Origin of the sequence: Methylobacterium sp. 174MFSha1.1 (genome assembly GCF_900116815.1) — a bacterium.
Lineage (GTDB): Bacteria > Pseudomonadota > Alphaproteobacteria > Rhizobiales > Beijerinckiaceae > Methylobacterium.
In genome coordinates this window covers 110564-165794 of record NZ_FPCB01000017.1, presented here as the reverse complement: position 1 = coordinate 165794, position 55231 = coordinate 110564, and the positions used below count along the sequence as shown (strand labels likewise).

Here is a 55231-nt window from a genome sequence, read left to right as displayed (position 1 = left end):
GCGATCAAGGGGGTGGATGCCGCCCGCATGGCGCGGCTGCTCGAGGATTCGCTCTCGTCCTACGAGCACCTGAAGACGCTGATCCGCGAGGAAGCCCTCGACGCCGATCTCGGCGTGGTCGGCCGCTACTTCGCCGCCTACGTGCCGCGCCACTACGACCGCCTGCGCCGCAACGGCGAACTCCTGGCGCGCCATACCGGCGTCACCGTCCACGAGATCCCCAAGAGCCGCCAGCACGAGGTGACCCGCACCGACTTCTACCACGGCGGCATCGTCATCGACGATTACGGCGGCTTGCATCCCGGCAAGTACCACCGGGCGCTCCGCGCCCTCGCCCGGCGCCACGGCGCGACCCTGCGCTCGCACGCCCCCGTGCTCTCAGTCGAGCCGTCGGGCGACGGGTTCTCCACCGTCGAGACCGGGCGCGGCCGCATCCGGGCCCGGCATGTCCTCTACGGCACCAACGGCTACAGCGACCGGGCGAGCCCCTACCTGCGTCAGCGGGTCGTGCCGGTGCGGAGCTACCAGATCGCCACCGCGCCGCTGCCGCGGGCCCTGATGGACGAGATCAATCCGGGCCGGCGGATGATCACCGATTCGCGTCGCGAGCTGATCTACGCCCGGCCCTCGCCGGACGGCACCCGGCTCCTGTTCGGCAGCCGGCCGGGGATGTTCACGGTCCCGGAGCGCGATGCCGCGCCCAAGTTGCACGCCCTGATGCGGGCGGTCTGGCCGCAGCTCTCGGAGGTCCAGGTGACGCATTGCTGGAGCGGCAAGGTCGGCATGACAGCCGACAAGCTCGCCCATCTCGGCCGGCAGGACGGCGTCGATTTCGCGGTCGGCTGCAACGGCAACGGCGTGGCGCTGATGACCTATCTCGGCCACCAGGCGGCGCTGAAGCTTCTGGGCCGCCAGAACCGCCCGAGCGCCTTCGACGCGCCGTCCTTCCCGCGGGTCCCGGTGCCGTTCTACGACGGCAAACCGTGGTTCCTGCCGGTGGTGAGCGGATGGTACCACCTGCGGGATGCCGTGGAGCATCGGTTCGCGGGGCGGTGATGGCAAGTCGAAGACTGCTGAATTGATCCGTTCGATCAATCGCGCGCACAGACTTCCATCTCTCCACGTCATCCCGGGGCTCGACGAAGTCGAGAGCCCGGGATCCATAACCGCGGAGGAGCACGGAAAAGGCAAAGAGTGTTCCGTGTCATCCTGAACCGTCAGCGTTTATGGATCCCGGGTTCCGCTGCGCGGCCCCGGGATGACGCGGAGGGTATCAGTACTGTCGAGCAAGCCGGACAGACGAGAGAGGAACTGGGCGAACACCCGGTAAGCGTGGTGTCGTCCCCTCGAATCATCGCGGCAGGCGAGCCGCGAGGCCCGCCTGCCGTGCGGTCTTTAGATCAGGCTATCCCGATCCAACCCGGGCGCACGCCGCCCGGGCCGGTCACGCCTCAGCTGCACCCGGTCGTCGAACCGCACGTGTCGCACTTCAGGCAGGTCCCGTTCCGCACCAGGGTGAAGTTGGCGCATTCCGGGCAGGCCTCGCCGACATAACCCTTCATCTTCGCCTCGGCCCGGCGGTCCGAGACGGAGCGGCCGGCGGCGGCCGGATCCGGCTTGGCGAAGGGGAGGGATTCCACTAGCGCCTCGACCCGGCCGGCGAGCGTCGGCTCGGTCTTGAGGGCCACGGAACCCCGCACCGCGTGGACGCTGCCGCCGGCCGGAGCCGTCTGGCCCGTGCTCGGCGCCGCGACGCCGGGGGTGGTGCCGCCCGGACCGCCATGGATCAGCGTCAGCCGGTCGCCCGAGCCGCGCAGCAGGCCGCGCGACACGACGTTGTTCGCTGGGACCGCGTCCGCGCCGGTCGCGGGCTTCGTCGGGGCGACGCCGCCCGTCACCGTGGTGCCCATCTCCGAGAGGTCGACATGGGCGAGGTCGGCGCGGCCGAGATACGAGATCGCCAGCTCGCGGAAGACGTAGTCGAGCACCGAGGTGGCGTTCTTGATCGCGTCGTTGCCCTGGACGAAGCCGGCCGGCTCGAACCGGGTGAAGGTGAAGGCGTCGACGTACTCCTCCAGCGGCACGCCGTATTGCAGGCCGAGCGAGACCGAGATCGCGAAGTTGTTGATGAAGGCACGGAGCGCCGAGCCCTCCTTGTTCATGTCGAGGAAGATCTCGCCGAGCCGGCCGTCGTCGTACTCGCCGGTGCGCAGGAAGATGGTGTGGCCGCCGATCTTGGCCTTCTGGGTGTAGCCCTTGCGGCGGCTCGGCAGCTTCTCCTGCGAGCGCAGGCGCTCGACGCGCTCGACGATCCGCTCGACGATCTTCTCCGTCACCGCGACGGTCTTGGCGGCCGCCGGCAGCGCCAGCAGGGCCTCGACCGCATCCTCCTCCTCGTCGGCCTCGTCGCTGATGAGGGCCGAGTTGAGGGGCTGCGACAGCTTCGAGCCGTCGCGGTAGAGGGCGTTGGCCTTGAGCGCCAGCGTCCAGGACAGCCGGTAGGCGTTCTTGCAATCCTCGACCGTGGCGTCGTTCGGCATGTTGATGGTCTTGGAGATCGCCCCCGAGATGAAGGGCTGCGCCGCCGCCATCATGCGGATGTGGCTCTCGACCGAGAGGTAGCGCTTGCCGATCCGGCCGCACGGATTGGCACAGTCGAAGACCGGGTAATGCTCCACCTTGAGGTGCGGCGCACCCTCGAGCGTCATCGCCCCGCAGATATGGACGTTGGCGGCGTCGATGTCCTTGCGGCTGAAGCCGAGGAAGGTCAGCAGGTCGAAGGACGGGTCGGCGAGCTTCTCGGCAGGGACCTTCAGGGTCTGGGTGAGGAAGTCCTCGCCGAGCGTCCAGCGGTTGAACACGAACTTGATGTCGAAGGCCGACTTGAGGCCTGCCTCGACCGCCGCGATCTTGTCGTCGGTGAAGCCCTTGGCCCGCAAGCTCCCCGGATTGATCGCCGGGGCCTGGCCGAGCGAGCCGTGGCCGACGGCGTAGGCCTCGATCTCGGCGATCTCGGCCTCGCGGTAGCCGAGGCTGCGCAGGGCATCCGGCACCGCCCGGTTGATGATCTTGAAGTAGCCGCCGCCGGCGAGCTTCTTGAACTTCACCAGCGCGAAGTCGGGCTCGATGCCGGTGGTGTCGCAATCCATAACGAGGCCGATCGTGCCGGTCGGCGCTATGACGGTGGCCTGGGCATTGCGAAAACCGTGCTCCTCGCCGAGCTGCAGGGCCCGGTCCCAGGCGGTCTTGGCGTGCTCCACCAGCTCGCCCTGCGGGCAGCCGGCATGGTCGAGCGGGACGGGATTGGTGTTGAGGAACTCGTAGCCCTCGGCCTCGCCGTGGGCGGCCCGGCGATGGTTGCGGATCACCCGCAGCATCGCGTCGGCATTCTCCTCGTAGGCGGGGAAGGGCCCGAGCTCCTTCGCCATCTCGGCCGAGGTGGCGTAGGACACGCCCGTCATGATCGCGGTGAGCGCACCGGCGAGAGCCCGGCCCTCACGGGAATCGTAGGACAGGCCCATGGTCATCAGCAGGCCGCCGATATTGGCGTAGCCGAGGCCGAGCGTGCGGTACTTGTAGGAGAGGTCGGCGATCTCGCGGCTCGGGAACTGCGCCATCAGCACCGAGATCTCGAGGACCACAGTCCACAGCCGGCACAGGTGCTCGTAGCCCTCGACGTCGAAGCGCTTGGCCCCGCGGTCGTAGAGCGCCAGCAGGTTGGCCGAGGCGAGGTTGCAGGCGGTGTCGTCGAGGAACATGTACTCGGAGCACGGGTTCGAGGCCCGGATCCGCCCGCCCGCCGGGCAGGTGTGCCAATCGTTCATCGTGGTGTTGAAGTGCAGGCCCGGATCGGCCGAGGCCCAGGCCGCCTCCGCGATCTTGTCCCACAGCTCCGTCGCCTTGACGGTCTTCGCCACCTTGTCGGTCGTGCGCTGGGTCAGCGTCCAGTCCGCATCCGCATCGACCGCGCGCAGGAAGTCGTCGGTCAGCGAGACCGAGTTGTTCGAGTTCTGGCCGGCGACGGTGAGGTAGGCCTCGGAATCCCAGTCGGTGTCGTAGATCGGGAACGAGATGTCGGTGTAGCCCTGGCGGGCGTACTGGATCACCCGCTTGATCGCGGCGTCCGGCACCATCGACTTGCGGGCGGCCTTGACCTCGCGCTTCAGCGCCGGGTTGCGCTCGGGATCGAAGCAGGCATCGCCCGCGGCCTCGCAGTTGACGCAGGCCTTCATCACCGCCTTGAGGTGCTTCGACACCACCTTGGAGCCGGTGACGAGGGCGGCGACCTTCTGCTCCTCCTTGACCTTCCAGTCGATGAAGGCCTCGACGTCCGGATGGTCGATGTCGACGATCACCATCTTGGCGGCGCGGCGCGTCGTGCCGCCGGACTTGATCGCGCCGGCGGCCCGGTCGCCGATCTTGAGGAAGCTCATCAGGCCCGAGGACTTGCCGCCACCGGCGAGCTTCTCGTTCTCGCCGCGCAGGCGGGAGAAGTTCGAGCCGGTGCCCGAGCCGTACTTGAACAGGCGGGCTTCCCGCACCCACAGGTCCATGATGCCGCCCTCGTTGACGAGGTCGTCGGCGACGGACTGGATGAAGCAGGCGTGGGGCTGCGGGTGCTCGTAGGCCGTGGCCGACTGGGTCAGCTCGCCGGTCTTGTAGTCGACGTAGAAGTGGCCTTGCGCCGGGCCGTCGATGCCGTAGGCCCAGTGCAGGCCGGTGTTGAACCATTGCGGCGAGTTCGGCGCCACCATCTGGCGGGCGAGCATGGCCCGCAGCTCGTCGTGGAACGCGGCCGCGTCCTCCTCGCTCGAGAAGTAGCCGCCCTTCCAGCCCCAGTAGGTCCAGCAGCCGGCGAGCCGGTCGAAGACCTGCGTCGCCGAGGTCTCGGAGCCGGTCCGCTCGCCCTCGGGGAGGCCGGCCAAAGCCGCCTCGTCCGGCACCGAGCGCCAGAGGAACGACGGGACGCCGTTCTCCTCGACCTTCTTCAGCGCCTTCGGGACGCCGGCCTTGCGGAAGTATTTCTGGGCCAGCACGTCGCAGGCGACCTGGCTCCAAGCCTCCGGCACGTCGATGCCGTCGAGGCGGAACACCACCGAGCCGTCCGGATTGCGGATCTCGCTCACGGCCTTGCGGAACGGGATGCTGGCATAGGGCGACTGCCCCGCGGTGGTGATGCGACGCTCGAACCGCATGGGATACTCTCCGGTCACGAACAGCCGGGGACCGCCCGCGTGGCAGGGGTCCGCCGGTTACAAGGAAGGGCGGGGACGCTCGGATAGAGGTGGACGAGCCTTCAGCCCCTCGGGGCCGCCCGTCCTGTCAGCCTGGAAACTACCGACCCTGGCAGCCCCACGTCAATAACTAGTGTCGACGGACTCCGTTCCTCGCTAGATGTTGTGGTGGAGGGCGGAATCCTGTGGATGGCGGCGAACCTCCGCTTAAGCTCGCGTCCGGCTTGGCGGAATCGGCCCGAGACCGGTGCCGGTTCACAGCCGGCGCAGCATCCGACCACCGATTTGTTCACAGGTCGTTGCGAATCGGGGGGGCCGTGCCGGTGGCGGGAGCGCCCCGCGCACAGGAATCGTGCTGCGGCGCGGGACGCGCTGGACATCCGGGGACCATCTCACCATAGTCCCGCGCGAGTTGAGGGGGGCTTCCCCCCGTTCCCGAGGACCTCAGGTCCCAGAGACGGTCGCGATGGCGCTGAAAGACACCCTGCTTCGGATCTTCACCTGGTGGAGCGGCTCGACCGTCAGCCTGGAATTCTACACCAAGCGCCGCGGCAGCTTCGTGGGCGAGGACGAGCTCGGCAACCGCTACTACCGGGCGCAGGGCCCGCTGATCGACGCCTCGGTCGGCTCGGAGCGGCGCTGGGTGATCTATAACGGCTACGCCGACGCCTCGAAGGTGCCGCCGGGCTGGCGCGGCTGGCTCTGCCACGCCACCGACGTCCCGCCCTCGGAGGAATCTTACGTCCCGCGCGAGTGGCAGAAGCCGCACGAGGAGAACCTCACCGGCACGGTGGCGGCCTACCGGCCGCGGGGCTCGCAGCTCTCCTACGGCCAGCGGCCGGCGGCGACCGGCGACTACGTGCCGTGGGTGCCGGGCGAGTAAGAGGTCCCCGGCGAGGAAGCCGACCCGCCCTTTTTCCACCATCCTCCTTGTGTCTATCGCGGGCGGGCCGACGGGGCCCGCGCGCCCGCTTCCGTCGGGCGCGAGAGGCCGGGTAGGGCCTGCCGAACTTACGAAGCCGGGAGCGACTGGGTTTTGAGCCGCATGACCGCACGCCGCGCCGCGGGCGCCTTCCTGCTCCTCGGCGGTGCCCTCCTGGGCGCGAGCGCGCCGGCTTGGGCCGACAAGATCCGCAACCCGACCGCGGTGTTCTCCGGCCTCGACAAGATCACCGGCCGCATCGTCTCCTTCGAGGTGGCGGTGGACGAGACGGTGCAGTTCGGCGCGCTCCAGCTCACCCCGCGGGTCTGCTACACGCGGCCGCCGACCGAGAGCGCCAAGACCACGGCCTTCCTGGAGGTCGACGAGGTCACCCTCGAGAACAAGTACCGGCGGATCTTCACCGGCTGGATGTTCGCCTCGAGCCCGGGCCTGCACGCGATCGAGCACCCGATCTACGACGTCTGGCTGGTCGACTGCAAAGGCGGCACCGACATCGTGGCCGAGCCGAAGGAGCAGGAGGACGCGCCGGTCGCCGCCGCGAAGCCCGAGGGCCGCAAGCGCCGCGAACAGGCGCGCGGCGAGGACGCACCGCGCTCGCGCCAGGTGAACCGCCAGGGCCAGGTCGACGTCGAGCCGTTGCGCGGCACGCCGGTGCAGCCGCGCCAGTCGCCGTCCAGAAAGTTCTTCCCGACCAATGACGGCCCGATGCCGGCCGGCGCCGATCCGATGAACCCGAACCCGCGCTGAGGCGCGGGTCATCCGGGGGATGGCTCGGCTCTCCATCCTGCACGCTCCGTGTCGCAAAGGCCCGCTCGCTCATGACGGCGGGGACCTTCCGCGATGACCAACCACGTGACGACGCGCTGCCTGGTCCGCGGGTCCTCGGCCGAGGTGGCGGCCTTCCGGGCCCTCATGGTCGAGGATCCGCCGCTCCGTGAGCCCCCCATCGCGGGTCTCCTGGCTCGGCTGTGCGCCCTGGTGGGACGGGCCGCGCCCGAGCCGCGCCCCCCGCCGCCCTCGACATTCGACTTCAACCGCATCCTGCCGATGCCGGGCACGCTGGCGGACGGCCCCGAGCGGGCTGCGTGGGCGCTGGACCATTGGGGCACGCAGCGCAACGCGGACGCCTACGACGAGCTGGGGCGGTCCGACGACGGGGCGGGCGGCGCGATGCTGGAGTTTGTCCTGGCGACGGCGTGGAGCTTTCCGGCTCCGGTGTTCGAGGCTTTGCACCGGCGCTTCCCGGCCTTGCGGTTCGACGTGGTCGGCTTCGAGGAGGCCTGGCATTTCGCGGTCGAAGGGGTTTACGGCCCCGGCGAGACCGGGGCGGTCGAGATCGACCCGACGGCCGACCTCTACATCCGCGTGTACGGGGTTCCGCCCGAGCCCGACGAGGAAGCGTGACGGCCGGTCCGGCACCTGCCCCGTAACGCCGGACGGAATCCGACACCCGCGCACCTGTCGGGACTTTCGTGCTCGCATCCGGGGTGACCGCCTCCCTCATGAGCACCCTTTGCCGGCGGCGCATCTTTGAGCGCCAGCCCGTGACCGATTTCACGTCTTTCTGCTGCGGCTCTCGGCGTCCTGCTGTACGCTGAGGCAGGGATGCCCGCGCGAGACGGGCGCCCGGAGGATGCGGGCCCAAGGGAGACGACCATGCGCGACATCGCACGGGCGCAGGACGCGCCGCTGCCCGACGCGGAGACCACCGCCTGGTGGGCGGCGATGCCCCTCGACCTCTGGGGCGTGGTGCTGGCGGTGATCGCCGCGGGCGGGCTGAAGCTCGCAGGAATCCTGCCTTAAGCGATCCTGCCTCAAGCCCTCCACGCCGCCGTCGCACTCTCGCCCCAGCCTCGGACCAGATTTCCCTGCAAGAGTTTCGCAAGGAACAGCCGGCACGATCCGTGCGTGGCTCGACCGCGGCTCAAGGTTCGCGCGCAGGAGGACGGTTCCATGCTGATGGCTTTCGTCGGACGCCTCACCCAGCGTTGGCGGGATCTCATCGCCGCGGTCATGGATCCCTACCGTCCCGAACTGCACTACATGCGCGGCCCCGGCCCGCGCTGGCGCGAGCGGCATCCGGAGGGCTGAGGCGACCGGCTTCGGCTTGCGCGCCGGCGCCGACCGGGTCCAACTCGCGGACCCGTTCCCCGACCGGAGTCCGCCCCGTGAGCGCCGCGCAACAAGACCCCGCCCAGAAATTCGATCGTTCCCGCGCCGCGGAATACGAGCAGCAGAGCCGCATCGCGCTCGCCGGCTACGAGGCCTGCCACGAACTCGCCGCCTGCATGCTGGCCGCCGCCCTCGGCTCGGGCCGCGACGCACGGGTGCTGGTCGCCGGAGCGGGTGGGGGGGCCAAAGAGATCGTCACCGCGGCGGCGCTCGAGCCGCGCTGGCGCTTCACCGCGGTCGATCCCTCCGAGCCGATGCTGGCGCTGGCGGTCGCCCGGCTGGAGGAGAGGGGGCTGACCGAGCGCACAGAGGTGGTGCGCGGGACCGTCGCCAACTTGCCGGAGGGCGAGGCGTTCGACGCCGCGACCCTGATCGGCGTCCTCCACCACCTGCCCGGCGATGAAGCCAAGCGGGCGATCCTGCGGGACATCGCCCGGCGCCTGGCGCCGGACGCGCCGCTGATCCTCGCCGGCAACCATCAGGCTTACGCGAGCCAGCCGCTGCTGCTCGCCGCCTGGGGCGAGCGCTGGCGCCAGCAGGGTGCCGGGCCCGACGAGGTCGCGGCGAAGCGGGCGAAGATCCTGCAGGGGGCGGACCCGCCGCATTCGGAGCAGGCGGTGGCCGAGCTGCTGCGCGAGAGCGGCTTCGGCCCGCCGTTGCGGTTCTTCTCCAGCCTGTTCTGGGGCGCCTGGATCGCCCGGCGGGCTCCGGACGCTCGATGAGCGCCGGACCGCCCGGCGGGCGGTCCGGTCCGGGTCAGGCGGCCGGCACCGGCTCGGTGAGCGTCGCCGGCCGGTCGGAGAGCCGACTCGCGACCACGAGTCCGATCAGCGCCGAGGCCGCGATGATGAGGCCCGGCGCCGCCGCCCAGCCGGTGGCGCCGATGAGCGCGTTGGCGACGAGCGGCCCGAGACCGCTGAGCAGGGTGAAGCCGATATTGAGCGCGAGCGCGACGCCGCTGAACCGCACCCGGGTCGGGAACAGCCCGGCGAGCAGGAAGGCGAAGCTGCCGTTGGCCCCGGCCACCGCCATGGTGAGGAGCGGCAGCACCACGAACAGGTTCGCCCCGCCCCGCGCCAGCACCTGGTAGGCCGGGATCACCCCGATCAGGACGATCAGCGCGGAGGCCTGCATCAGGCGGCGCGGCGGCACCCGGTCGGCGAAGAACGAGGCGAAGAGCAGCGAGGCCGACATGGCGAAGAGCGCGACGTTCATCGCCAGCGCCACCTCGCGCGGCGGATATTTCAGCACCTGGATCAGGTAGGCCGGCATGTGGGCGAACAGGATGCCGTTGAAGCCGGCCGTCAGCGCCACGACGCCGATGCCGAGGAGCACCGCGCCGCGATGATCGCGAAAGACCTCGCCGATCGGCCGGCGGGCGGCGCGGTGCTGGAGGCGCAGGAACTCGGGCGTCTCTTCCAAGCTGCGCCGCAGCACGAAGCTGACGAGCCCGACGACGCCGCCGAACAGGAAGGCGATGCGCCAGCCGTACTCCGCCATGGCGGCCGGCGGCAGCCAGGATTGCAGCGCGAGGTTGACGAGGGCCGCGAGCAGCACGCCGCCGTTGACGAGGCAGAAGACGATGCCGCAGGCGAGGCCGGGCCGGCGCGAGGCGGTCTCGACCACGAAGGTGATGGCGCCGGGCAGTTCGCCGCCGATGCAAAGCCCCTGCACGAAGCGCAAGCTCACGAGGAGCAAGGTCGCCCACACGCCCCAGGAGGCGTAGGCCGGAACGAGGCCCATGCCGAGCGTGCAGGCCGACATGGTGAAGACGGTGACCACGAACACGGTCTTGCGGCCGTAGCGGTCGCCGAAATGGCTCAGCACCAGGCCGCCGAGGGGGCGGGCGAGGTAGCCGACCGCGAACACCGCCAGCGACAGGGTCAGGGCCGCGACCGGATCGCTCGCCGGAAAGAACGCGGCGGCGATATCCTTCGCAAAGATCCCGTAGACGATGAAATCGTAGTATTCGAGACCGCCGCCGAGGCTCGCGAGCAGCGTCATCTTCCATTGGCGGCGGGTGAGATCGCTCCCGCTGCTCACGTCAGGTGTCATCGTGGTGTCCTCCGGAGCGTTCTTGTCCTTGTGCCCCGGAGGCCCCTTACTGCGGTTCCGTCCGCCCCGCCATATCGCGCCGGCTACATCACCGCGCCGATCTGCCAGGGCACGAACTCGGCATCGCCGTAGCCGAACCCTTCCGACTTGGTGCGCTCGCCCGAGGCGACGCGCAGGATCGTCTCGAAGATCTGGCGGCCCTTCTCCTCGATCGAGGTGCCGTCGAGCACGTCGCCGCAGTCGATGTCCATGTCGTCCTGCATCCGCCGGTACATCTCGCTGTTGGTGGCGAGCTTGATCGACGGGGTCGGCTTGCAGCCATAGGCCGAGCCACGGCCGGTGGTGAAGCAGAGCACGTTGGCCCCGCCCGCGACCTGGCCGGTCGCCGCCACCGGATCGAAGCCGGGGGTGTCCATGTAGACGAAGCCCTTGGCGGTCACCGGCTCGGCGTAGCGGTAGACGCCGGTGAGCGTCGTCGAGCCGCCCTTGGCGGTGGCGCCGAGGGACTTCTCCAGGATGGTGGTCAGACCGCCGGCCTTGTTGCCGGGGGAGGGGTTGTTGTTCATCTCGCCGCCGTTGCGGGCGGTGTAGGCCTCCCACCAGTGGATCATCTCGACGAGCTTGTGGCCGATCTCCGGCGTCGCGGCGCGCGCCGTCAGCAGGTGCTCGGCGCCGTAGATCTCCGGCGTCTCGGAGAGGATCGCGGTGCCGCCCTCAGAGACCAGCCGGTCGACCGCGGCGCCGAGCGCCGGGTTGGCGGTGATGCCCGAATAGCCGTCCGAGCCGCCGCATTGCAGCGCCAGCATCAGCTCGGAGGCCGGTACGGTCTCGCGCTTGGCTTTCGCGACGGCCGGCAGCATCTCGCGGAGCGCCGCGACGCCGGCCTCGATGGTGCGGCGCGTGCCGCCGGTATCCTGGATGGTGAAGCTGCGGAAGGTCTCGCTCTCCTCGATGCCGTAGGCGCGCTTCCAGCGGTCGATCTGCAGTCCCTCGCAGCCGAGGCCGACCATGATCACGCCGCCCATGTTCGGGTTGGCGGCGTAGCCCCACAGCGTGCGCTTGAGGATGTCGGCGCCCTCGCCCTGGATGTCGTAACCGCAGCCGGTGCCGTGGGTCAGCGGAATGATGCCGTCGATGCCCGGAAACTCGTCGAGGAGGCCGGAGCGCCGGGCTTCCTCGGCGATGAAGCGCGCGACCGTGGCCGAGCAGTTCACCGAGGTCAGCACGCCGACATAGTTGCGGGTGCCGACCCGGCCGTCGGCCCGGCGATAGCCCTCGAAGGTGGCGCGCTGGGCGTCGGGCACCATCGCGACGGGCCTCGCCTCCTCGCAGAAGCGGTAGTCGCGGGCAAAGTCGCCCTTGTCCTCTCCTAAGCCCACATTATGCTCGTGCACCCACTCGCCCGGCGCGATGGCGCGGCTGGCGAAGCCGATGATCTGGCCGAACTTCCGGATCGGCCCGCCCTCGGAGATCGTCACCACCGCGAATTTGTGGCCGCGCGGCACGCGCGCCGAGGCGGTCACGCCCTCGACGGTGGCGCCGGGCACGATCGGGTCCACCGCCACCACGACGTTGTCCTCGTGGCTGAGGCGCACGATGCGGGGGTTGGTGGGGTGGAGGGGCGTGGGGGAGGACATGGATGGGACCTTGTTGCTTGGGGCCCATCATACGGCGGTGCGATCCGTCGGGCCATCATGTGTTTCGCAGGTCACGCCGCCGCGCTGAGCAAATCTCGGAGTTGCGGTCGAGCGCTGTTAGTCGGCTCTGACGCTCCTCCCACCCTCCTGGTCATTCCGGGGCCGCGCACCGGAGCCCGGAATCCAGACACTCAGGAGATTCTGAACAGAGCGGTGTGTGTTCCGCCTCATTCTCTACCCTCTGCGGTTCTGGATTCCGGGCTCCGCTGTGCAGCCCCGGAATGACGCGGAGGGTGCAAGTCCCGTAGATGCGAGCGAACCTGATCAATGCGCCAGCGCTTCCGCCTTGGCCCGCCCGCCCAGATACGCCGCCCGGATGTCGTCGTTGGCCCAGAGCGCCTGCGGCTCGCCGCTGAGCACCAGCTGACCGGTCTCCAGCACGTAGCCGCGATCGGCGACCGAGAGGCCCATGCGGGCGTTCTGCTCGACGAGCAGCACGGTGGTGCCGCGACGGCGCACCTCGGCGATGATCGCGAACACCGCCTGCACGATCACCGGGGCGAGGCCCAGCGACGGCTCGTCGAGGAGCAGGATGCGGGGCTTCGCCATCAGCCCTCGGGCGAGGGCGACCATCTGGAGCTGGCCGCCCGAGAGCGTCCAGCCGAGGGCGTCGCCGAAGCGGCGGATGTCGGGGAAGAGCTCGAACATGCCCTCCGCCTCGTCGCGGATCTGGCGGCTCGTGAGCCCCTTCCGGTTCGAGGCGCCGAGCATGATGTTCTCGCGCACCGTGAGGCCCGGGAAGACCCGGCGCCCCTCCGGCACGTGCGCCACGCCCCGGCGCACGATCTCCTCGGGCTTGAGGCCCAGCAGCGACTGGCCCTCGAACAAAACCTCGCCGCCGGCCGGCTTCACCAGCCCCGAGATGGTCTTGAGCGTGGTCGACTTGCCGGCGCCGTTGGAGCCGAGCAGGGTCACGACCTCGCCGGCCTCGACCGAGAACGAGATGCCGCGCACGGCCTCGATCTCGCCGTAGCGCACGGTCAGGTCGCGGATTTCCAGGAGTGCCATGAATGTCTCCTGCTCACGCCGTGGCGAGGTCGGTCTTGAGGCCGACATTCGGCCCCTCGGTCGCTTCCTGGCCGAGATAGGCCTCGATCACGGCGGGCTCGCGCAGCACCGTGGCGGTGACCCCGTCGGCGATGCGCCGGCCGAAATTCAGCACCGTGATGTGGCTCGCCACGTCGCTCACCAGCGTCATGTCGTGGTCGATGATCAGGATGGTCAGGCCCTTGGCGGCCATCCGGCGCAGGAGCACGGTCAGCGCGTTCTTCTCGGACGAGTTGAGGCCCGCCGCCGGCTCGTCGAGGAGGAGGAGCACCGGGTTGCCGGCCAGCGCCCGGGCGATCTCGACCAGGCGCTGGTGGCCGTAGGAGAAGGACGAGATCGGCTCGTCGGCCCGGGATTCCAGCCCGACGAAGGCGAGAGCGGCCCGCGCCCGGGCTTCCAGCGAGGCACGGTCATGGGCGACGATGCCGTTGCCCGGCCGCTCGGCGCCGATCACCACGTTTTCCAATGCGCTCATCGAGCGGAACAGGCGGATGTTCTGGAACGTCCGCCCGAGGCCTGCCGCCGCGCGCTGGTGCGGCGCGAAGCGGGTGATGTCCTGGCCGTTGAGACGCACCTTTCCGCCGGTCGGGGTGTAGAGGCCCGACAGCACGTTGAGCGTCGTGGTCTTGCCCGATCCGTTCGGGCCGATCAGCGCGTGGATGCCGCCGCGGGCGACCGTGAAGCTGACCTCGTCCACGGCCTTCAGGCCGCCGAAATGCTTCGACAGGCCCTCGACCTCGAGCACCGGCGCGGTGGAGGCGGCCTCTTGCGTCAGCGTCAGCTCCTGAGCCCGGGCCGGGGCGGGTTTCTTCGGCCGCAGGCGCTTCACCTGGTCGCCGAGGAAGCCCCAGATGCCCTCTGGCATGAACACCACGATCAGGATGACGGCGAGGCCATAGATCGCGAGGTAGAGGCCCGGAATCTCCTTCAGGAAGCGCAGCCATTCGGGGATCAGGATCAGCAGCCCGGTGCCGATCACCGCGCCGACCGGCGAGCCGACGCCGCCGAGGAGCGCCATGGTGAGGAACACCACGGATTCGGCGAAGGAGAATTGGTCCGGGCTGATATAGGTGAAGCTGCCGGCAAACAGCCCGCCGCCGAGGCCCGCCAGAAGGGCGCCGATGGCAAAGGCCGCCACCTTGGTGCGGTAGATGTCGATGCCGGTGACGCCCGCGGCGAGCTCGTTGTCGCGCACCGCCCGCATGGCGCGGCCGAGCCGGGTCTTCGGCATCCGCCACACCGCGTAGGCCACCGCCGCCAGCACGAAGACGCAGAGCGCGAGGTAGCTCTGGCCGTCGGTGAAGAGCCCGGGGCGCTTGATGTTCGGCACGCCGTCCGGTCCGTGGGTGACCGGGATCCAGTTGATCATGATCAGCGTCAGGATCTGCTGGAACGAGATCGTCACCATCGCGAGATAGTGGCCGCCTAAGCGGAGCGTCGAGGCGCCGAGGACCGCGCCGAGGATCAGCGCGAGCCCGAGGCCGATCGGCAGGCAGAGCCAGAAGCTGATGCCGAGATCGACGGTACCGAGGCCGACCGCGTAGGCGCCGATGCCGAAGAACGCGGCCTGGGCAAGGTTGATCTGCCCGCACAGGCCCAGCACGACGGTGAGGCCGATGACCGCGATGGCGTAGGTCGCGGCCTGCATCAGGATGTTGAGCACGTAGCCGCTGAACGGCGTCGTGGCGGCGAGGAACACCGCGACCGCCACGAGGGCGACGTAGGCGAGGGTGCCGAGAGGGAAACGGCGGGCGGGGGCGTCGGACACCGGGTCCGCCGCGACGGGGCGAGGGGAGCCGGTCATGCTTTCTCCGCGATGCGTTCGCCGAAGATGCCCTGCGGGCGGAAGGCCAGGAAGGCGACGAGGACGATGAAGGCGAAGGCGTCCTTGTACGGCACCGAGACGTAGGCCGCCCCGAAGGTCTCGATGATGCCGAGCGCCAGCCCGCCGATGATCGCGCCCGTCACGTCGCCGAAGCCGCCGATGATGGTGGCGGCGAAGGCCTTGAGCGCGATGGTCGCGCCCATCTGGATCGACACGAACAGCACCGGCGCCACCAGGATGCCGGCGATGCCCCCTAACACCGCGCTGTAGACGAAGGTCAGCATGATCATCCCGGCGACCGGGATGCCGAGCAGGGCCGCCATCTCCTTGTCCTGCGAGGTCGCCTGCAGCTTCTTGCCGATCAGCGTGTGCTCGAAGAACCAGTACTGGAACGCCACCAGCACCGCGGTCACGGCGATGATCAGCAGGTACTGGGTGTCAAGGAAGACCGGTCCGATCAGGAACCCTTGCGTCTCGAAGACCGGCGGCAGCACCTGCGGCTGCGGCCCGTAGAGGGCGAGCGTGGTGTTGGCGAGGAAGATCGAGGCGCCGATGGTCGAAATGATCACCGGCAGGTAGGTGCGGTGACGCAACGGGTAGTAGACGCCGAGGTTGAACAGGGCCCCGAGCAGCGCCATCCCGCCGATGGCGAGCAGGAACGACAGCCAGTACGGCCATTCGAGGTCGACGGCGAAGACCACCATCAGGAAGGCCGCCACCATCGAGAACTCGCCCTGCGCGAAGTTGACGACGTTGGTGGCGCGGAAGATCAGCACGAAGCCGAGCGCGACGAGCGCGTAGACGGCGCCGATGCCGATCCCCGTGAAGAGGAGCTGGAGGATGAGGTCCATGAGGGCCTGTCCCGGATCGGATGAGGGGGCGTACCGCTGTTGAGACGGCCGAAACGGCATCGGGACGGCACAGGGCCGTCCCGCGTAAGGTGTCCGAAGATCAGGCCTTGTAGAAGTCGATGCGCTTGTCGAAGACGATGTTGCCCTTGTCGTTGCGCACCACGTTGTAGCCGTGCAGGCCGTCGCCGTTCTGGTCGAAGTTGTAGGTGCCTTCCGCCCCCTCGTGGCCGCGCACGGCGAGCAGCGCCTCGCGGATCGCCTTCGGGTCGGTCTTGCCGGCGGCGTTGATGGCCTTCGCCAGCACCGTCACGGCGTCGAAGGTCCAAGAGGATTGGTTGTCGGGGGCGAGCTTCATCACCGCCCGGTAGGCCTTGCCGAAGTTGCGCGCCGCGTCGCTCGATTCCTCGGCGTAATCCGCCACCCCGTAGGTGTTGTAGAGCGACGGCCCGGCGAGCTTGAGCGCCGTGACGTTGACGATCGAGGCCGAGCCGACCCACGGCGCCTGCACGCCGAGCTGGCGCAGCTGCCGGGCGAAGATGCCGAGGTCGTTCTCGAAGGTGAAGTAGGAGCCGATCACGTCGGCGCCCGACTGGCGGATCGCCAGCACCACCGGCGTGAAGTCCTGGCTCTGGTTGGTGTAGCCCTGGTCGAGCGCCACCGTGGCGCCGGCCTTGCCCAGGGCCTCGGTCAGCGCCTTGGCGCCGCTGGTGCCGAAGGCGTCGGTCGAGTGGATGATCGCCCACTTCTTCTTGGCGAGTGTGCTCACGCCGTACTCGGCGATGACGCGGGCCGAGAAGCTGTCGTTCGGGCGGAAGCGGAACAGCCACGGGTTGCCGAGCTGAGTCAGCACCGGATCGGTGCCGCCGAAGGCCACGGGCTTGGCCGTCTTGAGGATGTCCGGCGCCATGGCGTGGTTCTGGGTCGAGCGGATCGAGCCGAGGAACGCCACGAGGTCGGGTTGCGAGGCGAGCTTGGAGAAGGCCAGCACCGCGCCCGGATTGGTGGTCTGGTCGTCCTCGGTGACGAGCTCCATCGGCTTGCCGAGCACGCCGCCGGCCTTGTTGACGGCTTCCAGCGCGATCTTGGCGCCGTTGAGGGCGAAGCGGCCGGCATCCGCCCCGGGCCCGGTGACCGGCAGCACCATGCCGATGCGGATCGTGCCGCCCGCTTGTGCGCTCGCCGGGCGGATGATCGACGGGGCGACGAGGCCCGTGGCCGCGACCGTGGCCGCACTCTTCAGGAAAACGCGGCGCGTCGTCCTCATCGGCATGTTCCTCCCGTGGGAAAATGGCCGGTGCTTCGAGGCCCGGCCTTGGGCGGGGATGAGACACCGGCAGCGCTGCCATGTCCATCCCCCGGGATTGAAAAATGCCGGGTCAGATCTGCGCCGGATCCCCTCGACCTGCGGCTCCGGCGCGGCCATTCTCCCGGCCGCCAGAATCAAGAAACCGGGAGGATTGTTGATGCAGATCTCAGCCAGCGGCCTGACCGCTTACGTGCGGGACATCTTCTTGCGCGAGGGCTGCTCCGAGGCCGAGGCCGAGCGGATCGGCCGCTACCTCGTCGCCGCCAACCTGACCGGGCACGACAGCCACGGGGTGATCCGGGTGCCGCGCTACGTCGCCTGGTTGCAGGAAGGCGAGGTCGAGGCCGACCGCATGCCCGAGGTGGTGAGCGACGGCCCGGCCTTCGCCCTCGTCGACGCCCATTACGGCTTCGGCCAGACCGCCGGTCCGTTCGCGACCGAACTCGGCATCCGCAAGGCGCGGGAGAACGGCGTCGCCATCGTGGCCCTGCGCCACGCCGGCCATCTCGGCCGCATCGGCGAGTGGGCCGAGCAGGCCGCCGCCGCCGGCCTCGTCTCGGTGCATTTCGTCAACGTGGCGGGCAGCCTCCTCGTCGCGCCCTTCGGCTCGGTCGACCGGCGCTTCTCGACCGCGCCCTTCGCGGCGGGTTTCCCGGTCCAGGGCGCCGAGCCGGTGATCCTCGACTTCGCGACCTCCGCGGTCGCCGAGGGCAAGGTGCTGGTCGCCTCGCAGGGTGGCAAGGCGCTGCCCGAGGGCGTGCTGATCGAGCCCGACGGGCGCCTCTCTGCCGATCCCGCGACCCTCTACGGCCCCCTCGACGGCCTGGAGCGCGACAACCGCAACGGCGCCGGTGCGATCCGGGCCTTCGGGGAGCACAAGGGCTCGGGGCTCGCGCTGATGTGTGAGTTGCTCGCCGGCGCGCTCACGGGATCCGGCACGGCTGGGCCGGGCGCGCGGCGGTTCTGCAACGGCATGCTGTCGCTCTACATGACGCCGGAGGCCTTCGGCTCCGAGGACGCGATGGTGCGCGAGACCCGCGCCTATCTCGACTTCTTCAAGAGCGCCCGGCCGGTGCCGGGGGGCGAGGTCCTGCTGCCGGGCGAGCCGGAGCGGCGCATGCGGGCGAAGCGCCTGGCCGAGGGCGTGCCGTTGTCGGACCCGGTGTGGGAGACGCTGCTCGCAGCGGGACGGCCGCATGGGTTGGATGGGGAGGCGTATCGGACCAGGGGTTGAACCACGGCCGCGGCGCGGGTCGCTGCGCGACACCGTATGACCACCTTGCGGCAGGTGCGCTGTAAGCATACCCTGTCGCATGGATTTCGATTGGCACGACGAGAAGAACGAGAAGGTGCGCGCTGAGCGCGGTTTCGGCTTCGAGGATGCCGTCGGAGTTTTTCTCGGTCAGGTCGTCGAGTGGCCCGACTTGCGTCAAGCCTACGGCGAGCCTCGTGTGATCGCGGTCGGTGAGGTCGGAGGTCGGTTCTACACCGTCGTCTACACGGACCGGGGGCCGGTGCGCTGGATCATCACCGCTTGGCCCTCGAACAGGAAGGAGCGTACGCGATGGCGAAATTCAGTCTGAGCAAAGCGCTCCTGCATCGTCCCCAGATCGACGAAGCCAAACTCGACGCAACGACCGAAGACGATATCCGGGCCTATCAGGAGGAGGACGGTTTCGACCCGGATTGCGAGCCGACCGCCGTGCGCGTCGTGCCGGGTCCGCGAGACGTCCGTGTCCGTCTCGGCCTGACCCAGAAGGAATTCGCGGAGGCGCTGCACATTCCTCTGTCGACGGTGCGAAACTGGGAACAAGGCCGCACCGTTCCGGATGCGCCGGCTCGTGCTCTGCTGACCGTCGTGGCACGAGAGCCGGAAGCCGCCTTCGCCGCTCTCGGTTCAGTCGTCGTGCCGGAGGAAACCAACGGCGGAACGGCGCCGGTGCCGTCCCGATAGCCCGGGCAGCTCTATAGCCCGTCACGCTCCTGGGGTGGCCTCTTGTCGAGACAATCCGAGAGCATGTCATCCGGCATGGCGTCGATCACATCGAGCAGGATGGAGAGATTGGCCGGACACACGCGCGAGTTCACATCGCCGCCGGGCGGACGCGCCTCGGCTTCGACCCCGCGGGCCCGGGCCTGATGCGCAGGCCGCACTGTCCGGTCCTCACCCTCTCCGAACGCCTTGCCACGCGCCATGCTACCCTCCTCGTGAACGGGCTCGCCTCGTCCCCAGACGTTCTACCCCGGCGACTCCGCTTCATTGCCCAGAAAACCACGAGACACGGCGCTCCGCTTCCGTACAATCCTCCCGTCCGGCGCGAAGACACCGGACGGGAGGAGACGAGTGATGAACCGACGTGACGTCCTCGCGGGCGCCGCCGCCCTCACGGCGACCACGGTCGCGGCGCGGGCCGACCGGCTGCCCCTCGGCGACCTGCCGGGCACCCGCTATCCCGACCCGCGGGTCGAGGCGCTGGACAAGCGCTTCCGCTACAAGGTCGGCAACGCCGCCATCGAGCGCATCGCCACCGGCTTCCGCTGGGCCGAAGGCCCGGTCTATTTCCGGGACGGCGGCTACCTCCTGTGGAGCGACATTCCCAACAACCGGATCATGCGCTGGCTCGAGAACGGCCATGTCAGCGTGTTCCGGGCGAACTCGAACTACTCGAACGGCAACACCCGCGACCGCCAGGGCCGGCTCATCACCTGCGAGCACGACACGCGGCGGGTGACCCGCACCGAGCCGGACGGCAAGATCACGGTGCTGATCGACAAGTTCGACGGCAAGCCGCTCAACGCGCCGAACGACGCAGTGGTGGCCTCCGACAACGCGGTCTGGTTCACCGATCCGGGCTACGGCATCGACGGGTTCTACGAGGGCCACAAGGACAAGGCGGAACTCCCGACCCGGGTCTACCGGCTCGATCCGTCGACCGGCCAGGCCAAGGTGGTGGCCGAAGGCATCGACCGGCCGAACGGGCTGGCCTTCTCGCCCGACGAGAAGATCCTCTACGTGGTCGATTCCGGCGCGACCCATGGCGGGCGGGCGAACATCCGCGCCTTCAACGTCGAGGGCGACAAGCTCACCGGCGACCGGGTCTTCGCGGAAGGGTTCTCGCCGGGCTTCACCGACGGCGTGCGCACCGACGTCGACGGCAACGTCTGGTGCTCGATGGGCTGGGCCGATCCGAAGGAGGACGGCGTACGCTGCTATACGCCGTCGGGCGACCTGATCGGCAAGATCCACCTGCCGGAGACCTGCGCCAATCTCTGCTTCGGCGGACCGAAGAAGAACCGGCTGTTCATGGCCGCGAGCACGTCGATCTACGCGGTGTATGTGGAGACGCAGGGCGCGATGGTGCCGTAGGCCCGGGGTTTAGGCCTTAGCGCAACGCGTGCGCGCATGAACCCTCCCCCCTCTGCGGGGGAGGGTGGTCCCTGCGTCAGCAGGGGCCGGGAGAGGGGACGCCGCGTCCAGAGAGGTCGCGACCATGATGACGGGCGCTACCTGGATCAGCGTCGCGCTGCCCCTCTCCCGGCTCGCTCCGCTCGCCACCCTCCCCCGCAGAGGGGGGAGGGTTCTGCCTCGGCGTTCTACAAGTATCGTTCAAGTAAAATCCTAAAACTCCACCCGGTCTCCACCCTTCAGCGCCAGGATCTCGCGCGCGTCGTCAGGCGTCGCGACGTCGAGCCCCAGTCCCTCGATGATCTGGCGCACCTTCAGGACCTGCTGCGCATTGGACTCGGCCATCTGGCCCGCCCCGATCCACAGCGAATCCTCCAGCCCGACCCGGACGTTGCCGCCAAGCGCAATCGCCTGCGCCGCGATGGTCATCTGGTTGCGGCCCGCCCCCAGCACCGACCAGCGGTAATCGTCGCCGAACAGCCGGTCGGCGGTACGCTTCATGTGCTGCACGTCCTCCGGATGCTGGCCGATGCCGCCGAGAATGCCGAACACGCTCTGAACGAAGAACGGCGGCTTGATCACGCCGCGATCGGCGAAGTGGGCGAGCGTGTAGAGGTGGCCGATATCGTAGCACTCGACCTCGAACCGGGTGCCGTTCTCGGCGCAGGTCGTGAGGATGTGCTCGATGTCGGCGAAGGTGTTCTTGAAGATCCGGTCGCGGGAGCCTTCGAGATACGGCTGCTCCCAGTCGTGCTGGAAGGTCTTGAACCGCGACAGCATCGGGTAGAGGCCGAAATTCATCGACCCCATGTTGAGCGACGCGACCTCCGGCTTGAAGTGGGCTGCCGGGCCGAGGCGCTCGTCGATCCCCATGGTCGGGGCGCCGCCGGTGGTGAGGTTCACCACGCAGTTCGAGCGCTGCTTGATGACCTTCAGGAACGGCTCGAAGGCTTGCGGCGACTGGTCGGGCTTGCCGGTCTTCGGATCGCGGGCGTGCAGGTGGACGATCGCGGCGCCGGCCTCCGCCGCGCCGATCGCCGCTTCGGCGATCTCGTCAGGGGTCACCGGCAGGTGCGGCGACATCGAGGGGGTGTGGATCGCGCCGGTGACGGCGCAGGTGATGACGACTTTTCTCTTGGCCATGATGGCTCCTCCTAAGCATCATTCGCCGAAGCGGCTTCCGGTTCGGCGGCGAAAATGATGCGAAAACAAAGATTTAATCTGAATTGCGCTGCAATTCGGATCAAGACTGGGCGCGCTTGTGCGCCATGAGAGCGGCGAGGCGCGCGTCGCGGCGGCGGCTGCGCTCCGCCGGCGGGGCGGGATCGGGGCCGCCGTCCCAGGCGGCGACGATGCGGGCGGTGCTCTCGGGCGACCACACCGAGGCGGGGGCCGGGTCGGCGGCGAGGCGGCCGTAGAAGCCGCCGTAGCGGGCCGCGTAATCGGCGACGCCGCCCGGCGCGTTGAGATCGATGGTGGCGAAGGGGCCGAGGAAGGACCAGCGCAGGCCCAACCCCTCGGCCACGGTCTTGTCGAGGTCGGCCGGGCTCACCACCCCCTCGGCGACGAGGCGGAAGGCCTCCGAGAGCAGGGCGCCCTGCAGCCGGTTGAGCACGAAGCCCTCGACCTCGCGGTGGACCGTCACCGGCGCCTGGCCGGCGGCCTCGTAGAGGGCGCGGGCGCGCTCCACCACCGCCGGATCGGTCCAGGGCGCGCCGCAGAGCTCGACCACCGGCACGAGGTGGGGCGGGTTGACGGGGTGGCCGACGAGGCAGCGGGCGCGCCCCGCGAGGCCTTCGGTGAACAGCGAGGCGACGATGGCCGAGGTCGAGGAGGCGAGGATCGTCTCCGGTCCGCACAAGGCATCGAGCTCGGCAAAGAGCGCGCGCTTGGCCTCCACCGTCTCGGGGCCGTTCTCCTGCACGAGGTCGGCGCCGGCCACCGCCTCGGCGAGGCTCGGGCAGGTGCGGATCCGGGCGAGGATCGCCGGCACGTCGGCGACGAGGCCGTGGGTCTCGAGCTGGCGCAGGGCCTCTTCGATGTGCCCCGGCGCGGCGTCGAGCGCCGCCGGGTGGAGGTCGGTGAGGCGGACGTCGAACCCGGACCGGGCGAAGACCACGGCCCAGGACCGGCCGATCAGCCCAGCCCCGACGATGGCGACTCTTGGGGCAACTGTTGGCATCGGCAACGAATCTCCCTCGGGATGGATCATAGACAAGAACTCACAGCCACAGCACCTGCCGTCGAAGCGCGAGGTCGTCGCGCAGGGCCTGCGAGGGGCCGGTATGCATCACCCGGCCGCGCTCCAGCGCCACGGTCCGGTCGGAGAGGGCGAGCGCGAGGTCGAGGTTGTGGTCGACGATGACGATCGAGACCTCGCGGCGGAGGGCGTCGAAGGTCTCGAACAGGCTCTCGACCACTGCCGGCGCCAAGCCCTCGAACGGCTCGTCGAGGAGCAGCACCCGCACGTCGCCGGAGAGGGCGCGGGCCACCGCCACCATCTGCTGCTCGCCGCCCGAGAGGTAATCGGCCGGCGTCCGCCAGCGCTCGCGCAGGCGCGGGAAGTAGGACAGCACCCGTTCCTCGTCCCAGTGCATGCCGTTGCCGGTGCGGCGCTTGAGCCGGCCGAGCTCCAGGTTCTCGGCGACGCTCATCCCGGCGAAGAGGCCGCGCCCCTGCGGCACGTAGCCGATTCCGGCCCGGGCGATCGCCGCGGCCGAGCGGCCGTCGAGAACCTCGTCGCCGAGCTTGATGTGGCCGGCGGCGTGGGGCGCCAGCCCGGTAATGGTCTTGAGGCAGGTCGACTTGCCGGCGCCGTTGCGGCCGAGCAGGGCCACGATCTCGTGGGCGTGGACGTCGAAGGTGACGCCCGAGAGGATGTGGCTCTTGCCGTAGAAGGTGTCGACGGAGTCGAGTGCGAGCAGCACCCGCGGCTCGGCGGCGCTCGGGCGGGCTTTGCCCGCCATCGCGGCGGTGCCCGACCCGATATAGACCTCCTGCACCCGTGGCGAGGTGCGGGCATCCTCGACCGTGCCGTCGACCAGCACCGTGCCCTCGTTCATCACCGTCACGGCGTCGGCGATCTGAAACACCCGGTCGATGTCGTGCTCGACCATCAGCACCGGCACCTCGGTCGAGACCCGCTTGATGATGTCGCCGATGCGGGTGCGCTCGGCCGCCGCGAGACCGGCCAGCGGTTCGTCGAGGAGCAGCACCCGGGGCTTCGTCGCGAGCGCCACCCCCATGTCGAGGAGGCGCTGGCCGCCATAGGAGAGGGAACCGGCCTCGGCCCGCTCCAGCCCGGCGAGCCCGAGCCAGCGCAGGATCTCGGCGGTCTCGGCCGCGGCTTCCCGGTCGGCGCGGGCGTCGCGCCAGGGGTGGAACCGGCCGGGGCGGCGGCCCTGCACGGCGAGACGGATGTTGTCCTCGACGGTGAGCGCTGGAAACAGGTTGGTGATCTGGAACGAGCGGCCGATGCCGGCCGCGCAGATCCGCTCCGGCGCGAAGCCGGCGATCGAGCGCTCGGCGAGAGTCACGGTGCCGGAGTCCGGCCGGAACATCCCGGAGATCAGGTTGAAGGCGGTCGTCTTGCCGGCGCCGTTGGGGCCGATTAGGGCGTGCAGCGTCCGGTCGCGCACCGCGATCGTGACTCCGTCGACCGCCTTCAGGCCGCCGAAGCGCTTGGCGATGCCGCGGGCGGCGAGAATCACGCCGTCAGTATTCACGCCGTTCTCGACCCTGTCCGGCCGCAGAAAGGCCGGCAGGTTCTCAGGGGCTCCGGCCCGGCGGCCGGCCATGGCGGCGTCCTCGGTGGCCGGCGGGCGCACCATCCGAGTGAGCCGCCGGCCGATGCCGACTAGCCCGTCGGGCGAGAACAGGATGAAGCCGACGAAGAGAAGGCCGAACCAGAACAGCCAGTTCGCGGTCCAGATCGACAGCATCTCCCGGAACAGGATGAAGAACAGGGCGCCGATCGCCGGCCCGGCGAGGCCGCGCATCCCGCCGATCACCACCATGGCGAGCAACTCGCCCGAGAAGGCGGAGCCGAGGGGCTCGGCCGAGGCGAAGCGGTGGGTGAAGACGCTCAAGCACCCGGCGAGCCCCGTCACCGTGGCCGAGACCGCGAAGGCGAGGAGCTTGTAGCGGTTGGTCGGGTAGCCGAGGAAGCGCGCGCGCTGCTCGTTCTCGCGGATCGCCTCCAGCACCGTGCCGACCGGGGAACGGCGGAAGCGGGCGAGCCCGTAGGCGACCGCGAAGCCGACGAGCGCCACGAGCCCGTACCAGGTCCAGGCCGCATCGAGGTCGAGCCCGAGGAACGTCGTCCGCTCGACGCCGCCATAGCCGCTCTCGCCGCCGGTGAGCGCCGTCCAGCGGAAGGCGATGGTGAAGGAGAGGGCCGACAAGGCCAGCGTCAGGAGCGAGAAATAGACCCCGCGCCGGCGCAGGATCAGCAGGCCGAGGAGCAGGGACGCCAAAGCCACGACGGCGAGGGCGAACAGGACCGGAGGCAGCAGCGTGCCGGGGAAGAAGGTGCGCTGGCCGATCGCCGCCGCGTAGGCGCCGAGGCCGAAGAAGGCGCCGTGACCGAAGGAGACGAGCCCGGTTTGCCCGACCAGGATGTTGAGGCCGAGGCAGGCCACCGCGAACACCACCACGTCGGTGGCCGAGGTGAGCGTGAGGCCGAGAGCCTGCAGGCAGAGGGGCAGGGCCACGAGGGCGGCGGCGAGGAGCGGCAGGGTGAGACGGTCGCTGCGGTCGGTCATCGTCGTCACTCGAACCGCAGGATGCGCTCGCCGAGCAGCCCGCGGGGCCGCACGAGCAGGATGAAAGCCATCAGGGCGTAGATCGCAGCCTCGGCGAAGCCCGGATAGACCAGCACCATCAGGCCGCGCACCACACCGACGATGAGGGCGGCGAGCACCACGCCCCAGAACGAGCCTAAGCCCCCGATCACCACCACCACGAAGGCGCCGGTGAGCACCTCCGCGCCCATCGCCGGGTGGACGCCGGAGATCGGCGCCAGCATCACCCCGGCGAGCGCGGCGAGGCCGACGCTCACGCCCACCACGGTCGCCATGTAGGGCTTGAGCGAGATGCCGAGCGCCGCGACCATGTCGGGATTCTGGACGCCGGCCCGGACCACCCGCCCGAAGGTGGTGCGCTGGAGCAGGAACCAGATTCCGGCCACCGCGACGATGACCGCGGCCAGGATGGTGAGCCGGTAGCGCGACAGCACGAAATCGCCGACGAAGATCTGCCCGCGCAGGGCCTGCGGGATCGAATAGGGCAGGGGCGGCGCGCCGAAGATCATCCGCAAGGCCTGCTCGGCCACCATGGCGAGGCCGAAGGTGAGGAGCAGCGAGAGGATCGGGTCGGCGCGGTAGAACCGCCGAAAGAGGAACCGCTCGACCAGGAGACCGATCACCGCGACGAGCACCGGCGCCGCGACGATCGAGCCGCCGAAGCCGAGGGCGGGCGAGAGCACGATCGTCAGGTAGGCGCCGATCGCGTAGAACGCGCCGTGGGCCAGGTTGACGATGCCGCCCAAGCTGAAGATCAGCGACAGGCCGAGCGCGATCAGGAGGTAGATCGCGCCGAGGAAGAGGCCGTTGACGACCTGCTCGACGGCGAGGGTGAGGAGGAGCACGGGGTTAGTTCCTGTCGGACATCTTCGAGGTCATGGGCGTGCCACCTCGCTTCAGCATGAGGCGCCCGATCCCCTCCCCCCTCTGCGGGGGAGGGTGCCCGGCGGAGCCGGGCGGGAGAGGGGACCGCGACGCTGTTCCAGTTGGCGCACTTCACGATGGTCTCGGCCTCTCCGGAAGCGGCGTCCCCTCTCCCGGCCCCCTGCGGGGGCCACCCTCCCCCGCAGAGGGGGGAGGGAAAGGCGGGCGCCCGTGGGGGGAGGAGGGATGCGCACGAACCGGTCCGGCCTCCCGAGGACCGGAGCGCTTCACCGTGGAGCCGGCGGGACTCCTACCCCTCCAGCCTGCACGCCGCCTCCTCCGCCGTCGGCGCCAGCACCTCCATGTCCTCGTTGGGGCCGGGGATCGCCGGGGTCGAGGTGAACAGGTCCCACTTGTCCTTGACCTTGTCGGCGGGGAGCGCCGTGATCGCGTACATCTCGCTGATGAACTGGTGGTCGCGGGCGCGGAAATAGCCGGGACGCGGCTTCTGCACGTCGAACTTCGCGCCGCTCTCGAGATACGAGACCAGCTTCGGCCCCTCGGTGGACTTGGTGTCCGCCATCGCCTTGGCGACGATCTTGATCGCGTTGTAGTCGCCCCAGGCCTGGTTCTCCGGCGGCTTGCCGTACTTCTTGGTGAAGGCGGCGACGAATGCCTTGGCCGTGGGCGTATCGACCGTGTGGTGCCACAGGCACGGCCAGGTGCCGGCGAAGTTGCCGGGGCCGGCGCCCCAGGCGAGCGCGGTGTCGAAGCCGAAGCCGGCGACCGGGAAGGGCAGGCCGTACTCGGCATATTGCTTGAGGAAGTTGGTGATCTGGTTGCCGGCGAGGTTCGAGATCACGAGGTCCGGCTTCGCCTGCCGGATCTTGATCAGGTAGGCCGAGAAGTCGGTGGCGTCGGTCGGGACCAGTTCGTCGGCCGCGAAGGTGCCGCCCTGGCCCTGCATGAACCCCTTGGCGACCCGCAGCAGGTCGTGACCGAAGGCGTAGTCGGCGGTGAGCGAGTACCAGCGCTTGCCCTTGACGAGCCCGCCCTCGGTCAAGGAGCGGCCGACCGCCTTGACGTACATCGAGTTGGCGCCCTCGACGTGGAACATGTAGCGCTTGCAATCCTGCCCGCGCAACGCGTCCGAATTCGCCCCGGTATTGAGGAAGATGGTCTTGCCCCGCTGCGCCACCTGGCCGATGGCGAGCGCGGAAGCCGACGAGATCTCGCCGACGATCGCCGCCACCTTGTCGCGCTCGACGTAGCGCTCGGCCTTGCTCGACGCGGTCTGCGGATTGACCGAATCCTCCGTCAGGAGTTCGACCTTGCGCCCGTCGATGCCGCCGGCGGCGTTGATCTCCTCGGCGGCGAGCTGGGCCGCCATCACGGCGTATTCGCCGAGCGGCCCGAGGAAGCCGGTGCGCGGGGTCAGATGGCCGATTCGGATCGGCTGTCCGCTCTGGGCCCGCACGAGGCCCGGCATGGCGAGCGCGGCGCCGGCCGCGAGGCCGCCCTGCACGAGGTGACGGCGCGTCGGAGTGGAGCCCTGCGTCATGGTGCGTGTCCTGCCCGGGATCGCATCACGGTCGTTCGGGTTGCCGTGATCTGTGATCACACTTAGGCTGGCATCAAACGGCGCGTCTGTCGAGACGGGGAATCCGTCCGGTCGACGCCTTGGGGTAACGCAAGGGGGAGGTCCGCTTGGAACGGCGGGACTTGCATGGCGGGGAGGCGCGCGAGCGCCCCGACCCGGACGGCGCCGCGCCGCCGGCACGGATCACTCTCGGCACGCAGGTCTACGACGCCCTGCGCGACCTGCTGATCGCCGGCGAACTGGCGCCCGGCGAGCGGCTGTCCCTGCGCACCGTCGCGGAGCGTCTCGGCACCTCGATGATGCCCGTTCGCGAGGCGGTGTCGCGGCTCGTCGCCGACGAGGCGCTGGAGGTGCTGCCGAATCGCGCCGTGCGGGTGCCGGTGATCACGCTGCACAAGTTCCGCGAACTGACCCGGGTGCGCATCGTCGTCGAGGGCTTCGCCGCGGCGGAGGCCGCGCGCACCGTCGGACCTCGCGACCTCCCGGCGATCCGGGAGCACGACGCCGTGTTCCGGCGGGAGGTGCTGTCGCCGACGCCGGACCGGGAGCGGGCGATGCGGGCCAACCGCGACCTGCATTTCGCGATCTACGAGGCCGCCGGGCTGCCCTCGCTGATCGCGATCATCGAGGGGTTGTGGCTGCGCATCGGCCCGGTGCTCAACCTCGACATGCGCTCCTCGCCCCGCCGCCTCGCCGAGGGCGGAGCGCAGACGCACCACGCGGCCCTCGTGGCGGCGCTCGCCGCCGGCGATGCCGAGGGTGCCCGCGCGGCGCTCGCCGCCGACATCGCCGGCAGCGCCGCCTTCATCGAGACCACCGGGCGCCTCGCGCCCTAGGCATCGAGACCACCGGGCGCCCCGCGCCCTGCACAGGGAGGATACAATGGATATGGGTTTGAGCGGCCTGAAGGTGCTGGTCACCGCGGGCGCCGCCGGCATCGGGCTCGAAGTGGCGCAGGCCTTCGCGGAGGAGGGCGCGCGGGTCCATGTCTGCGACGTCGACCGCGAGGCGCTGGCGTCTCTGCCCGCCGGCCTCACCGGCACCTACGCCGACGTCGCCTCGCGCGACGACGTCGCCCGGCTGTTCGCGGAAGCCGACACGGCGCTCGGCGGGCTCGACTGCCTCGTCAACAACGCCGGCATCGCCGGGCCGACGGGCCGCGTGGAAGAGATCAACCCGGAGGACTGGGACCGCACCCTCGACATCTGCATCACCGGTCAGTTCAACTGCGTGCGTCTGGCGGTGCCGTCCTTGCGCAAGAGTGCCAACCCGTCGATCGTCAACCTGTCCTCGGTGGCGGGCCGCTTCGGCTTCCCGCTGCGCACGCCCTACGCGGCGGCGAAATGGGCGGTGATCGGCTTCACCAAGTCGCTGTCGCGCGAGCTCGGGCCGGACGGCGTCCGGGTCAACGCGGTGCTGCCGGGCATCGTCGCCGGCGACCGCCAGCGCCGGGTGCTGGAGGCCAAGGCGCAGCAGCGCGGGATCAGCTTCTCCGAGATGGAGCAGGCGGCCTTCGCGGCGGCCTCGATCAAGGACTACGTCACCGCGCGCCAGATCGCCGACCAGATCCTGTTCCTGGCCTCGGAGCGGGGCAAGACCATCTCGGGCCAGGCGCTGGCGGTGGACGGCGACCTGCAGATGCTGACGTAAGGTCGCCGATCGATCATCACGACGTTGCTTCCATCCTCAGCGTCATCCCGGGGCCGCGCAGCGGAACCCGGGATCCACAACCGCCGAGGGGTCAGGATGGGCCGGAACACGGTCCGCTTCGTTCTTCGCTGTCAGCGGTTATGCATCCCGGGTTCTCGGCTCCGCCGAGCCCCGGGATGATCCGGAGGGTAAGGCTGCGTGGGTCTCGACTTGAGAGCCGGGATCATAAGACCGTCACGGCAGCCACCGCGCCAGGAACCCGCCCACCGCCACGGCGAACACCGCCCACGGCCCGACCACCAGCCAGATCGGGTGCGGCCCGGCCTCATCCCTCGTCTTTGCTTCATTCAGGATCATCGCCGCCCCCGCCGATTCGTCGCGTGAGGCGAGAGAGCCCGGCGATTGTGGTTGGACAGGGGAAGCTTGACCGGTGGAGCTTGCGTCAGGCTGGCTCGTCCGCAGGGAGATGCGCCGCGACGGGACGCCGGCGCGCCGCGTCGAGGGCGTAGAGCGCGAGGCCGGCCCAGATCAGACCGAAGACCAGCGCACGGGACGGCGGCAGCGATTCGCCGTAGACGAGCACGCTGAGCAGCAGCAGGCCCGTCGGCGAGAGGTATTGCAGCAGCCCGAGCGTCGACAGCTTGAGGCGCGAGGCCGCCGCGGCGAACCACATCAGCGGCAGGGCGGTGGTGACGCCGGTGAGCATCAGGAGCAGCACCTGCCCGGTGTCCTGGCCGGGCGGCGTCGGCGCGAGGCTCAAGTAGGCGAGGGCGATCGGCAGGAGCGCGAAGGTCTCCGCGCCGAGCCCCAGGATCGGGTCGATCGGCACCAGCTTGCGGATCAGACCGTAGACCGCGAACGTCACGGCGAGCGCCAGCGCGATCCACGGCAGGGTGCCGGCCGCGACCACCGCCGCGACGACGCCGATGCCGGCCAGAGCCACCGCGGCGAGCTGGAGCGGGCGCAGGGATTCGCGCAGCACCAGGGCGCCGAGGGCCACGTTGACCAGCGGGTTGATGAAGTAGCCGAGGCTCGCATCCAGCATCCGACCGTTCTGCACCGCCCACAGGTAGAGCGACCAGTTGCTCGCGATGAGGAGGGCGGAGAGCACCAGGAAACCGTGGCGGCGCTGGAGCGTGAAGCCGGGGCCCCGGCGCATTAGACGCAGACCAACCAGCAGCAGCGTGATGAACAGGCTCGACCAGACGATGCGGTGGGCGAGGATGCCCCAGGCCGGCACCCCGTCGAGCAGGCGGAAATGAACCGGGACGACGAGGCCCCAGCTCAGGAAGGCGCCGAGCGCGTAGATCAGACCCACGGATGTTTCCCCCGGGCGTCTGCCGCGCCCGCGAGGGCTTGTGCCGCAGGTGGCCCGCCCCGGCTACGGTCCGGGGCGGGGAGCGGTCCCCCGCTCCACGCGGGTCTGCCAGAGGGTGTGCCGTTGGTTCAGGCGGCGAGGAAGCGCTCGAGGATCGGCAGCGTCGCTCCCGGATTCTCCTCGGCCAGGAAATGGCCCGAGGGGACGATCTCGAAGGTGGTGTCCTCCGGCGCGAAGGTGCCGGTCCAGGCCTGCCGCACCGGATCGAGCCCGTTGCGGCCGACGAAGCGGTCGGCGACCAGGACCAGGACCGGGCCGGCGAGGCGGCGCGCTTGAGCGATGTCGGCCTCGTCGGCGGCCCGGTCGGGCCCGGCCCCGGCGCGGTAATCCTCGCAACTGGCGTGGATGCGCTCGGGCACGTTCCAGCTCTGGCGGTAGAGGTCGAGGGCGCCGGGGGAGAAGGCGTCGAGGGTGCCGTCGCCGGTCCAGAGCCGCAGCAGGTCCTCGTAGTACGGGATCGGGGCCCGGCCGATCTCCTGCTCGGGCGTCGGCGCCGGTTGCGCCAGGAAGCGCCAATGCGGGTAGGCGTCCGGCTCCCGGTCCATCTTCTGCCACTGCGAGACCGTGGGCAGGATGTCGAGGAGGGCGAGACGGTCGATCCGGCCCGGCTCGTCGAGGGCGAGGCGGTAGCCGACCCGGGCGCCGCGGTCGTGGCCGATCAGGCCGAAGCGGACATGGCCCATCCGCTCCATCACGGCGACGACCTCCCGGCCCATCCGGCGCTTGGAATACGCCTCGTGCGCGGGGTCGCCCTTCGGCGCCGCCGACCAGCCGTAGCCCTTGAGGTCGAGGCAGACCACCCGGTGGGTGCGGGCGAGCGCCGGCGCGATCCTGTGCCAGCAGGCATGGGTCTGGGGAAAGCCGTGCAGCAGCACCAGCGGCGGCGCGTCCTCCCGCCCGCCGGCCCGGGCGAAGAAGCGCCCGTCGGGCAGGTCGATCCAGTGCGAGGTGAAGCCGGGAAACAGGTCGGCGGGCATCTGCGCTCCCAAGGTTTTTGGCCCGCGCCGGGGCGCGAGCTAACCTGGGTTAACGCGAGAACCCGCCTCAGGTCTCGCGGGCCACCGCACGCCAGCCGATATCGCGGCGGCAGAAGCCCTCCGGCCAGTCGATCCGGTCGAGGGCGGCGTAAGCCTTGGCTTGCGCCTCGCGCACGTCGCGGCCCAGCGCCGTCACGGCGAGGACCCGGCCGCCATCGGCCACCAGCCGCTCGCCGTCGCGCTTCGTGCCGGCCTGGAACACCAGGGCGCCGGTTCCTTCCGCGTCCGACAGGCCGCGGATCTCCGAGCCCTTGGCGACGGTGCCGGGATAGCCGGGGGCGGCCATGATGACGGTGAGCGCCACCTCGTCGCGCCATTCCGGCGCGACGCCCGAGAGATCGCCCTCGCTGGCTGCGAGCAGCAGCGGCACCAGGTCCGAGGCGAGGCGCGGCATCAGCACCTCGCATTCTGGATCGCCGAAGCGGGTATTGTACTCGATCAGCATCGGCCCGTCGGCCGTCAGCATCAGCCCGGCATAGAGGATGCCGGAGAAGGGGGTGCCGCGGGCGCGCATCCCGTCGAGGGTCGGGCGGATGATCCGCTCCATCACCTCGGCTTCCAACTCGGGCGTGAGCACCGGGGCGGGGGAATAGGCGCCCATGCCGCCGGTATTCGGCCCCTTGTCGCCGTCATGGACGCGCTTGTGGTCCTGGGCGGTGCCGAGGAGCACGGCGCGGGTGCCGTCGCAGAGCGCGAACAGGCTCGCCTCCTCGCCGACCATGCATTCCTCGATCACCACCTCGGCCCCGGCGGCGCCGAGCCCGCCGCCGAGCATGCTCTCCACCGCGGCTTCGGCTTGGAGCAAGGTCTCGGCTACCACCACGCCCTTGCCGGCGGCGAGCCCGTCGGCCTTGACGACGACCGGGATGCGGCCGGCGCGCAGATGCGCCAGCGCCGGCTCCACCTCGCGGAAGCGCGCGAAGGCGGCGGTCGGGATCGCGAAATCCCGGCACAGTTCCTTGGTGAAGGCCTTCGAGCCTTCGAGCTGGGCCGCCGCGGCGCTCGGCCCGAAGGCGCGGATGCCGGCCTCGGCCAGCGCATCGACCAGCCCCGCCACCAGCGGCGCCTCGGGGCCGACCACCACGAAGTCCACGCCCTCCCGCCCGCAAGCGGCGATCACCGCCGCGTGGTCGGTGACGTCGAGGGACAGGTTGGTGCCGTGGGCGGCCGTGCCGGGATTGCCGGGGGCGATCAGCAGGCGCCGGCAGAGCGGGCTCTGCGCCAGCTTCCAGGCGAGGGCGTGCTCGCGCCCGCCGGAGCCGATCAGCAGGAGGGTGAGGGGGTGCTGGTCGCGCATCGCCGGTTCCAAAAACGATCTCGAAGGTCTCGCGCGACGGTGTAGGGAAGGCGGAACCTGGCGGCAACCGGAGTGATGCGCGGGGGCCACTCACCCGCTCGAGTCGCCGGATCATGCGGCGGGACGGCCTTCCGCGGCCCGGCCCGACCCGGTAGCCTCACGCCCGATGTCGGCTTCCGCTCACTCCGCTTCCCTTCCCGGCCCGATCGCCAACGTGCCCGAATGGTCGGTCACCGAACTGGCGACCGCCCTCAAGCGCACCCTGGAGGATGCGTTCGGCCACGTGCGCCTGAAGGGCGAGATCTCGGGCTATCGCGGCCCGCACGGCTCCGGCCACGCCTATTTCAGCCTCAAGGACGGCGGCGCCAAGATCGACGCCGTGATCTGGAAGGGCACGATGCTGCGGCTGCGCCACAAGCCCAAGGAGGGGCTGGAGGTCGTGGTCACCGGGCGGATCACGACCTATCCGGGCAAGTCCGCCTACCAGATCGTCGTCGATTCGCTGGAGCCCGCCGGGGCCGGCGCCTGGATGGCGCTCCTGGAGGAGCGCCGCCGCCTGCTCGCGGCGGAAGGGCTGTTCGACGCCGCCCGCAAGCGGCCGGTGCCCTACCTGCCGACGGTGATCGGCGTCGTCACCTCGCCCACCGGCGCGGTGATCCGCGACATCCTGCATCGGCTGGCCGACCGCTTCCCGCGGCCCGTCCTGGTCTGGCCGGTGCGGGTGCAGGGGGAGGGGGCGGCCGAGGAGATCGCGGCGGCGATCCACGGCTTCAACGCGCTCGAGCCCGGCGGCGCGATCCCGCGGCCCGACGTGCTGATCGTCGCCCGCGGCGGCGGTTCGATCGAGGACCTGTGGTGCTTCAACGAGGAGATCGTGGTGCGGGCGGCCGCCGCCAGCACGATCCCGCTGATCTCCGCCGTCGGCCACGAGACCGACGTCACGCTGATCGATCACGCCTCCGACCGCCGCGCGCCGACCCCGACCGGCGCCGCCGAGATGGCGGTGCCGGTGCTGCACGAGCTGCTGATCGATCTCGACTCCTTGAGCCGGCGCCATGCCGGCGCGCTCCTGCGCCTCGTCGACCAGCGCCGGGGCGAATTGCGCGGCCTGACCCGGGCGCTGCCGGGCCCGGAGGCGCTGCTGGCCCAGAAGCGCCAGCGCCTGGATCTGGCGGAAGCCCGGCTTGCGCCTGCGCTCGCCGCCAATGCCCGGGACGCGCAAGGGCGCCTCAACCGGGCGCTCCAGGGGCTCGCCCGCAACCCGCCGTCCTTGCGCCTCGCTCGGGCCCGCGAGCGCCTGGCGGCGATCGACCACCGCCCGCGCCACGCGCTGGAGCGAGTGCTGGCGGTGCAGGGCGAGCGGCTGAACGGACTGTCGCGCCGGCTGGAGCAGGCGCCGGGCCACGGGCTGGAGCGCCTTGCCGGGCGCCTGTCGCGGGCGACCGCCCTGTTCTCGAGCCTCAACTACCGGTCGGTGCTGGCGCGGGGCTACGCGCTGGTGCTCGACGAGGCCGGCACGCCGGTCGGGTCGGCGGAGGCCGCCCGGGCGGCCGGGCGCGTGACGGTCGAGTTCGCCGACGGGCGGGTGGCGGCGACGGTGGAGGGCGCGAGCCCGCCCGAGAGTCCGCAGAAGTCCCCGCCGAAGCCGGCGCCGCGCCGGGCGGCGAAGCGCCGGGAGACCGGGGCGGACACGAAGAAGGCGCCCGTAGAGGGCGCCTTGCAGGGGTCGCTGTTCGAGACGTGAAGCTCGCCGCCTGTACCCTCCCCCCTCTGCGCAGGGCCGTCCCGGGAAAAGGAGTGGCGCGGGTTTCCCCTCTCCCCGCGGGCGGGGAGAGGCTTTCGTCCCCCTTGCCGGGGACGAAAGAAGCGGAGGCGCAGCCGGAGCGAGGGTGAGGGGGTATTCCCGGATGAGGCTCCTCCGGCACCACCCCCTCACCCTCGGCTGCGCCTCGCTGCGTCCCCTGAACGGGGACACAGCCCTCTCCCCGCCCGCGGGGAGAGGAGGATTCCCGCGCCATTCTTTTCCCCGGACAGCCCTGCGCAGAGGGGGGGGGAGGGTTATGCGTCCGCCATCGAGCCGTCTTGTTGACGAGACGGAGTTCAGGGGAACTCAATACTCGTCGTCGTCGTCCTGCTCGCCCTTCCGCATCGGCTTGAGGCGGGCGAAGACCGAATCGGCGTCGATGCGCTCGTCGCCACGGCCGGGGCGGCGATCCTCGTCGCGGTCCTCCGGCTCGGGCAGGACCGAGAGCTCGGGCGGCATCAGGGTGGCGCCGCCCTCGGCGGATTCCACCAGCGGACGGTCCTTGGCGGCGCGCTGGACCTCGAAGTCGAGGTCGATCTGCGAGCACAGGCCGAGGGTCACCGGATCCATCGGCTGCAGCGAGCCGGAATTCCAGTGGGTGCGCTCGCGGATCTGCTGGATCGTCGACTTGGTGGTACCGACGAGGCGCATCACCTGCGCGTCCTTCAGCTCCGGGTGGTTGCGCAGCAGCCACAGGATGGCGTTCGGCCGGTCCTGGCGGCGCGACAGCGGGGTGTAGCGCGGGCCCTTGGTGCGCTTCACCTCGGGCAGCTTCACCTTCGAGACCGCCACCTTCATGCGGTGGTTCGGGTTCTTCTGCGCCCGCTCGATCTCCTCGCGGGTCAGCTGGCCGGTCGAGACCGGGTCGAGGCCCTTGATGCCGGCCGCCACCTCGCCGTCGGCGATGCCCTTCACCTCGAGGGGGTGGAGCTTGCAGAAATCGGCGATCTGATCGAAGGACAACGACGTGTTCTCGACGAGCCAGACGGCCGTCGCCTTCGGCATCAACGGTCCCTGGGACATACCACACCTCCTCGGGGCGCTCCGACGCGGGAGCGCGACGGCCGCCCGGGAAGCGGCCCAATCCAAACACGGGCCCCTCGACGGCGACAGGGCGCCCGGGGCGGGGCCGGGAGGCCCCACCGGCGTCCCGGGATGACCAGGACGGCCTGTCTCACGCTGTGAGGGAATCGCCCGATATATAGGCGCGTCTCAGGCCCGGCGCAAACCGCTTTCGCGGGCGAAAAGCTTTCGCAGGGGCCATGTCGTCTCTTCGCGCGAAGCGAAGGTCCGCTGTCGGGCGGGCAGCGGGCGACGGATCGTCAGACGAACAGGCTCGACACGCTCGATTCTTCGGCGGTGCGCCCGATCGCCTCGCCGAGCAGCGGCGCGATGGTGACGACGCGGATGTTGCGGGCGAGCTTGACCGCAGCGGTCGGCTGGATCGAGTCGGTGATCACCAGTTCCTTCAGCTTCGAGGAGGCGATGCGCGACACCGCGCCCCCCGAGAGCACGCCGTGGGTGATGTAGGCCGAAACGTCCTTGGCCCCCTTCGCGAGCAGGGCCTCGGCCGCGTTGACGAGGGTGCCGCCGGAATCGACGATGTCGTCGACGAGGATGCAGGAGCGGCCCTCGACCTCGCCGATGATGTTCATCACCTCGGACTCGCCGGGCCGGTCGCGGCGCTTGTCGACGATGGCCAGCGGCGCGTCGATGCGCTTGGCGAGCGCGCGGGCGCGCACCACGCCGCCGACGTCCGGCGACACCACCATCATGTCGGCGGGGTCCATCCGCTCCTTGATGTCGCGCACCATGACGGGTGCGGCGAACAGGTTGTCGGTCGGGATGTCGAAGAAGCCCTGGATCTGGCCGGCATGCAGGTCGAGGGTCATCACCCGGTCGGCGCCGGCCTCGGTGATGAGGTTCGCCACGAGCTTGGCCGAGATCGGGGTGCGGCCGGAGGTGCGCCGGTCCTGGCGGGCGTAGCCGAAATAGGGCAGCACGGCGGTGATCCGCCGCGCCGAGGAGCGCCGCGCCGCGTCGATCATGATGAGCAGTTCCATCAGGTGATCGTTGGCCGGGAACGAGGTCGACTGGACGATGTACACGTCCTCGCCGCGCACGTTCTCCTGGAGCTCGACGAAGATCTCCATGTCGGCGAAGCGGCGGACCGAGCAGACCGCCAGCGGCTTCTCGAGATAGGCCGCGATCGCCTCGGCCAGCGGGCGGCTCGCATTGCCGGCGACGATCTTGATCGAGGATTTCATCGTGCTTCCATCGTGGCCCGCGCCAAGACCCCCGGCGCTGCCGCGCGGTGCCCTTGAGTCAGGCCCGCGCGCGCCGGGGTGAGGGAGGATCGCATCGAGCTACGCGCGAACACGGGCCCCTCGCGCGACGATGCTCTCATGTGACGGGCGAGGCTCTTACCAGTGCCGGGATACCGTCACAATGCTTTCATGCGCGCGCGGCCGGCTTTCATGCGCGCGCGACTGCGCAGCACCCCTGCATTCCTGTGCAGGGGTGCTGCGCCGGTGCGTCCCCGTCGCCTCAGGGCTGCAGCAGCCGGTGGAGATGCACGATGAAGTAGCGGGTCTGGGCGCTGTCGACGGTCTGCTGCGCCTTCGCCTTCCAGGCCATCGCGGCGCTGGCATAGTCGGGGAAGATGCCGACCACGTCGAGCTTCGAGAGGTCGCGGAAGGTCACGCTGTCGAGGTCCGTCAGCTCGCCCCCGAACACCAGGTGGAGAAGCTGCTTGGGCTCCTGAGAAACTTTGGGTTCCTGGGAGGTGGCCGGCGTGGTGTCACCCGGGTTGCTCATGCGCGTCGTCTCCGCGTGCCGCGACGATGCCGTCCGGCGGGACGGCGCCTGCCCGTCAAAGGCAGGCGCCCGGGGGCGTCGCAAACGCCGGCACGCGCGTCAAGCCGGATCGTGCTGCACTGCACGCGCGGACCCTCGCGGCACGTACGCTTTTCTCCCGAATTCGGGTGTGGTCCGGACGCAGCGACACACAAGATATTGTGGTCTATGGTGAGCTCCCGCCTCGGGCGGGATACTGGAGGTTGGCCATGCAGTTGAGGCCGAACAAGACCGTGATCGAGGGACAGGCGACGAGCGTCGATCCCGCACCCGACGGATGGGGTGCCAATGTCGAGTTCGCCGTCGAGCGGAGCAGGCCCGCCGACGGCTTCACCGATTTCCTCGGGGCGGCACCCGGCTCCACCGTGAAGATGTTCACGGCGGAGCCCGAGGCGGTGCAGCCGGGCCGCTCCTACACCGTCACCGCCTCCGTCCTCGGCGGACCACGCGGCGAGCGCGTCGTCATCCAGGACGCACAGGCGAAACGCCGCTGACGTTCCGGGATCTCAGGCGACGGCGACCGGGTCGATCGAGATGTCGAGCGCGATGGTGCCGTCGTCCTCTTCAGAGATGTCGGTGAGGGCGATGCCGCTGGCGGTCCCGTCGTTCCAGCGGGTGTGCGGATGCCGGTCGCCTCGGTCGTCGACCGAACGGACCCCGCGCGGGCCGGGGAACAAGTCTTCCGGGTCGTCCGGGTTCACCCCTTTCTGAAGGTCGCGGCGACCGTCGGCCTGGATGAGCGCGACCCTGTAGATCGGCGGGTTGGCATTGCTTTCCTGCGCCTCATCGATGTGCCAGAGCGCGAGGCCCGAACCGGGCAGGTGCGAATCGCGGCCGGTGCGCTGGCGATTCTCGAGCAGGAAGTACTCCCGCGAGCCGGGAGGGCCGTCGATGCGGTGGCAGGCGGTCGCCTCGCGCTCGAGCGTGTCGAGCGTGACCCGGCCCGACGCGGCGACGGTCTGGGGACTGACCCAGCCGAGCTCCGCCAGGCACCAGGCCGACAAGCGGGACGGGTGGTCGCCGCCGCCGTTCCACGAGCCGCCGCCCATCAAGCACCAGGGTCCGACGCCGAGGCTGCGGTAGCTGGTGTCGTAGAGGTCCGGCAATCCGAGGAAGTGCCCGAATTCGTGCGCGAACACGCCGAGGCGGCCGTCCTCCGGGGCGGTGAAATAAGCGTAGGCGTTCACACCGTCATTGACGAAGGGTTGCGGCAGCGTCCACTTGTGCGACCAGATCAGTGCCTTGCGCTGCGCGGCATCCGTGGCTGCCTCCGCCCCGCTGCCGGCATGGATCAGGAACAGCCCGTCGAGGTAATCGTCGCCGTTGAGGTCGAACGGCTTCAGGCTGTTCGTCGCGCAGTAGCGCCCCAGAATTTCCTGCAGCAGCCCCGGGACGTTGCGCGGAAAGGTGTCGCCGGTGCCGCTCATGTTGTTGGCGTAGTAGGAATACGGGTGATCGGCGCGCAGCCAGTCGGTCACGTGTCCTTTCACGGTCAGCTGGCCGTGGGACATCTCCTTGTAGAAGCGATGCATCGATCCCTTGTCGATCGGGTCGAACAGCAGCGACTCGTAGTGCTTCTTCGTCTGCTGGCCAGGCATGTCGGGGAAGTCGACCAGCAGGACCAGGCAGTTGAGGGTAGTCGGCCCGCCCGGCATCCGCAACGAGAGCTGCTTCGTCGGCGGGCTGCCGACCGAGGGCGAGAGCGAGGGCCCTTGCACGTCCGATGGCGGGTAGACGACGCCGTCGTTGAAGCCACTCCGGAGAAGCGGCGGGATGCCCAGCATGCCGGCCCGGTTCGCCAGCCGGGCATCGGCCGTCGAGAGAACCCGGCCGGCCGCGACCTGCGCCTTGATGTTGGCGAGAACGTCCGGCCGCGCGCTGCACGACGTCGGACCGGCCTCGTAGCAGGATCCTGCCGCAAGGGACCCGCATCCGCAAGACAGCATCCTCATGTCGTGCTCCAATCGTCGATACCCCGAAGGGGCAGGCGACGAATCTAAACACGGAGTTTACCCTCTGTAAACTTTTGTTTCTGAGGGTGACGCAAGCCTTTTTGTTCTAACAAACCGCGCAATAACGTGCATCGGGGTGTAAAACTGGCAAAATCCCCTGATCCCGAGTCGGTCGATCCGTTCCATGGCCGGATCAGGCGCCCCGGATTCTCATCCAGGGCGCCCGATCACCAAGAATATCTAAATATTTCGCCTATCGATCGCCTTGGGATAGAGTCGGATAATCGGTATATCCCTCCGGCCCCTGGCTGTACCAGGTCTTGTAATTGTCCTTGTTGAGGGGCGCGCCCTTGGCGATCCGCTCCGGCAGGTCGGGATTGGCGAGGTAGGGGCGGCCGAACGCGATCGCGTCGGCGCGGCCCTCGTCGAGGGCAGCCTGCGCCCGCGGCCCGTCGTAGTCGGAGTTCAGCACCAGGGGCCCGCGGAAGGCGGCCTTGATCGCCGGCGCCACCGGCGGGTGGGCGGGCTTGCCGAAGGTGCCGTCGGGGGCGGGCTCGCGCAGTTCGAGGAAGGCGACGCCGATCTCCGACAGGGAGGCGGCGGCGGCCGGGAACAGGGTCGCGGGATCGGCATCGTCGACGCCCTGGATCGGCTCGTTCGGCGACAGGCGCACGCCGGTGCGGTCGGCCCCCACGGTGTCGGCGACGGTGCGGGCGACCTCGGCGAGCAGGCGGATGCGGTTCTCCACCGAGCCGCCGTAGCGGTCCTCGCGCAGGTTCGAATTGGAGCGCAGGAACTGGTCGATGAGGTAGCCGTTCGCGGCGTGGATCTGCACCCCGTCGAACCCGGCCTCGATCGCGTTGCGGGCGGCCTTGGCGTAATCCTCGAGGATCCGCGGGATCTCGTCCTCGCGCAGGGCCCGCGCCTCGGCATAGGGCTTCTTGCCCTCGTAGGTATGGGCGTGGTCCGGCCCCGTGGTGGCCGAGGCCGAGACCGGCTGAGCGCCGCCGAGGAAGTCGGGGTGGACCAACCGGCCCATGTGCCAGAGCTGCGCGACGATGCGGCCGCCGGCCTCGTGCACCGCCGCGACCACCGGCTTCCAGGCCTCGACCTGCTCAGGCGCCCACAGGCCCGGGGCGAACGGCCAGCCGGTCCCCTCCTGCGAGATGCCGGTGGCCTCGCTGATGATCAGGCCGGCGCCGGCGCGCTGGCGGTAATACTCGGCCATGATCGGCGTCGGCACGTGGGCGCGCGAGGCGCGGCCGCGGGTGAGCGGCGCCATCAGGATGCGGTTCGGCGCCGCGATGGCGCCGAGCTGGATCGGGTCGAACAGGGAAGGCACTTACGTCGTCTCCGGATCGAGCCCGGCTTCAAGGGCCGGGCGATGCCCGGGAGATGTGGGCGCTGCAGCGCAGCGGACCAGACCCGGGCCCGACGGCCCGGACCGGGATGTGCGCTGCCTCACGTCACGACAGGGATTAAACCCTCCCGGACGTCACGACTTGTCCATCTGCTCCTTGGCATCCGACACCGCCTTCATGCAGCCGGTCTCGTCGCCCTTCTTGTCGAGCTCGCGGGCGCGGTTGAGGCTGGCGCGCGCCTCCATCACGCCGGTGCCGCCGCCGCTCGCCTTGGCGACGTCGGCGGTGGCCTGCGTCTCGGTGGAGCCGGGGGCGGGGCCCTTGGGGAGCGAGGACGGGCTCGTCCCCTTCTCGGTCGCCGCCTCGGCCTGAGCTTCCCGGCGGGACGCCACCTCCTTGCCGCCGCTGGACGCGGCGATGGTCTCGCGGCCCTTCGCGTCGAGGCGCGGTTCCAGCGACGAGATCTCGGTGCCGCAGGCGCCGGCAAGCGCCGGACCGGCGAGGCCGGCGAGGAGGCCGGCGGCGAGGATGAGCTTCATGGCGTGTCTCTCCCGTTCCGGGCATGCGGCGCGCACTGACCGGCGAACCTTGGCCCGATGAACCCTGGTCGCGAACACCCGCCCGGGGGCGGGGGTTCCGCCTCGCGGGAATCATTGCAGAAAAAAGGGGCCGCCCCCCGTGCGGGAAGCGGCCCCTCGTCGTCTCCGCCGTCTCCCGCGGGGGCACGAGGCCCCGCGGGATCGGGCTCACGCGCTCAGCTTGTCGCGCATCGGCAGCTGGCGGATGCGCCGGCCGGTCGCCGCGAAGATCGCGTTGGCGATGGCCGGCGCCACCGGCGGCACGCCGGGCTCGCCGACGCCGCCGAGCGGCTTGTCCCAGGATCCGCCCTGCACGAGGTGCACATTGATGATCTTGGGCGCCGCGTCGATGCGGGTGAGCTCGTAGGTGTCGTAGTTGTCCTGGACGGCGCGGCCGTTCTTGAAGCTGATCTGGGCGGTGAGCGCCAGGCCCATGCCCATCACCACCGCGCCTTCGAGCTGCGAGCGCACCCGCTCCGGGTTGACCTGCTGGCCGCTGTCGATGGCGATGTCGACGCGCTGGACGCTGACCTCGCCCTTCGGCGACACCTCGACCTCGGCGACGGCCGCCGTGTAGGTCACGAAGCTGTAATGCGCCGCGATGCCGAGGCCGCGGCCCTTGTCCACCTTGCGGCCCCAGCCGGCGCCCTTGGCCACCGCCTCGATCACGTTGCGCAGGCGGCCCGTGTCGTAGGGATAGCGCGCGGGATCCTCGCCGTAGTTCCAGGCGTCGCCCATCTTGACCGGGTCGATGATCCGGGCCGGGCCGATCACGTCGAGGAGGTAGTCCTTCGGGTCGCGGCCGGCCATGTGGGCGAGCTCGTCCAGGAACGACTGCACCGCGAAGGCCCGCGGGATGTTCGAGACCGAGCGGAACCAGCCGATGCGGACATGGGCGTCGGCGGGCGGGTTCTCCATCCGCATGTTGGGGATGGCGAACGGCACGTTGACGAGGCCCATCCCGAGCTCGATCGGGATCTGCTCGTTGGCGCCGGCGACGAAGGTCGAGCCGATGGTCGGGGCGGCGCTGCGGTGCAGCCAGGCGATCGGCATGCCCTTGTCGTCGAGCCCGGCCTCCAGCCGCTCCATCGAGACGGTGTGGTAGTAGCCGTTGTGGAGGTCGTCCTCGCGGGTCCAGGTCATCTTGACCGGGGCGCCGTCGACCGCCTTGGAGCAGAGCGCCGCCTCGACGAAGTAGTCGGGCTTCGACTTGCGGCCGAAGCCGCCGCCGAGCAGCGTGACGTTGACCGTGACGGTCTTGGGATCGATCCCGAGGCGCTTGGCGATGCGGTCGCGGGCGGCCTGGGGCGACTGCACGCAGCCCCAGGCCTCGATCGTGCCGTCCTTGGCGATCCGAACGGTCGCGGCCGGCGGCTCCATCGGGGCCTGGGCGAGGTGGGGGATGTAATACTCGGCGTCAAAGCGTTTCACCGCCTTCTTCATCGCCGCGTCGACGTCGCCCTCCTGCCGCACCACCTTGCCGGGCTTGCGCACGGCCTGTTCCAGGGTGGCCCGGTAGGCGTCCGAATCGTAGGACGCGTTCGGCCCGTCGTCGAAGGTGGCGTTCAAGGCCTCGCGCCCCTTGATCGCCGCCCAGGTGTTGCGGGCGATGACCGCCACGCCGCCGGTCGGCATGAACTCGTAGGGCGGGGCCGGCGGATCGATGGTCACGACCTTGACGACGCCCGGCACCTTCATGGCGGCGGCTTCGTCGAAGGTCTTGACCTTGCCGCCGAAGACCGGAGGCCGGGCGACCACGGCGTAGAGCATGCCCTCGACGCGGGTATCGAGGCCGTACTGCGCCTTGCCGGTTGTGATGCCGACATTGTCGATGAGGCCGACCCGGCCCTTGCCGATGTAGCGGAAGGCCGACGGGTCCTTGAGCTTGACCGATGCGCGGTCCGGCACCGGCACGCTGGCCGCCGCCTGCGCCACGTCGCCGAAGCCGATGCGGCGCCCGGACTTGGCGTGGACGAGGGTGTGGTTCTCGGCCGTCACCTCGCCGGCCGGCACGCCCCATTGCTTGGCGGCGGCCTCGACCAGCATGGTGCGGGCGGCGGCACCGGCGCGGCGCAGCGGCATGAAGAAGTGCCGCAAGCTGCGCGAGCCGTCGGTGTCCTGGTTGCCGAAGCGCTCCTCGTCGCCGTGCGCCTGGGCGACCTTGACCTTGGCCCAGTCGGCCTCGAGCTCATCGGCGACGACGAAGGCCACCGAGGTGCGCACGCCCTGACCCATCTCCGAGCGGGTGCAGGTCACCGTCACGGTGCCGTCCGGGGCGATCGCCACGAACAGGGTCGGGTCGTCGCGCCAGCCATGCGGCATGCCGTCGGCGCCGAACTTCGCCGGCTCGGCGGCGAGCCCGTCCTTCGGCTTCAACGACAGGGCGAGCACCAGGGCGCCGGCGCCCGCGAGCAGGCCACGGCGGCTGAGCTGGCCGGAAGAGGCCTTCAGGATCGCGGATTCCGGCTCCTCGGCCGGGGCGGATTTGAGGAAGGAGGACAGGTCGTGAATCACAGGCGATCTCCCTGGCCGGCCTTCGGGGTCAGCCCCGCCGCCTGCTTGATGGCGGCGCGGATGCGCGGATAGGTGCCGCAGCGGCACAGGTTGCCGCTCATCGTCGAATCGATGTCGGCGTCGGTCGGCTTCGGGGTGTCCTTGAGGAGGGCCGCCGCCTGCATGATCTGCCCGGTCTGGCAGTAGCCGCACTGCGCCACGTTGAGGTCGCGCCAGGCGGCCTGGACCGGGTGGTTGCCGTCCGGGGACAGGCCCTCGATCGTCACCACCGGCTGGCCGTCGGCGGCCGAGACCGCGGTCTGGCAGGCCCGCACCGCGGCGCCGCCGACATGGATGGTGCAGGCGCCGCAGGCCGCGACGCCGCAGCCGAACTTGGTGCCCGTCAGGCCGAGCTCGTCCCGCAGGTACCACAAGAGCGGCATCTCGGGGTCGCCGTCGAAGCGGCGCTCCTCACCGTTCACGTTGAGCTTGATCATCGTCGCCCTCCGGCTTCGGGAGGCTTGTCGGGAACGCCCCGCGGACATGGCTCCGGTCGCGGCGCCCAGCCTCCCTGTCGATTCTACGTTCCGTCTCGCGGCGCGGCGGCCGTCGCAGGCCCGCGCCCCGTCTCCTCCCGGATCACGCCTGGACCGGCGTGCTCTTGCTTGCTTGGGCGGGCCCGGCCCGTGGACCGATCCGCCTGTCACCCGGAACATCAGAATAGTTTCAGGTTAGGGATGGGTAACCCGGAGTCGCGCGTGTCGGCAAGACGGTCGCGCTCCGCCGAAATGCCGCGTCGGGCCGGTGGCAACGCCTTGCCGGAGGTTTGCTTTTCGTGTATCGGCCCAACCTCCGGTGGTCCGATGCCGGGATGCTGCCTGCGTGGAGTGACGAACTCCGAGCGGCGCACCGGCTGGGGCCCCCTGGAAACACACGTTTTCGCCCGTCGATCACGCGCCGGCCCGCGCCCCTTCACATTTCGGGGAGCGGCGGTTCCGAGAGAGCTCTCGGGACTCCGGCGGGCGGAAGCGGCCCGTTCATACGAGCCGCCGGCGCCGTCCCCCCGGATAGGGAGGGGCGATAAGGAGCATCAATGTCCGCAGGTTTGCAAGGCGCCGCGTCGAGCCGCGAGGATTTCGCCGCCCTCCTGGAAGAGTCGTTCCGGGAGCACGAGATCACGGAAGGGTCCGTGGTCAAGGGCCGTGTGGTGGCGATCGAGAAGGACGTCGCCGTCATCGACATCGGGGCCAAGACCGAGGGCCGCGTCGCCCTCAAGGAGTTCACGGGCCCCGGCCGTGACCAGCCGATCGGCGTCGGCGACGAGGTCGAGGTCTACGTCGACCGCATCGAGAACGCCCTCGGCGAAGCCGTCATCTCGCGCGACAAGGCGCGCCGCGAGGAGAGCTGGGTCAAGCTCGAGAAGGCGTTCGAGAACAACGAGCGCGTCACCGGCACGATCTTCAACCAGGTCAAGGGCGGCTACACCGTCGACCTCGACGGCGCCGTGGCGTTCCTGCCGCGCTCGCAGGTCGACATCCGTCCGGTCCGCGACGTCACCCCGCTGATGGGCACGCCGCAGCCGTTCCAGATCCTCAAGATGGACCGCCGCCGCGGCAACATCGTGGTGTCGCGCCGCACCGTGCTCGAGGAGAGCCGGGCCGAGCAGCGCTCCGAGCTGGTGGCCAACCTCGAAGAGGGTCAGGTCATCGACGGCGTGGTCAAGAACATCACCGAGTACGGTGCGTTCGTCGACCTCGGCGGCATCGACGGCCTGCTGCACGTCACCGACATGGCGTGGCGCCGCGTCAACCACCCGTCCGAGGTGGTCAACATCGGCCAGACCGTCAAGGTCAAGATCATCAAGATCAACCACGAGACGCATCGCATCTCGCTCGGCATCAAGCAGCTCCTGGCCGATCCGTGGGAGGGCATCGCCGCCCGCTACCCGGTCAACGCCAAGCTCAAGGGCCGCGTGACCAACATCACCGATTACGGCGCCTTCGTGGAGCTGGAGCCGGGGATCGAGGGCCTGATCCACGTCTCGGAGATGAGCTGGACCAAGAAGAACGTCCATCCGGGCAAGATCGTCTCCACCTCCCAGGAGGTCGAGGTTCAGATCCTGGAGGTCGATCCGGTCAAGCGCCGCATCTCACTCGGCCTGAAGCAGACCCTGCAGAACCCGTGGGAGGCCTTCTCCGAGAAGCACCCGGCCGGGACCGAGGTCGAGGGCGAGGTCAAGAACAAGACCGAGTTCGGTCTGTTCATCGGCCTCGAGGGCGACGTCGACGGCATGGTCCACCTCTCGGACCTCGACTGGAACCGTCCGGGCGAGCAGGTCATCGACGAGTTCAAGAAGGGCGACGTGGTGCGTGCCCAGGTTCTCGACGTCGACGTCGAGAAGGAGCGCATCTCGCTCGGCATCAAGCAGCTCGCCGGCGATCCCTTCGCCGATGCGGGTGAGGGCATCCGCAAGGGCCAGGTGGTCACCTGCGAGGTGCTCGAGGTCAAGGATTCGGGCATCGAGGTCAAGATCGTCGATTCCGACCTCCAGGCCTTCATCCGCCGGGCCGATCTCGCCCGCGAGCGCAACGACCAGCGCCCCGAGCGCTTCGCCGCCGGCGAGAAGCTCGATGCGCGCGTGACGCAGTTCGACCGCAAGGCCCGCCGCGTCCAGCTCTCCATCAAGGCCCTCGAGATGGCCGAGGAGAAGGAGGCGATCGCCCAATACGGCTCCGCCGATTCGGGCGCCTCGCTCGGCGACATCCTCGGCGCGGCCCTCAAGGCCCGCCAGGGCGACAAGAAGTAAGGCGACGAGAAGCAGGGACCCGTCCGGGCCAGCCGGCCCGGACGCCCCGATGAAACCCGAACGCCCGCGCGGGACCCCCCGCGCGGGCGTTCTCGCGTCCGAATTACCGCGATCGGGGAGGGGAATGGGCGCAAAACCGGTCTTGCCGCTGCGCGACGGCCGGGGGTAGAACAGCCCGGGAGCGAGGTGCGCCAATGACTTGCAGGGAACCACCCGGCAGGACGGCGCCTTCCGGAGTCTGATCAGGATACGGGCGCCGCATGGCCATCGATGCCGAACTTCTCCTCGACCGGCGGTCCTTGCGCCGGAAGCTGTCCGTCTGGCGCGCGATCGGGATCGGGGCGCTGATCGTCGCCGCCGGCGCCGTCGGCTGGCGGGCGGCCGGGGGCAGGGGCCTCTCCGCCGTCACGCCGCAGATCGCCCGCATCAGCATCGACGGCTTCATCGCCGGCAGCGAGAAGACCCGCGAGCTGATGAAGCGCGTCGGCGAGTCGAGCGCCGTCTCGGGCGTCGTCGTGTCGATCAACTCGCCCGGCGGCACCACCACCGGGTCCGAGGAGCTCTTCCGCAACCTGCGCGCGCTCGCCGAGAAGAAGCCGATCGTCGCCTTCGTCGACGGGACGGCGGCCTCGGGCGCCTACATCACGGCGATCGCCGCCGACCACATCGTCGCCCGCGAGACCAGCCTCGTCGGCTCGATCGGCGTGCTGTTCCAGTATCCCGAGCTGTCCGGCCTCCTCGACAAGGTCGGGGTGAAGGTGGAGGAGGTGAAGTCCTCGCCGCTCAAGGCCGAGCCGAGCGGCTTCCACCCGACCCCGCCGGAGGCCCGCGCCGCCCTGCAGGCGATCGTCGGCGACACCTACGGCTGGTTCCGGGATCTCGTGGCCGACCGCCGGAGGATGAACCCCGACCAGATCAAGGCGGTGGCCGACGGACGGGTGTTCAGCGGCCGCCAGAGCGTGCCGCTCGGCCTGATCGACGAGACCGGCAACGAGCGCCAGGCCATCGCCTGGCTCGAGCGCGAGAAGGGCGTCGCCAAGGACCTGCCGGTGCGGGACTGGAAGCCGCGCTCCGACAACCGCTTCGGCCTGTTCTCGGCCGCGGCGGTCGGCGCCGGGCTCCTCGGCTACGATGACCTCGCCGCCCGGCTGCGGCAGGCCGGCCCCGAGACGGAGAGCCTGACCCAGGGCGGCCTCCTCGCGGTCTGGCGCCCGTAACGGACAAGACGCCTCCCCGCGCACCTCCCCCGGCCGGCCCCGCCTCAGTCGAGACCCTACCGCCCATGATCAAGTCCGAGCTGGTGCTCAAGATCGCCGAGCAGAACCCGCACCTGTATCAGCGCGACGTCGAGAACATCGTCAACGCCATCCTGGACACGATCGCGGATGCGCTGGCGCGGGGCGACCGGGTCGAGCTGCGCGGCTTCGGCGCCTTCTCGGTCAAGCGCCGGGAGGCGCGGCGCGGCCGCAACCCGCGCACCGGCGCCGCCGTGGCGGTGGCCGAGAAGGCGATCCCGGTGTTCAAGACCGGCAAGGAGATGCGCCTGCGCCTGAACGCCGCCGGGATCGGCGCCGACGAGCCGAGCCGGGCCGAGGCCGCCGCGAGCTGAGGCGAAGGTCGACCCTGGCGCTCGGGTTCCCGCGCGTTACACTTGCGCACGACACTTGCACCTGCGGGGCTCCGGCCGGCGGCTCCGCTCCCCTCCGCATCACCGACGAAAGACCGGGTTTCCCGATGATCCGCTTCCTCAAGGGCCTGATCCTGCTGCCCATCGCGATCGTGGTCGTGCTCCTGGCGGTCGCCAACCGCCAGCCGGTGATGCTGTCCTTCGATCCGTTCTCGAACGGGACGCCGGCCTTCACCCTGCCGATGCCGCTCTACGCGCTGATCTTCGCCGCCGTCGCGGTCGGCATCGTGGTCGGCGGCATCGGCTCCTGGCTCGGCCAGGGCGACACCCGCCGCGACCGCCGCGCCAAGGGCCGCGAGCTCGCCCGCCTGCGCAACGAAGCCGAGCGCCTGCGCCAGACCGCCTCGGCCCACACCCCGACGGTCGGCCGCACCGCCCTGCCGGCCCCGGTGAGCCGCGCCTGAGATGCGGCTGATCGGCGAGGCCGAGATCGACGCGGCGCTGACCCCGCTCCGCATGGTCGACGCCCTCGGCGCCGCCTTCCGGGCCGGCGCGACGGCGCCGACGCGCCATCACCACCCGATCGAGACGGCCCCGGACGGGGCCTCGCTGCTGCTGATGCCGGCCTGGACGGCCGATTATGTCGGGGTCAAGATCCTGACCCTGTTCCCGGGCAACCCGGCCCGCGGCCTCGACACGATCCAGGGCGGGGTCCTGCTCTGCGACGGGCGCGACGGCCGGCCTCTGGCGCTCCTCGACGGCGCCCGCCTGACCCTGTGGCGCACCGCCGCCGCCTCGGCGCTCGCCGCCCGCCACCTCGCCCGCGCGGACGCGTCCCGCATGGTGATGGTGGGGTCCGGTGCCCTCGCCCCCGCCCTGGTGCGGGCGCACGCCGCCGTGCGGCCGATCCGCGACGTCGCGGTCTGGAACCGCCGGCCCGAGGGCGCGCAGCGCCTCGCCGCGACGCTGGCCGCCGAGGGCATCCACGCGTATCCCGTCACCGACCTCGCGGCGGCGGTGGGGGAGGCGGATCTCGTCTCCTGCGCCACCCTCTCGACCGAGCCCCTGGTGCGCGGCGCCTGGCTGCGGCCCGGCACCCATCTCGACCTCGTCGGCGCGTTCACGCCGGCGATGCGCGAGGCCGACGACGAGGCCCTGTTGCATGGGCCGGTCTACGTCGACACGCCCGATGCCCTGAAGAAGGGCGGCGACGTCTCCATCGCGATTCAGTCCGGCGCGCTCGCGCCCGAGGCGATCGCCGGCGACCTCGCGGCCCTGTGCCGGGGCGAGGCGCCCGGGCGTCAGGCCCCCGAGGCGATCACGGTCTTCAAGTCGGTCGGCGCCGCGATCGAGGATCTCGCCGCCGCGGCGGCGGTGTGGGAAGCCCTGACGAAGCCGGCGTGAGCGGCGACACGATTCTGTCGACGGCCGTGACTCCCTCGATGTCATCCCGGGGCTCGCCGAAGGCGAGAACCCGGGATCCATAACCGCCGACGGTGCGAGAACTGGCGGATCGCGTTCCGCATCATCCTGAAATCTCGGCGGTTATGGATCCCGGGTTCCGCTGTCGCGGCCCCGGGATGACACGGAGCGATGGTGACGACGGTGCGTCCGGCCGACCTCTCGTTCGTGCAGGCACACTCCACGTGCGGGCGCAGACGGATCGGCGTATAGGGAGCGGATGTCACCCGCTTCCGCTCCCGGCAAGACCTGCCTCGTCAAGATCTGCGGCCTCAGCACGCCCGAGACCCTGGAGGCGTCGCTCGCCGCCGGCGCCGACCTGATTGGCCTCGTGCATTTCCCGAAGAGCCCGCGTCACGTCGACCTCGGCCTCGGCGCCGCCCTGTCGCGCCAGGCGCGGGGCCGGGCCGAGCGCGTCGCCCTGCTGGTCGATCCCGACGACGCTCTCGTCGCGGCGGTGGTCGCGGCCCTCGATCCGGACTGGCTGCAGTTGCACGGCCGGGAGAGCCCGGAGCGCGTGGCGGCCGTGAAGGCGCTCACCGGCCGCCCGGTGATGAAGGCGCTCGGCATCGCTACCGCCGACGATCTCGCCCGCGCTGCCCGCTACGCGGGCATCGCCGACCGGCTGCTCTACGACGCGAAGCCCGCCCCCGGCGCGGTCCTGCCCGGCGGCAACGGCCACGCCTTCGACTGGGCGCTGCTCGCCGGGGCGGGTCGCGACGACCCGTTCATGCTCTCCGGCGGCCTCACGCCCGACACCGTCACTGACGCCCTGGCGATGACCGCCGCCCAGGCGGTGGACGTGTCGTCGGGCGTCGAATCGAGCCCCGGCCGCAAGGACCCGGACCGCATCGCCGCCTTCGTGACGGCCGCCAAGAGGGCTGCCAAGAGGGCGGCCTGCGGCGGGAGGCCTGCGTCCGAACCGCAAATTGCCCCAGCGGCGCGAAGGGCGTAAGGCCCGCCGCCGAGACCGACATCCACTAAATCTCCCAGACGCGAAGAGTCCCTGCCGTGACCGCTCTCCAGACCCCGAACTCGTTCCGCACCGGCCCCGACGAGCGCGGCCGCTTCGGCATCTTCGGCGGCCGCTTCGTGGCCGAGACCCTGATGCCGAACATCCTCGCCCTGGAGGAGGCCTATACGGCAGCCAAGGCCGATCCGGCCTTCCAGGCCGAGATGACGAGCTATCTGACCCACTATGTCGGCCGGCCGAGCCCGCTCTACCACGCCGAGCGGCTGTCCGAGCACCTCGGCGGCGCGAAGATCTACTTCAAGCGCGAGGAGCTGAACCACACCGGCTCGCACAAGGTGAACAACGTGCTGGGCCAGATCCTGCTCGCCCGGCGCATGGGCAAGCCGCGGATCATCGCCGAGACCGGCGCCGGCCAGCACGGCGTCGCGACCGCGACGCTCTGCGCCCGCTTCGGGCTGAAATGCGTCGTCTACATGGGCGCGGTCGACGTCGAGCGGCAGAAGCCGAACGTCTTCCGGATGAAGATGCTCGGCGCCGAGGTGGTGCCGGTCGAGTCCGGCACCCGCACCCTGAAGGACGCGATGAACGAGGCCCTGCGCGACTGGGTCACCAACGTCGCCGACACGTTCTACTGCATCGGCACGGTGGCGGGGCCGCATCCCTACCCGGCGATGGTGCGCGACTTCCAGTCGATCATCGGCATCGAGACCAAGGCGCAGATGCTGGAGCAGGAGGGCCGCCTGCCCGACTCGCTCGTCGCCTGCATCGGCGGCGGCTCGAACGCGATGGGGCTGTTCCACCCCTTCCTCGACGACCGCGAGGTGGCGATCTACGGCGTCGAGGCGGCCGGCCACGGCGTCTCGAGCGGCCTGCACGCCGCCTCGCTCACCGGCGGCAAGCCCGGCGTGCTGCACGGCAACCGCACCTACCTGCTGATGGACGGCGACGGCCAGATCGCCGACGCGCACTCGATCTCCGCCGGCCTCGACTATCCGGGCATCGGCCCCGAGCACGCCTGGCTGCACGAGATGGGCCGCGTCACCTACCTCTCGGCGACCGATACGGAGACCCTGGAGGCGTTCCGGCTGTGCTCGCTGATGGAGGGCATCATCCCGGCCCTCGAGCCCGCCCACGCGCTCGCCAAGGTCAAGGAGCTCGCCCCCAGCCTGCCGCGCGACCACCTGATGGTCGTGAACCTGTCGGGCCGCGGCGACAAGGACATCCCCCAGGTGGCCGAAATCCTGGGCGACACCCTCTGAGTCGCGTTGCGCCTCGCCATTCGCGGCGAGGCGCGAAAAGGGCTGCGGCGGTTCCTTGACAGGCCCGCCCGCCTCCCCCTATATCCGCGCCACCGCAGAGCCGGACACGAACCGGCCACCGCGCGGCGGAGTAGCTCAGTTGGTCAGAGCAGAGGAATCATAATCCTTGTGTCGGGGGTTCAAATCCCTCCTCCGCTACCAAAATACTTTCGCCTAGACAGGCGATTAGACCCGAAGCCCTGGACCTTCCGTCCGGGGCTTTTTGCTTCTCGGGCGGATTTCGGGCGGACTTTTCTGCACGCTTGCCGGACGGTCCGCCCGGATTCGAGCGCCCGGGCGGACCACCCGGCAGCCTGCGCCCGTGCCCGTGTCCCGTTCCAGGTCACGCCCCCGCGCCTGCCCGGGCCTGCCCGCGGGCGGGTGTGTCCGCTCACCGGACAGACCCCGCCCTTGCGGCGCGCTCCTCCGCGGGGGCATCATCCCGGCATAGGGGACCGGCTCCGGCCGGTCAGCCTCTCGCATCCCCTTGAGGGTTCCTCCCATCGTACCGGCGCTCGGCGCCGGGCAAGGAACCTCGCCATGCGTCGCCCCCTCGACATCGCCACCATCGAGCCCTTCGTCCGCGAGGCCCTGCCGCTCGCGACCGACGCGGAGATCGCCGCCATCCTCGACCGGCTCGGGGGCCGGGTCGTGCGCCAGGAGGAGGTTGCTCGCGTCCGGCCCGGGCAGCGGCTGGGCGCCAGGATCACCGTGGCGCTGCTGCGCGGATTCCTCTCGCACGCGATCACCAGCCGGCCCGCCCGGGGGGACTGGGACGATGCGGTCGGCTCGCACGTCCGTCGGCTCGTCGATATCCCGGCAGCGCGGGAGGCGGCCGGCAATGTCCCGTGAACCAAGGTCCAGATCCTCAGGTGGGCGCCCGGGGCGCGGTTAAGGTCTAGGCAAGTCGAGGGCCCGAAGTTGTGCGCGACGCAACCACAGGGAACCCACAAGATGCCCACAGACCAAGAGATCGGCGCAACCGTCTATGCCGCCCTGACGACTGTCGAACGTGCCTCCCTGAGGGAAGCGCTGAGGGCGACGCAGGTCGACGAGTACGATGACTTTCACTGCGCCCTCGGCAACCTCGGCTACGGTTGGCCCGTGGGGCAGGGTCGCGGCCGCAGGGTCACGCAGAAGGACGTGCGGAAGATGTGCGGCTGGCTGGCTGAGCTCCGCACGCGTCCCGATACAGACGACACCGACTGGGGACGTCTCCTCTGTGGCGCGTTCGGAGACGGGGATGATCGGGTGGCGGGCCTGTACGTTGAGGCCGGCCTGCCCAAGACCAAGCCGGCCCTGGACTGAGGAGGCCACCATGCGAAACCTCGACATCGCCGGCTACAGGCGGACGCGGGCTCGCCTCGCGGAGATCTACGACATGTGCTCGGAGATCATCTGCGACCCGGCGACGCCGCCCGAGCGGAAGGCCGAGCTCAGAGCGTTCCGGACCTGGTTGCACAGCAAGCCGGTCGACCAGGGCTACCCAAACTACAACCACTACGACGACGCGAGTCGCCGGGCGGCGGCCCTGCTCGACAAGCCCCGTCTCCTCCGCGGCGTGCTCGACGCGCCCGCGGAGGGGGGTCGCCCCGGCGAAGGCGTCGACTAGCCGCCGGCCGCAGCGGCGAGGAGATCCGCGCGCGTCGCCAGCCGCGACGGCACCAGGATCCTCGCCGGGCCCGGGTCGCCTGCCAGCGCGAGGCCGAGGAGGCCTTCGGGCCCCCAGGCGATCGTCGGCTCGCACTCGGAGACCCATAGCCCGAGCATGCGGTGGATCTCGGCCTCGACCGCGGCGGCGAGCTTTCGGGCCATCGCCTCCATGGCGCCCGCCGGCACCGGCGGGCGCGGGGGCTCCTCCGGGTGCCAGATCGCCGTGGGCCGGGGCGGCGCAAAGCGGAAGGACGTCTCGGTGTAGAGGCGTCGGGGCGGCGACGGGTTGGTGAAGATGCGGCCCGCCCAGGCGTCGCTCACGGGCAATCCTTCCGCTTCGAGGCGGCTGCCTCGCGCAGGCGGGCGAGCTCGTGGTCGGCGCGATCCAGCGCGGCTGTTGAGCCGGCGAGAGCCAGGTACATGGCCTCAGCCTCCACGGTCGCCGCGTAACGCGCCTGCAGGTCGGAATCCCCCGGGTTGATGGCGTGCTCGATGGTGACGTCGGCCGAGATCGCGGCGAGAGCCTTGGCAGCCTTGGCCGAGCCGAAGCCTGCCGCCATGCCGAGCCGGGTGAGCTGAGAGCGGTACTCGGCGAGCTCGTACGCCCGCAGGTTCGGGATGCTTGCGAGGATGCTCACGGTCAGCCCTTCCGCGCCGGGGTGGTGGCGTCGCGCAGGCGGGCGAGCTTGCGGTCGGTGCGCTCCATCGTGGACAGGACGCCGGTGATCAGGACGGCCGCCGATAGGACGACGGTCGCCCCGCAGCAGACCCACAACGTCAGCTCGCCCATCACGCCGCCTCCCTCGCGAGGAGCCCGTGGCTCTCTAGGACGACCGAGATCGCCCCGGCGAGCTGACGGTCGTCAAGGCCGTCGGCAAGCCCGCGGGCGAGGGCCTCCCGCATCAACCCGGCGGCCGTCGGCGCGGTGAGCGCCTGTCCTAACAGCGGCACCTCGATAGCCGGGCGGGCGTCCTCGGGCAGCGCGGCGAGCGCGACCGCGACGTCGTCGTAGACCAGCACGGGCGGTCTCATGACGTTCGAAACGCCCACCGCCGCAAATGCGGCGAGCGCGTCGGGCTCCTCGCACCGCGCTTCGACGACCCGGCGTCGGAACGCGATCTGCGCCGCTTGCGGGATCCGGTAGAGATCCCATGCCGCCCGGTACCGCTCTGCCTCGCTCGCCATCGCCTCGCCCCTCCGCTGCC

At 70.3% G+C, this 55231-nt stretch carries 54 protein-coding genes and 1 tRNA gene (1 of these 55 only partly in view); 26 read left to right on the top strand and 29 right to left on the bottom strand.

The window, feature by feature from the left end; all coding sequences use genetic code 11:
* Nucleotides 1-1056: the 3' portion of an NAD(P)/FAD-dependent oxidoreductase gene (locus BM430_RS16360; RefSeq protein ID WP_093568311.1), read on the top strand. 270 nt of this gene lie to the left of the window's left edge; the window shows 1056 of its 1326 coding nt (coding positions 271-1326); its start codon lies beyond the left edge, outside the window; it ends in the stop codon at nucleotides 1054-1056.
* A 395-nt stretch (nucleotides 1057-1451) separates the two neighbouring features.
* Here BM430_RS16360 and BM430_RS16355 read toward each other — a convergent pair whose 3' ends face one another.
* A complete protein-coding gene (locus BM430_RS16355) occupies nucleotides 1452-5195 on the bottom strand; it encodes a vitamin B12-dependent ribonucleotide reductase (protein ID WP_093568310.1) in 3744 nt (1247 codons plus the stop codon).
* A gap of 505 nt (nucleotides 5196-5700) precedes the next feature.
* Between BM430_RS16355 and BM430_RS16350 the strand changes: the two genes are divergently transcribed.
* From BM430_RS16350 to BM430_RS16335, 6 genes are all read left to right on the top strand, one after another.
* The gene (locus BM430_RS16350; RefSeq protein WP_093568309.1) at nucleotides 5701-6117 is read left to right on the top strand and encodes an NADH:ubiquinone oxidoreductase subunit NDUFA12; all 417 of its coding nucleotides are present in this window, start codon (nucleotides 5701-5703) and stop codon (nucleotides 6115-6117) included.
* 153 nt (nucleotides 6118-6270) lie between these two features.
* The gene (locus BM430_RS16345; RefSeq protein ID WP_093568308.1) at nucleotides 6271-6924 is read left to right on the top strand and encodes a DUF2155 domain-containing protein; all 654 of its coding nucleotides are present in this window, start codon (nucleotides 6271-6273) and stop codon (nucleotides 6922-6924) included.
* Nucleotides 6925-7017: 93 nt separating this feature from the next.
* A complete protein-coding gene (locus BM430_RS16340; RefSeq protein ID WP_093568307.1) occupies nucleotides 7018-7581 on the top strand; it encodes a hypothetical protein in 564 nt (187 codons plus the stop codon).
* Between the two features lie 252 nt (nucleotides 7582-7833).
* Nucleotides 7834-7980 (top strand): hypothetical protein, encoded by a 147-nt coding sequence (locus BM430_RS34765; RefSeq protein ID WP_177303073.1) that lies wholly within the window; start codon nucleotides 7834-7836, stop codon nucleotides 7978-7980.
* 150 nt (nucleotides 7981-8130) lie between these two features.
* On the top strand, nucleotides 8131-8268 hold the full coding sequence (locus tag BM430_RS34760) for a hypothetical protein (protein WP_177303072.1): 138 nt from the start codon (nucleotides 8131-8133) through the stop codon (nucleotides 8266-8268).
* A 77-nt stretch (nucleotides 8269-8345) separates the two neighbouring features.
* The gene (locus BM430_RS16335; protein ID WP_093568306.1) at nucleotides 8346-9071 is read left to right on the top strand and encodes a class I SAM-dependent methyltransferase; all 726 of its coding nucleotides are present in this window, start codon (nucleotides 8346-8348) and stop codon (nucleotides 9069-9071) included.
* A 34-nt stretch (nucleotides 9072-9105) separates the two neighbouring features.
* Here the strand turns inward: BM430_RS16335 and BM430_RS16330 are convergent, their stop codons facing one another.
* The 6 genes from BM430_RS16330 to BM430_RS16305 all read right to left on the bottom strand — a co-directional run bounded on the left by BM430_RS16330 (nucleotide 9106) and on the right by BM430_RS16305 (nucleotide 17088).
* Nucleotides 9106-10404 (bottom strand): MFS transporter, encoded by a 1299-nt coding sequence (locus BM430_RS16330; RefSeq protein WP_093568305.1) that lies wholly within the window; start codon nucleotides 10402-10404, stop codon nucleotides 9106-9108.
* An 83-nt stretch (nucleotides 10405-10487) separates the two neighbouring features.
* Nucleotides 10488-12041: a UxaA family hydrolase gene (locus BM430_RS16325; protein WP_093568304.1), complete on the bottom strand. Its 1554-nt coding sequence runs from the start codon at nucleotides 12039-12041 to the stop codon at nucleotides 10488-10490.
* Between the two features lie 324 nt (nucleotides 12042-12365).
* On the bottom strand, nucleotides 12366-13109 hold the full coding sequence (locus BM430_RS16320; RefSeq protein ID WP_093568303.1) for an ABC transporter ATP-binding protein: 744 nt from the start codon (nucleotides 13107-13109) through the stop codon (nucleotides 12366-12368).
* A 13-nt stretch (nucleotides 13110-13122) separates the two neighbouring features.
* Nucleotides 13123-14952, bottom strand: coding sequence for a branched-chain amino acid ABC transporter ATP-binding protein/permease (locus BM430_RS16315; protein WP_093568302.1), 1830 nt, complete (start codon nucleotides 14950-14952; stop codon nucleotides 13123-13125).
* Nucleotides 14949-15824 (bottom strand): branched-chain amino acid ABC transporter permease, encoded by an 876-nt coding sequence (locus BM430_RS16310; RefSeq protein ID WP_093568301.1) that lies wholly within the window; start codon nucleotides 15822-15824, stop codon nucleotides 14949-14951. The genes BM430_RS16315 and BM430_RS16310 overlap by 4 nt, the downstream gene beginning before the upstream one ends.
* Before the next feature lie 100 nt (nucleotides 15825-15924).
* A complete protein-coding gene (locus tag BM430_RS16305) occupies nucleotides 15925-17088 on the bottom strand; it encodes an ABC transporter substrate-binding protein (RefSeq protein WP_093568300.1) in 1164 nt (387 codons plus the stop codon).
* A 199-nt stretch (nucleotides 17089-17287) separates the two neighbouring features.
* Here BM430_RS16305 and BM430_RS16300 point away from each other — a divergent pair, with 199 nt between their 5' ends.
* From BM430_RS16300 to BM430_RS16290, 3 genes are all read left to right on the top strand, one after another.
* Nucleotides 17288-18364 (top strand): malate/lactate/ureidoglycolate dehydrogenase, encoded by a 1077-nt coding sequence (locus tag BM430_RS16300; RefSeq protein WP_093568299.1) that lies wholly within the window; start codon nucleotides 17288-17290, stop codon nucleotides 18362-18364.
* Nucleotides 18365-18443: 79 nt separating this feature from the next.
* Entirely contained in the window at nucleotides 18444-18713 is a 270-nt protein-coding gene (locus BM430_RS16295) for a BrnT family toxin (RefSeq protein WP_093568298.1), read from the top strand.
* Nucleotides 18695-19084, top strand: a complete 390-nt coding sequence (locus tag BM430_RS16290) for a helix-turn-helix domain-containing protein (protein ID WP_093568297.1) — start codon at nucleotides 18695-18697, stop codon at nucleotides 19082-19084. The genes BM430_RS16295 and BM430_RS16290 overlap by 19 nt, the downstream gene beginning before the upstream one ends.
* An 11-nt stretch (nucleotides 19085-19095) precedes the next feature.
* Here BM430_RS16290 and BM430_RS16285 read toward each other — a convergent pair whose 3' ends face one another.
* Nucleotides 19096-19326, bottom strand: a complete 231-nt coding sequence (locus BM430_RS16285; RefSeq protein ID WP_093568296.1) for a hypothetical protein — start codon at nucleotides 19324-19326, stop codon at nucleotides 19096-19098.
* 151 nt (nucleotides 19327-19477) lie between these two features.
* On the opposite strand from BM430_RS16285, the gene BM430_RS16280 reads away from it, so the two are divergent.
* A complete protein-coding gene (locus BM430_RS16280) occupies nucleotides 19478-20497 on the top strand; it encodes an SMP-30/gluconolactonase/LRE family protein (RefSeq protein WP_093568295.1) in 1020 nt (339 codons plus the stop codon).
* A gap of 252 nt (nucleotides 20498-20749) precedes the next feature.
* Here BM430_RS16280 and BM430_RS16275 read toward each other — a convergent pair whose 3' ends face one another.
* The 5 genes from BM430_RS16275 to BM430_RS16255 form a co-directional block, all read right to left on the bottom strand.
* Entirely contained in the window at nucleotides 20750-21679 is a 930-nt protein-coding gene (locus BM430_RS16275; protein WP_093568294.1) for a 3,5-dioxohexanoate:acetyl-CoA acetone transferase, read from the bottom strand.
* 100 nt (nucleotides 21680-21779) lie between these two features.
* Nucleotides 21780-22718: a 3-hydroxyacyl-CoA dehydrogenase gene (locus BM430_RS16270; protein ID WP_093568293.1), complete on the bottom strand. Its 939-nt coding sequence runs from the start codon at nucleotides 22716-22718 to the stop codon at nucleotides 21780-21782.
* 40 nt (nucleotides 22719-22758) lie between these two features.
* Nucleotides 22759-25299 (bottom strand): branched-chain amino acid ABC transporter ATP-binding protein/permease, encoded by a 2541-nt coding sequence (locus BM430_RS16265; RefSeq protein WP_093568292.1) that lies wholly within the window; start codon nucleotides 25297-25299, stop codon nucleotides 22759-22761.
* A gap of 5 nt (nucleotides 25300-25304) precedes the next feature.
* Nucleotides 25305-26183 carry a branched-chain amino acid ABC transporter permease gene (locus BM430_RS16260; RefSeq protein ID WP_093568291.1) on the bottom strand — a complete coding sequence of 293 codons (879 nt, stop codon included), beginning with the start codon at nucleotides 26181-26183 and terminating at the stop codon, nucleotides 25305-25307.
* Nucleotides 26184-26512: 329 nt separating this feature from the next.
* On the bottom strand, nucleotides 26513-27763 hold the full coding sequence (locus BM430_RS16255; RefSeq protein WP_093568290.1) for an ABC transporter substrate-binding protein: 1251 nt from the start codon (nucleotides 27761-27763) through the stop codon (nucleotides 26513-26515).
* Nucleotides 27764-27909: 146 nt separating this feature from the next.
* Between BM430_RS16255 and BM430_RS16250 the strand changes: the two genes are divergently transcribed.
* Together BM430_RS16250 and BM430_RS16245 are read left to right on the top strand one after the other, a co-directional pair.
* Nucleotides 27910-28638 carry a GntR family transcriptional regulator gene (locus BM430_RS16250; RefSeq protein ID WP_244539508.1) on the top strand — a complete coding sequence of 243 codons (729 nt, stop codon included), beginning with the start codon at nucleotides 27910-27912 and terminating at the stop codon, nucleotides 28636-28638.
* A gap of 46 nt (nucleotides 28639-28684) precedes the next feature.
* Entirely contained in the window at nucleotides 28685-29452 is a 768-nt protein-coding gene (locus BM430_RS16245) for an SDR family oxidoreductase (protein WP_093568288.1), read from the top strand.
* A gap of 234 nt (nucleotides 29453-29686) precedes the next feature.
* On the opposite strand, the gene BM430_RS35570 is transcribed toward BM430_RS16245, so the two are convergent.
* From BM430_RS35570 to purD, 4 genes are all read right to left on the bottom strand, one after another.
* Nucleotides 29687-29809, bottom strand: coding sequence for a hypothetical protein (locus BM430_RS35570; RefSeq protein ID WP_280142280.1), 123 nt, complete (start codon nucleotides 29807-29809; stop codon nucleotides 29687-29689).
* Nucleotides 29810-29894: 85 nt separating this feature from the next.
* Nucleotides 29895-30770: an EamA family transporter RarD gene (gene rarD, locus BM430_RS16240; RefSeq protein ID WP_093568287.1), complete on the bottom strand. Its 876-nt coding sequence runs from the start codon at nucleotides 30768-30770 to the stop codon at nucleotides 29895-29897.
* A 128-nt stretch (nucleotides 30771-30898) separates the two neighbouring features.
* Nucleotides 30899-31807: an alpha/beta fold hydrolase gene (locus tag BM430_RS16235; protein WP_093568286.1), complete on the bottom strand. Its 909-nt coding sequence runs from the start codon at nucleotides 31805-31807 to the stop codon at nucleotides 30899-30901.
* Between the two features lie 67 nt (nucleotides 31808-31874).
* The gene (gene purD, locus BM430_RS16230) at nucleotides 31875-33164 is read right to left on the bottom strand and encodes a phosphoribosylamine--glycine ligase (protein ID WP_093568285.1); all 1290 of its coding nucleotides are present in this window, start codon (nucleotides 33162-33164) and stop codon (nucleotides 31875-31877) included.
* A gap of 166 nt (nucleotides 33165-33330) precedes the next feature.
* Between purD and xseA the strand changes: the two genes are divergently transcribed.
* Nucleotides 33331-34908, top strand: a complete 1578-nt coding sequence (xseA, locus tag BM430_RS16225; protein ID WP_093568284.1) for an exodeoxyribonuclease VII large subunit — start codon at nucleotides 33331-33333, stop codon at nucleotides 34906-34908.
* Between the two features lie 366 nt (nucleotides 34909-35274).
* On the opposite strand, the gene BM430_RS16220 is transcribed toward xseA, so the two are convergent.
* From BM430_RS16220 to BM430_RS16210, 3 genes are all read right to left on the bottom strand, one after another.
* Entirely contained in the window at nucleotides 35275-35991 is a 717-nt protein-coding gene (locus BM430_RS16220) for a DUF1013 domain-containing protein (protein ID WP_093568283.1), read from the bottom strand.
* Nucleotides 35992-36290: 299 nt separating this feature from the next.
* Complete coding sequence (locus BM430_RS16215) at nucleotides 36291-37235, bottom strand: ribose-phosphate pyrophosphokinase (protein WP_093568282.1); 945 nt, start codon at nucleotides 37233-37235, stop codon at nucleotides 36291-36293.
* Nucleotides 37236-37515: 280 nt separating this feature from the next.
* Nucleotides 37516-37785, bottom strand: coding sequence for a DUF4170 domain-containing protein (locus BM430_RS16210; RefSeq protein WP_093568281.1), 270 nt, complete (start codon nucleotides 37783-37785; stop codon nucleotides 37516-37518).
* A gap of 248 nt (nucleotides 37786-38033) precedes the next feature.
* Between BM430_RS16210 and BM430_RS16205 the strand changes: the two genes are divergently transcribed.
* Nucleotides 38034-38318 (top strand): hypothetical protein, encoded by a 285-nt coding sequence (locus BM430_RS16205; protein WP_093568280.1) that lies wholly within the window; start codon nucleotides 38034-38036, stop codon nucleotides 38316-38318.
* Nucleotides 38319-38330: 12 nt separating this feature from the next.
* Here the strand turns inward: BM430_RS16205 and BM430_RS16200 are convergent, their stop codons facing one another.
* From BM430_RS16200 to BM430_RS16180, 5 genes are all read right to left on the bottom strand, one after another.
* The gene (locus BM430_RS16200) at nucleotides 38331-39608 is read right to left on the bottom strand and encodes a M6 family metalloprotease domain-containing protein (protein ID WP_177303071.1); all 1278 of its coding nucleotides are present in this window, start codon (nucleotides 39606-39608) and stop codon (nucleotides 38331-38333) included.
* A 421-nt stretch (nucleotides 39609-40029) separates the two neighbouring features.
* Nucleotides 40030-41118 (bottom strand): alkene reductase, encoded by a 1089-nt coding sequence (locus BM430_RS16195; RefSeq protein ID WP_093568278.1) that lies wholly within the window; start codon nucleotides 41116-41118, stop codon nucleotides 40030-40032.
* Between the two features lie 153 nt (nucleotides 41119-41271).
* Nucleotides 41272-41676 carry a hypothetical protein gene (locus BM430_RS16190; RefSeq protein WP_093568277.1) on the bottom strand — a complete coding sequence of 135 codons (405 nt, stop codon included), beginning with the start codon at nucleotides 41674-41676 and terminating at the stop codon, nucleotides 41272-41274.
* A gap of 207 nt (nucleotides 41677-41883) precedes the next feature.
* Entirely contained in the window at nucleotides 41884-44169 is a 2286-nt protein-coding gene (locus tag BM430_RS16185; RefSeq protein WP_093568324.1) for a xanthine dehydrogenase family protein molybdopterin-binding subunit, read from the bottom strand.
* Nucleotides 44170-44225: 56 nt separating this feature from the next.
* Nucleotides 44226-44705, bottom strand: a complete 480-nt coding sequence (locus tag BM430_RS16180) for a (2Fe-2S)-binding protein (protein ID WP_093568276.1) — start codon at nucleotides 44703-44705, stop codon at nucleotides 44226-44228.
* Nucleotides 44706-45301: 596 nt separating this feature from the next.
* On the opposite strand from BM430_RS16180, the gene rpsA reads away from it, so the two are divergent.
* The 11 genes from rpsA (at nucleotide 45302) to BM430_RS16125 (ending at nucleotide 53985) form a co-directional block, all read left to right on the top strand.
* Entirely contained in the window at nucleotides 45302-47014 is a 1713-nt protein-coding gene (gene rpsA / locus BM430_RS16175; RefSeq protein ID WP_093568275.1) for a 30S ribosomal protein S1, read from the top strand.
* 260 nt (nucleotides 47015-47274) lie between these two features.
* Entirely contained in the window at nucleotides 47275-48231 is a 957-nt protein-coding gene (gene sppA / locus BM430_RS16170) for a signal peptide peptidase SppA (RefSeq protein WP_093568274.1), read from the top strand.
* Nucleotides 48232-48296: 65 nt separating this feature from the next.
* Nucleotides 48297-48623 (top strand): integration host factor subunit beta, encoded by a 327-nt coding sequence (gene ihfB, locus BM430_RS16165; protein WP_048433052.1) that lies wholly within the window; start codon nucleotides 48297-48299, stop codon nucleotides 48621-48623.
* A 125-nt stretch (nucleotides 48624-48748) separates the two neighbouring features.
* Entirely contained in the window at nucleotides 48749-49105 is a 357-nt protein-coding gene (locus tag BM430_RS16160) for a lipopolysaccharide assembly protein LapA domain-containing protein (RefSeq protein WP_093568273.1), read from the top strand.
* A 1-nt stretch (nucleotide 49106) separates the two neighbouring features.
* Complete coding sequence (locus BM430_RS16155) at nucleotides 49107-50045, top strand: bifunctional Delta(1)-pyrroline-2-carboxylate/Delta(1)-piperideine-2-carboxylate reductase (protein ID WP_093568272.1); 939 nt, start codon at nucleotides 49107-49109, stop codon at nucleotides 50043-50045.
* A 277-nt stretch (nucleotides 50046-50322) separates the two neighbouring features.
* The gene (locus tag BM430_RS16150) at nucleotides 50323-51057 is read left to right on the top strand and encodes a phosphoribosylanthranilate isomerase (protein WP_093568271.1); all 735 of its coding nucleotides are present in this window, start codon (nucleotides 50323-50325) and stop codon (nucleotides 51055-51057) included.
* A 56-nt stretch (nucleotides 51058-51113) separates the two neighbouring features.
* Entirely contained in the window at nucleotides 51114-52334 is a 1221-nt protein-coding gene (gene trpB / locus BM430_RS16145) for a tryptophan synthase subunit beta (protein WP_093568270.1), read from the top strand.
* Nucleotides 52335-52458: 124 nt separating this feature from the next.
* Nucleotides 52459-52535, top strand: a tRNA-Met gene (locus BM430_RS16140).
* 378 nt (nucleotides 52536-52913) lie between these two features.
* Nucleotides 52914-53225 (top strand): hypothetical protein, encoded by a 312-nt coding sequence (locus BM430_RS16135; RefSeq protein WP_093568269.1) that lies wholly within the window; start codon nucleotides 52914-52916, stop codon nucleotides 53223-53225.
* Nucleotides 53226-53327: 102 nt separating this feature from the next.
* A complete protein-coding gene (locus tag BM430_RS16130; RefSeq protein ID WP_093568268.1) occupies nucleotides 53328-53681 on the top strand; it encodes a hypothetical protein in 354 nt (117 codons plus the stop codon).
* A gap of 10 nt (nucleotides 53682-53691) precedes the next feature.
* Nucleotides 53692-53985, top strand: coding sequence for a hypothetical protein (locus tag BM430_RS16125; RefSeq protein ID WP_093568267.1), 294 nt, complete (start codon nucleotides 53692-53694; stop codon nucleotides 53983-53985).
* On the opposite strand, the gene BM430_RS16120 is transcribed toward BM430_RS16125, so the two are convergent.
* The 4 genes from BM430_RS16120 to BM430_RS16110 are packed head-to-tail and all read right to left on the bottom strand — an operon-like array spanning nucleotide 53982 to nucleotide 55211.
* The gene (locus BM430_RS16120) at nucleotides 53982-54347 is read right to left on the bottom strand and encodes a hypothetical protein (RefSeq protein ID WP_093568266.1); all 366 of its coding nucleotides are present in this window, start codon (nucleotides 54345-54347) and stop codon (nucleotides 53982-53984) included. The genes BM430_RS16125 and BM430_RS16120 overlap by 4 nt on opposite strands.
* Nucleotides 54344-54664, bottom strand: a complete 321-nt coding sequence (locus BM430_RS16115) for a hypothetical protein (protein ID WP_093568265.1) — start codon at nucleotides 54662-54664, stop codon at nucleotides 54344-54346. Before BM430_RS16115 ends, BM430_RS16120 begins: the two co-directional genes overlap by 4 nt.
* A 2-nt stretch (nucleotides 54665-54666) precedes the next feature.
* Entirely contained in the window at nucleotides 54667-54816 is a 150-nt protein-coding gene (locus BM430_RS34755; protein WP_177303070.1) for a hypothetical protein, read from the bottom strand.
* Entirely contained in the window at nucleotides 54816-55211 is a 396-nt protein-coding gene (locus BM430_RS16110; protein WP_093568264.1) for a hypothetical protein, read from the bottom strand. Before BM430_RS16110 ends, BM430_RS34755 begins: the two co-directional genes overlap by 1 nt.
* Between the last annotated feature and the right edge of the window lie 20 nt (nucleotides 55212-55231).

Excerpts from the sequence above, each read along its gene's own strand:
- BM430_RS16135 (WP_093568269.1), top strand. The coding sequence starts at position 52,914 with ATGCGTCGCCCCCTCGACATCGCCACCATCGAGCCCTTCGTCCGCGAG.
- BM430_RS34760 (WP_177303072.1), top strand. The coding sequence starts at position 8,131 with ATGCTGATGGCTTTCGTCGGACGCCTCACCCAGCGTTGGCGGGATCTC.
- BM430_RS16215 (WP_093568282.1), bottom strand. The coding sequence starts at position 37,235 with ATGAAATCCTCGATCAAGATCGTCGCCGGCAATGCGAGCCGCCCGCTG.
- BM430_RS16160 (WP_093568273.1), top strand. The coding sequence starts at position 48,749 with ATGATCCGCTTCCTCAAGGGCCTGATCCTGCTGCCCATCGCGATCGTG.
- BM430_RS16245 (WP_093568288.1), top strand. The coding sequence starts at position 28,685 with ATGGATATGGGTTTGAGCGGCCTGAAGGTGCTGGTCACCGCGGGCGCC.
- BM430_RS16220 (WP_093568283.1), bottom strand. The coding sequence starts at position 35,991 with ATGTCCCAGGGACCGTTGATGCCGAAGGCGACGGCCGTCTGGCTCGTC.
- BM430_RS16275 (WP_093568294.1), bottom strand. The coding sequence starts at position 21,679 with ATGGCCAAGAGAAAAGTCGTCATCACCTGCGCCGTCACCGGCGCGATC.
- BM430_RS16210 (WP_093568281.1), bottom strand. The coding sequence starts at position 37,785 with ATGAGCAACCCGGGTGACACCACGCCGGCCACCTCCCAGGAACCCAAA.
- sppA (WP_093568274.1), top strand. The coding sequence starts at position 47,275 with ATGGCCATCGATGCCGAACTTCTCCTCGACCGGCGGTCCTTGCGCCGG.
- BM430_RS16200 (WP_177303071.1), bottom strand. The coding sequence starts at position 39,608 with ATGCTGGGCATCCCGCCGCTTCTCCGGAGTGGCTTCAACGACGGCGTC.
- BM430_RS16315 (WP_093568302.1), bottom strand. The coding sequence starts at position 14,952 with ATGACCGGCTCCCCTCGCCCCGTCGCGGCGGACCCGGTGTCCGACGCC.
- BM430_RS16295 (WP_093568298.1), top strand. The coding sequence starts at position 18,444 with ATGGATTTCGATTGGCACGACGAGAAGAACGAGAAGGTGCGCGCTGAG.
- BM430_RS34765 (WP_177303073.1), top strand. The coding sequence starts at position 7,834 with ATGCGCGACATCGCACGGGCGCAGGACGCGCCGCTGCCCGACGCGGAG.
- ihfB (WP_048433052.1), top strand. The coding sequence starts at position 48,297 with ATGATCAAGTCCGAGCTGGTGCTCAAGATCGCCGAGCAGAACCCGCAC.
- BM430_RS16310 (WP_093568301.1), bottom strand. The coding sequence starts at position 15,824 with ATGGACCTCATCCTCCAGCTCCTCTTCACGGGGATCGGCATCGGCGCC.
- BM430_RS16325 (WP_093568304.1), bottom strand. The coding sequence starts at position 12,041 with ATGTCCTCCCCCACGCCCCTCCACCCCACCAACCCCCGCATCGTGCGC.
- BM430_RS16350 (WP_093568309.1), top strand. The coding sequence starts at position 5,701 with ATGGCGCTGAAAGACACCCTGCTTCGGATCTTCACCTGGTGGAGCGGC.
- BM430_RS16205 (WP_093568280.1), top strand. The coding sequence starts at position 38,034 with ATGCAGTTGAGGCCGAACAAGACCGTGATCGAGGGACAGGCGACGAGC.
- BM430_RS16265 (WP_093568292.1), bottom strand. The coding sequence starts at position 25,299 with ATGACCGACCGCAGCGACCGTCTCACCCTGCCGCTCCTCGCCGCCGCC.
- BM430_RS16305 (WP_093568300.1), bottom strand. The coding sequence starts at position 17,088 with ATGAGGACGACGCGCCGCGTTTTCCTGAAGAGTGCGGCCACGGTCGCG.
- BM430_RS16320 (WP_093568303.1), bottom strand. The coding sequence starts at position 13,109 with ATGGCACTCCTGGAAATCCGCGACCTGACCGTGCGCTACGGCGAGATC.
- BM430_RS16235 (WP_093568286.1), bottom strand. The coding sequence starts at position 31,807 with ATGCCCGCCGACCTGTTTCCCGGCTTCACCTCGCACTGGATCGACCTG.
- BM430_RS16285 (WP_093568296.1), bottom strand. The coding sequence starts at position 19,326 with ATGGCGCGTGGCAAGGCGTTCGGAGAGGGTGAGGACCGGACAGTGCGG.
- BM430_RS16280 (WP_093568295.1), top strand. The coding sequence starts at position 19,478 with ATGAACCGACGTGACGTCCTCGCGGGCGCCGCCGCCCTCACGGCGACC.
- BM430_RS16130 (WP_093568268.1), top strand. The coding sequence starts at position 53,328 with ATGCCCACAGACCAAGAGATCGGCGCAACCGTCTATGCCGCCCTGACG.
- BM430_RS16290 (WP_093568297.1), top strand. The coding sequence starts at position 18,695 with ATGGCGAAATTCAGTCTGAGCAAAGCGCTCCTGCATCGTCCCCAGATC.
- BM430_RS16150 (WP_093568271.1), top strand. The coding sequence starts at position 50,323 with ATGTCACCCGCTTCCGCTCCCGGCAAGACCTGCCTCGTCAAGATCTGC.
- xseA (WP_093568284.1), top strand. The coding sequence starts at position 33,331 with ATGTCGGCTTCCGCTCACTCCGCTTCCCTTCCCGGCCCGATCGCCAAC.
- rpsA (WP_093568275.1), top strand. The coding sequence starts at position 45,302 with ATGTCCGCAGGTTTGCAAGGCGCCGCGTCGAGCCGCGAGGATTTCGCC.
- BM430_RS16155 (WP_093568272.1), top strand. The coding sequence starts at position 49,107 with ATGCGGCTGATCGGCGAGGCCGAGATCGACGCGGCGCTGACCCCGCTC.
- BM430_RS34755 (WP_177303070.1), bottom strand. The coding sequence starts at position 54,816 with ATGGGCGAGCTGACGTTGTGGGTCTGCTGCGGGGCGACCGTCGTCCTA.
- BM430_RS16300 (WP_093568299.1), top strand. The coding sequence starts at position 17,288 with ATGCAGATCTCAGCCAGCGGCCTGACCGCTTACGTGCGGGACATCTTC.
- BM430_RS16125 (WP_093568267.1), top strand. The coding sequence starts at position 53,692 with ATGCGAAACCTCGACATCGCCGGCTACAGGCGGACGCGGGCTCGCCTC.
- BM430_RS16330 (WP_093568305.1), bottom strand. The coding sequence starts at position 10,404 with ATGACACCTGACGTGAGCAGCGGGAGCGATCTCACCCGCCGCCAATGG.
- BM430_RS16255 (WP_093568290.1), bottom strand. The coding sequence starts at position 27,763 with ATGACGCAGGGCTCCACTCCGACGCGCCGTCACCTCGTGCAGGGCGGC.
- BM430_RS16270 (WP_093568293.1), bottom strand. The coding sequence starts at position 22,718 with ATGCCAACAGTTGCCCCAAGAGTCGCCATCGTCGGGGCTGGGCTGATC.
- BM430_RS16190 (WP_093568277.1), bottom strand. The coding sequence starts at position 41,676 with ATGAAGCTCATCCTCGCCGCCGGCCTCCTCGCCGGCCTCGCCGGTCCG.
- BM430_RS16340 (WP_093568307.1), top strand. The coding sequence starts at position 7,018 with ATGACCAACCACGTGACGACGCGCTGCCTGGTCCGCGGGTCCTCGGCC.
- purD (WP_093568285.1), bottom strand. The coding sequence starts at position 33,164 with ATGCGCGACCAGCACCCCCTCACCCTCCTGCTGATCGGCTCCGGCGGG.
- BM430_RS16180 (WP_093568276.1), bottom strand. The coding sequence starts at position 44,705 with ATGATCAAGCTCAACGTGAACGGTGAGGAGCGCCGCTTCGACGGCGAC.
- BM430_RS16355 (WP_093568310.1), bottom strand. The coding sequence starts at position 5,195 with ATGCGGTTCGAGCGTCGCATCACCACCGCGGGGCAGTCGCCCTATGCC.
- BM430_RS35570 (WP_280142280.1), bottom strand. The coding sequence starts at position 29,809 with ATGATCCTGAATGAAGCAAAGACGAGGGATGAGGCCGGGCCGCACCCG.
- BM430_RS16110 (WP_093568264.1), bottom strand. The coding sequence starts at position 55,211 with ATGGCGAGCGAGGCAGAGCGGTACCGGGCGGCATGGGATCTCTACCGG.